Here is a 56,334-nt window from a genome sequence, read left to right as displayed (position 1 = left end):
ACAGAGCGAGCGCCGAGGCGCCGGTTTTGAGAAGGTTTTTCATGGTTTTCTCTCCTGTTGGTTATTGGCGGTTTTGGCCCATGCGGCCGGCGAAATAGCTGAGGGTGACGAAGAGGATCGACACCAGCAGCAGCAGGGTGGAAATGGCCATGATGTTGGGCTTGATGCCCTGTTTGACGGCCCCGAAGATCGCGGTGGGCAGGGTTTCGACGCCCGCACCCTTGACGAAATTGGTGATGATGAAGTCATCGAGCGAGATGATGAAGGCCAGAAGGAAGCCCGAGATGATGCCGGGCATCATCAGCGGCAGAAGCACGAGCCGGAAGGCCTCCCACCGGGTGGCATAGAGGTCTTGCGCGGCCTGTTCGTAGACATCCTCGATCCCTTCCATCCTGGCGGCGATGGGCAGGTAGGCAAAGGGGATGCAGAAGACGATATGGGCAACCAGGATCGTCATGATCCCGGTGGTGAAGCCAATCGCCGAGAAAAAGATCAGCGTGGCCACGGCGGTGACGATCTCGGGCACCATGAGCGGCAGGTTTATGAGCGCGAAGCTGGCGCCTTTGCCGCGGAAAGACCCTGCGCGCAGCATGGCGGTGGCGGCCATGGTGGCGATGATGGTGGCGGCGATGGCCGCGGTGACGGCGATGGTGAGCGAGTTGACCGCGGCCTGTTTGAACTTGTCGGCCTCGAGTCCCCAGAACACGTCTTCGTACCACCGGAGCGATGCGCCGCCCCAGATGGTGATCGACTGGGAATCGTTGAAAGAATAGATCGCCACGATGATGAGCGGCGCATAGAGCAGGAAGAGGCACAGCAGCGTGATGCCGTAGAAGCCGGGGAAGCGGCGGAGGTCGGGTTTCTTCGCCATCAGCGCGCCCCCCGTGCCTGGCTGCGGGCATAGAAGATCAGCACGATCAGCACCATCGTCAGCAGGATCATTGCGGCCGCCGCACCGAAGGGCCAGTTGCCTGCCGCCCCTTTGAACTGTTCCTCGATCAGCGAGCCGATCATGAAATTCTTGGCCCCGCCCAGAAGATCGGGGGCGAGGAAGGCGCCGAGCGAGGGCACGAAAACGAGGATGCAGCCAGCGATGATGCCGGGTTTGACCGAGGGGATGATGACCTGCGTGAGCGTCACCCAGCGCGAGGCGTAGAGATCGGCCGCGGCCTCGGACAGCGCAAAATTGTAGCGTTCGACCGCGGCATAGATCGGCAGCACCATGAAGGGCAGGTAGGAATAGAACAGGCCCAGCTGCACGGCGGTCGCGGTGTTGATGACGTGGATCGGCTCGGAAATCAGGCCGGCGTCGAGCAGCCATTGATTCAGCGGGCCATTATCGCGGATGAGGAATTTCATCGAGATCGTGCGGATCAGCAGGTTGACCCAGTAGGGCACGGTGATGAGGAAAAGCCAGATCGTGCGGCTGTTTGGCGGGCGCGTGGCGATGAACCAGGCGGTGGGAAAGCCGATCAGGAGGCACAGAACCGTGGCCAGCCCCGCCTGCCAGATCGAGCGCCAGAAGATCAGGATATAGGTCCATTCGATTTTCGGCGGTTCATCCCCGAAAAGGCCGCGATCAAAGAAGAACTGGTCATAGGCGGCGAGCGTCGGTTCCCAGATCACGCCGCCGCGGAATTCCTTGGTCAGGAAGGAATAGACCAGCATGATCAGAATCGGCACGACGAGGAAGATGCCGATGATGAGCCAGGCGGGCAGGATGAGCGGCACGCCGAGGCCCGCATAGGTGCGGGCGGATTTTCCGGTGCCCTGTCCCAGCCCGCCTGCCATCAGTCCACCAACAGGCGTGCGGCGCCTGCCTCGAAATTCAGCCCGACGGTCTGGCCTTTTTCCGGGATCGTGGTGTCGGCCGAGTTCTGCACCCGGGCGGTGACGGTTTCGCCGTCGGCGAGCGTGACATCGACATGCATGTCGGTGCCCAGATAGATGAGCCGCGAGACCGTGCCAGAGAGCGGCGCCTGCGCGGGATCGGTGAGCGAGACGCGTTCAGGGCGGACAGACAGATGGCCCTGGCCGGAATGCGCGCCCGAGGCGGCGGGGCAGGTGAACTGCGCGCCGCCGGGCAGGGTGCAGGTAGCGGTGGCCCCGTCGATGGCGGCGACGGCAACATCGATCAGGTTGGTTTCGCCGATGAAGTCGGCGACGAATTTGTTGTTGGGTTCCTCGTAGATCGCGCGCGCTGTGCCGACCTGCTGCACCCGGCCATCGGAGATGACGGCGATGCGGTCGGACATGGTGAGCGCCTCTTCCTGGTCGTGGGTGACGAAGATGAAGGTGATGCCGGTTTCGTGCTGAAGCTGCTGCAGTTCCAGCCGCACCGCCTGCCGCAGTTTCAGATCAAGCGCCGAGAGCGGCTCATCAAGCAAAAGCACCTTGGGATTGGGCGCAAGCGCGCGGGCGAGTGCGACGCGCTGTTGCTGGCCGCCCGAGAGCTGCGCGGGCAGGCGGGTGGCAAATTGCGTGAGTTGCACGAGCTCCAGCACCTCGCCCGCGCGTTTGCGGGCCTCGGACTCGGATTTACCCAGCCGCAGGAGGCCGAACATCACGTTGCGGGTGATGTCCATATGCGGAAACAGCGCATATTGCTGGAAGACGGTATTCACCGGCCGGCGGTTGGGGGGCAGCTCGGCGATGGGATCCCCATAGAGCCGGATGGCGCCGGCGCTGATGTCCTCGAACCCGGCGATGCAGCGCAAGAGCGTGGTCTTGCCGCAGCCCGAGGGGCCCAGAAGGGTGAAGAATTCATTATCCGCGATCGCCAGCGACACGTCGCGGAGCGCGGTGAAATCGCCGTAGCGTTTGGTGACGTTGTCGATATCGACCGCGATGGTGCCGTTGCCGTCTGGCACGTTGACCCCCTGCTTATACCCCCTAGAATGATGGGATCAGGTTAAATCCGGCTAATCGAGGGGTATATACCCCCGGGGGGGTATGCCATGACGATCCAGGGCGAGGCGGAACGGCGGCTGGGCGAGGCGATCGCGGCACAGGGTGGAGAGGGTTTTCCGCGTGCGCTGGCGCGGTGGCTGGAGGTGCAGCTGCGCCATGACAACATCACCATCCTGGCCTATTTCCAGGGCCGCCCGCCGCAGGCTTTCCTGACCCGGGCACGCGTGCAGGAGGTGCACGAGAATTTCGACCGCACCTATGTCGGCGGGGCTTACCTGCTTGATCCTTTTCACGATCTTCACCGCTCGCGCGTGGCGCGGGGTGTGTACCGGCTGACCGATATCGCGCCGGACCAGTTCCACCGGAATCCGTATTTCCTGGACTATTACGCGGCGACGACGCTGCTCGATGAACTGGCCTTTGTCGCCTACCCCGCGCCGGGGGTGAGCGTGCATGTCTGCCTTGGCCGCGACGCGAGCTCGAATGCGCGGTTCACCCAGAGGGAGATCGTGACCGCGAGACTCGTTTCGCCCATTGTTGTGGCATTGTGCGAGCGGCACTGGGCGGACCTGGCCGATCAGGGCGCCTATTCGGAGGCCGAGGTGACCCGGCGTCTGATTGATTCGCTGGACGAGGCGCATGGCATCCGGCTGTCGCCGCGCCAGGCGGAGGTGGCGTTGCTGATCCTGCGGGGGCACAGTTCGGTGTCGATCGGGCTGCAGCTGGGGATCAGCCCGCAGACGGTGAAGGTGTTCCGCCGGCAGCTTTACCGAAAATGCGCGATCAGCAGCCAGGCAGAGCTGTTCAACCTGCTGCTGCCGCTTTTGGGCGACGGGGGAAATCAGCCGCCGCAGATGCCCTGAAGACGCAGCCAGTCGGCGTCGGAAATCAGCGGATCGGGGGTGCTGGCGGCAAAGGGATCGGCCTCGATCAGGCCGAGGGTGGTTTCGCCGGTGACATCGAGCGCATAGGCATAGGGCCGGGCGCGCACCGACCAGGCCTGAAACCCCGCCAGCAGAGTTTCATCTGAGAGTGCTGCGGGCGGTTCGGTGAGCAGTTTCTCGGAATAGTCCTGCAGGATCGCGTCGGTCAGTTCGCCCGTGGTGAGCAGGCGCAGGCTGGCCATGAAGCCCTCGGCTTCGAGCAGGCGGCGCAGCGGATCCTTGATCTGGGCGCGCAGGTGTTCGGCGATGACGAATCCCGCGGCGACGTCGGGTTCCTCGTAATCCTCGAAAAGCGCACGGTTCAAAAGGATGATTTGGCCGGGCAGGTGCGTGGCCTCGGCCACGCCGCTGCGCAGCGCGACGAGGCGGGCGGCGCCCTGCGGTCCGGGCAGACGCGAGGAGAGGTGTGCGAGCGCGGGCATCGCCTGGGCATCATTGCAGGGCGCGCCGGCGACGCGGCGGATCTTGGCAAGAAGCGCCTCGCCTATTTCCTGGCGTTTGACGTCGGGGACGACGGAGACGGTGTGATCGCGCAGTGCGCCGGGCAGCCAGAAGATGCCGAGCGCGAGCACGGCGAGGATCGTCAGCACGAAACTGACCAGGCGCAGCCGGCCCGGGTGGGGGCGGGCACGCTCGACGGCGCTGCGCAGTTTCTCGATCGCGGCGACCATGTCGGCTTCGGTTTCGGGCAGCTCCAACGTTTCGCCGGGATCGCCATCGGGATGGAAGACGGCCGGATGCTGGCCCGGGTTCGCGCGGGCCACGGCGGGAATGGACCAGTGCGCCAGTGCCTGGTCATTCTGGTCGGAGATTGTCAGCGTCGCCTCGCCGATCGACACGATGACCTCGCGCCGCTGGGCATCGGGGGACGCACGCCAGAGGCCGGTGGCCTCGAGCCGGTCATATGCGCTGAGTGCTGTCATGTGCGGGCCTGCTCTGCCTCGTTTCGGGAAACGATAGCACGGGCAGGCCCGGACGGGCAATTCCTGAGCGTCGCCGGGCGCTTAGGCCGCTTTGAAGCCCATCTTGCGGAAGGCCCAGGCAGCCGGGCAAAGGCCGGTGAACGCGGTCTGGAACAGATTGGCGCCGACGAAGACGGTGAGCCAGACAAAGAGCGGGTGCACGAAATAGGTGAGCAGCACCGAGAGAATTACCATGAAGCCTGCGAAGGCCATGACGGCTTGGTTGACGGTCATTGTTGCGGTCCTTTCAGAACGGAATCTACTATTACATTCCATTTATGGAATATTATGTCGTTTTGCAAGGGTCAGGTGGTCGCAGGGGTTTTCGCCAGGTCAGTCGCAGGACGCCTGTGCCCGCTCCGATCCCAAGACGGTCTCTTCTACGTTTGGCAAATACAAAAGGGCGGCACTGCCGCCCCCGTTTTTCTTCGGTGGAAAAGCTTGTCGAGAAAGCGCCTTGATGTTTGAACCGGATGCGGTTGCGCACCTGTATCAAGATTTCCCGTGCATTCCTTTTGAAGTTGCTTTCGGCTCTTTGCCCGAGAAACCGGATTCTTTTTCGAGACGCGCCTTGCGAAGACGTTCTGTCTTGAGTTCGCGCTGTTCGGCCTCGTCCTGGAGTATCTGTTTAGAGACACGTGTGGACCGATCGATAACAGTTTCCGCACGGAGATTTTCGGCCTTGGACGACTTGTTTTTCGTAAGTTTTTTCATCTCTAAAGATCCTCTCGGGAGTGGATGATCGGGACTTCGGCAGGGAGCTGAAAGTTTTTTCAGAGACCACAAAACCTTTCTGGTCCGGACGCACTCGCATCGACTGTTCTCAAGACCGATATCGATCGTTGTGGTTCAGCGAGCGGTAGACATTTCGGTGGTGTTGTCACCAAGCATGAATCCAGCAGTCTTAGCCGCGGCGAGAAAAGCTTTGCGGGCTGCGCCTACGGTGACCATGCAATGCATCGCGGCATCAACGTAGTCGATTGCGAGATCGCGGTTATGGTCTGCGACCGGCCATTTCTTGCGGAGCCAGTAAAACGCCTGCTCGATCGTGCCGATTTTTTGCGTTTCACCCTGCTGTGACACGACGAGAGTGATGGGATTTCCCCAGTTTGTTTCTATCAAGTTATTTTCCGATAATATTTGTGTGTGAATCCCTGAAGAACAGAGAGTCGTATTCGAGTTTTTGAAAAGGCGGGGCCAAACCATAGGCCGCCCCGCCTCGTTTTTCGGTTCGTCGCAGGCTTACGCCAGTGCGAGATTGGTCGCGGATTCGCGGCCGTCCCGGCCACTTTCGATATCGAAAGTGACGGCCTGGCCATCGTCCAGCTGCCGGATACCCGAGCGTTCGAGCGCCGAAACATGAACGAAGACGTCCTTCGAGCCTTGCTCAGGTGCGATAAAGCCGAAGCCTTTTTGGGAATTGAACCATTTCACGGTGCCATTGGCCATCGTGTTGTCTCCTAGATTATTCGCCGTCCACACAATGCGACGGCCCGGCTCAGTGTCGTCGTAAGATCAACTGAGGCCGTTAGGAAACAGAAGGTCGAAAGAAGATGCTTTGCTTAACTTAGGTAGTGAGCCACCGGCGCCACTTCAAGTGCAAACGACAAAGCACCTCGTGGAAAAGTATCGTGGATGTCCAAAAAGGTTCGGTATGTGCGACGAGCGCGATCTTCCGCAGAGCCGGAATTGGCGCACAATTCGGTTGGCAGCGCGTCATTCGGGACCGTAAGGGCGGGTGTCGCTCTCGCGCGTCAACCCGCCCCGCCAGTCAATTCCTTGCGCAATTCGAATTTCTGGATCTTGCCGGTCGAGGTCTTGGGCAGTTCCTGGAAGAGAACCTGCTTGGGCGTCTTGAAGCCGGCGAGCTTGGTACGGGCGAATTTGATGAGGTCTTCCTCGGTCGCCTGGGCACCGTCCTTCAACTCGACGAAGGCGCAGGGCACTTCGCCCCATTTCTCGTCGGGCTTGGCCACCACGGCGCAGAGCGACACGGCGGGGTGCATCATCAGCACGCCTTCGACCTCGACGGAGCTGACGTTCTCGCCGCCGGAAATGATGATGTCCTTCGAGCGATCGAGGATTTTCATGTAGGTGTCGGGATGCTGGATGGCGAGATCGCCGGTGTGGAAATAGCCACCTTTGAACGCTTCGGCCGTCGCCTCGGGGTTCTTCAGGTAGCCCTTCATTACGCCGTTGCCGCGATACATGATCTCACCCTGGGTGGCGCTGTCCATCGGCACCTGGGTCATGGTGTCGGGGTCCATGACGGTGTTTTCCTCGATCATCGGCATCATCACACCGGTGCGGGCCTTGATCTCGTAGCGTTTTTCGTCGGGCAGGTCGTCCCAGTCGGAGTTCCAGGTGCATTCGGTGGCCGGCCCGTAAGTCTCAGTAAGGCCATAGACCTGGGTGACGTTGAAGCCCAATGGCTCGATCGCGCGCAGGGTGGCGGCGGGCGGGGGCGCGCCGGCGGTGAAGACCTCGACGATGTGGTCGAATTCGCGGCGTTCGTCATCGCGGGCGTTGACGATGGAGTTCAGAACGATGGGCGCGCCACCGAAATGGGTGACGCCTTCGTCGGCGATGGCGTCATAGATGTTCTTCGCCGTGATGTCGCGGCAGCAGACGACCGTGCCGCCCAGGAGCGGCATCATCCAGGTGTGGCACCAGCCGTTGCAGTGAAAGAGCGGCACGATGGTGAGGTATTTCGGGTGCAGCACCATGCGCCAGGCGACCACCTGGCCATAGGTGTTCAGGCAGGCGCCGCGATGGTGATAGACCACGCCCTTGGGTCGGCCGGTGGTGCCCGAGGTGTAGTTGAGCGCGATGGATTCCCATTCATCCTCGGGCATGATCCAGTCGAATGCAGGATCGCCCGAGGCCAGCAGTTCCTCGTATTCCATGTGGGCGCCGGTGGCGGGGAAGCCGGCCTGGGGGTCGGCGACCTCGATCACCTTGGGCGCCGGGCCCTCCATTTCGCCGATGGCATCCATCACCAGCGGCAGGTGCGCGGTATCCACGAGCACCACCTTGGCGCCGCCATGGCCCAGAATATAGGACACGGTGCCGATATCGAGTCGGGTGTTGATGGCATTGAGGATCGCGCCGCAGGCGGGCACGCCGAAATGCGCTTCGGCATGGGCGGGCAGGTTGGGGATGACGGTGGCGACGACATCGCCGGGAGCGACGCCCAGCCCAGCCAGCGCCGAGGCGAGCCGCGTGCAGCGCTCGTAATACTCGGCATAGGTTTTGCGATGGGTGCCGTAGACCACGGCGGGGTGGTCGGGGAAAATATCGCGCGCGCGGCGCAGGTGCGACAGCGGCGTCAGTGGCACGTAATTCGCGGCATTCTTTTCCAGACCGGTTTCATCGCTTAGCCAACCCATGGGTTCCCCTCCTGATTCCCGTGACATGTCGGTTTCGGGACAGATTATTGTGCGCGGACGGGGTTTGGAAGAAGCCAAAGACGGCGAAGGGACAAAATGCACCAGGCAGAGACACGTCCGGTGGCGGCAGCGGTTTCGATGCTGGCGGCGATGCTGGTGATCGGGGTGATCGACAATTTCGTCGCCGTGATCGGCGGCACGATCGGTCTGTGGCAGTTCTACGTTGTCCGGTTCGCGCTGGCGCTGCCGCTGTTGTGGCTGATGGCGCTGGGCGGGATGGGCACGATGCGGCCCGCGCGCCTGTGGGCGGTGGCGGCGCGCAGTTTCATGGTGGCGCTGGCGATGCTGATCTATTTCTCGGCCCTGACGGTGATGCCGATAGCGCAGGCGCTGGCGGGGCTTTTTACCTCGCCCATCTTCGTGCTGGTGATCAGTGCGGTGGTCCTGCGCCAGAAGATCGGGCCGTGGCGCATACTGGCCGTGGTGATGGGGTTTGCCGGCGCGTTGATCGTGCTGGAGTTCGACCCGGCCAACGTGACCTGGGGCAGCCTGGTGCCGATGCTGGGCGGGTTTTTCTATGCCCTGGGGGCGATTGCCACGCGGGCGTGGTGCGCGCGCGAAAGCACGGTGGCGATGCTGACCGGCGTGATGGGTATGCAGGGCGCGATGGGTGTGATCGGGCTGGCGATAATTGCCGGGCTTGGCCTGGGCGAGGCCGAGGGCGCGCTGGGTTTCGTTACCCGCGGCTGGGTTTGGCCGTTCGATGACATCTACGGCTGGCTGCTCTTGCAATGCGTGGGCTCGGTCGTGGGGGTATTCGGGATCATCCGGGCCTACCAGTGGTCAGAGGCGTCCTATGTTTCGGTGTTCGAATACGCAGTGATGATCTTTGGCCCCCTGTTCGGCTGGTTGTGGTTCGGCCAGCAGATGGGCCCGTGGCAGATGGCCGGCGCGGCGATGATCGCGGGGGCGGGCGCCATCATAACGGTGCGGTCGAAGTAGGGACGGGCAGGTTTGGCAGGTTCGCGCCCATCTTTCGGGCCTTCTGCAAGACGCGAAGGTTTTGGCCGCCCGTGTAACCTGTGCTAGCCGTCACGTCCTGGTTCGTTCGGATCGCTGGAAAAGAGGGCGATCTTGTTGCCTTGCGGATCGCGAAGGTAGCCAACGTAGAAATGAGGTCCATAAGAGGCTCGAAAGCCGGGCTGGCCCTCGTCGGCGCCGCCGGCGGCAAGGGCTGCGGCGTGAAGATCGCGGACCTGCTTTTGATTGCGCGCCTCGAAGGCGACCATGGAGCCGTTGCCAGCCGAGGCCGGACGTCCATCGAAGGTGGGTTTGACGTAGAAGTCAGGCAGAACAGAAGACTGTCCGGGCTCAACGGGCAGCGCGTAGCTCAGTCCCGCAGGGCCTTCCTCCAGTTCGTAGCCGAGGGCTGGCAGGAACGCGGAATAAAACCGTTTCGCGCGCGTGATGTCATCCGCGCCGACTGTGACATAGGCAATCATGCGTCGTGTTTCTTTCCGGACGTTTGGCCATGCAGGCGAGAGTATCGCGTTTCTATAAGGCAGCAGGGAAATCGGCTCAATAAGCGCGCCTTTGTCGACGCCAGAAGCCGGCACGGGGCCAAGTGCGGCGCCGAGGCCCAGGGGGCTTACGCAGGCGCCTGCGAGAGGGTAGCGTGCGCGCATGATCATTTCGCGCGGGCGCAATTATATCTTCGTGCATATCCCCAAGACCGGCGGCACCGCGATGGCGCTGGCGCTGGAGGAGCGCGCGATGCGTGATGACATCCTGATCGGGGACACGCCCAAGGCGATACGGCGGCGCGGCCGGGTGAAGGGAGCGGCGACCCGGGGACGGCTGTGGAAGCATTCGACACTGGCCGATATCGACGGGCTGGTCACGCCCGAAGAGATTGCGGACATGTTCTGCTTTACGCTGGTGCGAAACCCGTGGGACAGGATGGTGAGCTATTATCACTGGCTGCGTGGGCAGAGTTTCGGTCACCCGTCTGTGCAACTGGCCCGCACGCTGGAATTCAGCGCCTTTCTGAATCATCCGCTGATTGCACAGTCTTTCCGGGATTTTCCCTATCCGTCCTACATGCGCGATGCCTGCGGGCAGGAGCGTGCGGCCCTCTATATCCGTCTGGAGCATTTCGAAGAGGATGCTTCAGGGTTGTGGGATCACCTGGGATTCGAGTTGAGCCTGCCGGTTGCTAATACCTCGGAGCGGGCCCGTGATTACCGGTCCTATTACAACGAAAACGATTCGCAGAAGTTGGCCGAAATTTGTTCTTCGGACATCGCGCGCTTTGGCTATCGCTTCGATTGATGCCCCTGATTGTTTCCGGTCTGACTTGAAATTGCAGCGCGTTACCAGGATTGGCCCGACTTAAGCAACAATGCCACATTTGCGCCCGGGTCATGCCCAAGGGTGGGCACGTGAATCACCCCTAATGAGGCCATTGCTGCAATCAAGCCGCCTGCCAACGGCACAAGGACAACCTGGGGAAGAAACCATGTTTGGATGGAAAGCCGCCAACCACCGCAAGACGGACCGGATGATGGAGACGACGGGCGCATATGACGGCGGTGCAACAGGCGTGATGAGCGGCATCGTTGCAAGCACGCGCGTGGCCAGCGCGATGGGCTGGCGCGAGGTGGGCGCGCTGCAGGCGGGCGACATGGTTCTGACCTTCGATGGCGGTCTGCAGAAAGTGGCAGGCATCACCCGCCGTCGCCTGTGGGATGGCATGAGCTCCTGCCCGCAGGCGTTCTGGCCGCTGATGGTGCCGGCCGGCGTTCTGGAAAACGCCAAGCCGGTGATGCTTCTGCCGCGCCAGGGCGTGATGCTGGAAAGCGATCTGGCAGAAGAGCTCTATGGTGATCCCTTTGCGCTGATCCCCGCGGCTGCACTGGAGGGCACCGCGGGGATCGAGCGCATCTACCCCAATGATCCGATTGACGTGATCAGCGTGCATTTCGACATTGACCAGGTGATCTTTGCCGAGCAGGGCGCTCTGCTTTTCTGCCCGGCCGGTCAGGACCTGGTACAGCTTGCCGCGCAAGAGGCAAGCGGACTTTGTCCCTACAAGATGCTTCCCGAGGCATGTGCCGTTGCCCTGGTCCAAGGCGCGGATAACCGCGAACTCTGCAGTGCGTGCCTTCGGGAAGACCGTTATGCTGCTCAGGAGGAGGGCGCGACCTTCGTGGACGCGGCCTGATCCGGGACGGGAGCAGCATGACGGAAAAGGGCGCGCCGCCGGGGCGCGCCCTTTTTGTTTTTGGGTGGCGGCATATGATGCCGGGAACAGGGGCGGGCTATTGCGCGTAGCGAAGCAGCTGAGCCGCCCGGGCCCGGCCCAGTTCGACGCGGCACGAGCTGATCGCGATACCGGTTCCTGAACCGCCACCGAATGTCGTTCCGACGAATTCGCAATGCGCATCCCGATAGGCAGACCATGCGGCCTGGCCCTGTTCCAAGGCCGGCTTGGAAAGGGTGCGGCCGGTTGTCTGATCCAGATCTTGCGCTGCAGTCATCGCGAAGCCGAGCATGATTTCGACGGTCTTGTCGACGGTTTCTTCCATTTCGGCGACGCAGCGCCCGATTTCGACCTGGCTGCCAAAGCGCACGCCACATTCGGACGAGGCATCGGCGGTTGCGGTGAGGGGAAATGCGCCGATCAGGCAAGAGAGTGCGAGGTTTCGATGTATCATTCTGGTATTCTCCAAAGGAACGTCCCCCATGGTAACGTTGCGCCATTTGGCGGGACGACTCAAACGGAAACGCAGCCGCAGCCCGCGGGGGGGGGGGCGAAATCGCCGGGGGCGGCCGCTATCCCGAAACGAAAAAAGGCGCGCCGGGATGGCGCGCCTTTGCGTGTGTGTCGCGGGCGGCGATCAGGCGGCCTGGGCCTGATCCGGGGCAAAGCGGCCATAGAAGGTCTCGACCTTCTCGGCCATTTCGACCAGCAGCGCCGGGGGGGCGAAGCGGTCTCCGAATTTTGCCGCCAGCTCGTTGCAGCGCTCGACGGCGTAGGGCGCGCCGATGATGTCGAGCCAGGAGAACGGGCCACCCGACCAGGGCGCAAAGCCCCAGGCCAGGACGGCGCCGACATCGCCTTCGCGGATGTCTTCCAGAACGCCTTCTTCCAGCGCTTTGACAGCTTCCAGCACCTGGGCGAACATCAGCCGGTCCTGTACTTCCTGCAGGGGGGGCTGTTCCTCGGCCAGCGGGTACTTGTCGTGGATGCCCTGCCAGTAGCCCTGGCGCTTGCCGTTTTCGTCGTAGTCGAAATACCCGGCCTTGGCCTTGCGGCCCAGGCGGCCCTGTTCCTCCATCCAGAAGACCAGGTCGTCGGCCTCGGAGGCGGGGTATTCGTTGCCCATCGCTTCCTTGGTGGCGCGGGTGATCTTGGCCGCGAGATCGATCGAGGTTTCATCGCCCAGCTGGATCGGCCCGACGGGGAAGCCCAGCTGCCGCGCGGCGTGGTCAATGAGCGGCAGCGCAACGCCTTCGGTGACCATGCGGGTGGCTTCGTTGCCGTAGGGGATGATGCAGCGGTTGCAGTAGAAGAACCGCGCATCGTTCACGACGATCGGTGTCTTGCGGATCTGGCGCACGTAATCCAGCGCCTTGGCCACGGCCCGCGGGCCGGTCTCTTTCCCCTTGATGATCTCGACCAGGAACATGCGTTCGACGGGCGAGAAGAAGTGGATGCCGATGAACTGCTCGGGCCGTTTCGAGGCCTTGGCCAGCCCGGTGATCGGCAGGGTCGAGGTGTTGGAGGCGAAGATGCAATCCTCGGGGATCACGGCTTCGACCTTCTGGGTCATCTCGGCCTTTACCTTCGGATCTTCGAACACGGCCTCGATGATGAGGTCGCAGCCCTCGAGCGCAGAGAGATCGGAGGTGGCGGTGATCTGCGCCAGCGTTTTTTCTTTTTTCTCTTCGGTCGCCTTCCCGCGCTTGATGCCCTTGTCCATGTAGTTGGCGGTATAGGATTTGCCGCGTTCGGCGGTTTCATCGTCGCGGTCGATCAACACCACGTCCATCCCTGCCATGGCCGAGACGAGCGCGATGCCCGAGCCCATCATGCCGGCGCCCAGAACGCCCACCTTCTTGACCCGCTGATCGGGAATGCCCTGGGGTCGCACGGCGCCTTTTTCCAGCGCTTCCTTGTTGACGAAGAGCGACCGCATCATCGCTGCGGAGGACGGGTTCATCAGGATGTTGGTGAACCAGCGCGCCTCGACCCGCAGGGCGGTATCGAAGGGCACCTGCGCGCCTTCGTAGACGGCCGAAAGGAGCGCCTTGGCCGCCGGGAAGGCACCTTGCGTCTTGCCGTTGACCATGGCCGAGGCGCCGACGAAGGTCATGAAACCAGCCGGGTGATAGGGGGTGCCGCCGGGCATCTTGTAGCCCTTGGCGTCCCAGGGTTTGACGATATCGGCGTCGGTGGCGTTCAGCACCCACTCTTTCGCTGCAGTCAGCGGATCCTCGACCACCTCGTCGATGAGGCCGGCCTTGGCGGCCTTGTCGGGCGAGATCATCTTGCCTTCGAGCAGGTAGGGCGAGGCGCCCATCGCGCCCAGCTTGCGCACGAGCCGCGTGGTGCCGCCGGCGCCGGGGAAAATGCCGACCATGATTTCCGGCAGACCGATCTTGGCCTTCGGGTTGTTGGCGGCAAAGATGCGGTGCGTGGCAAGCGGCAGTTCAAGGCCGATGCCCGCGGCAGTGCCGGGCAGGGCCGCGGCGACGGGCTTGCCGCCTTTCTTGGTTTTGAAGTCCATGCCGGCCAGTTCGATTTTCCGCAACAGGCCATGCATCTGCATGATGCCGTCAAAGAGGCCCTTGGCGGGTTCGTCGCCGGCGTTGTTCTTCATGTCGGCCAGCACCGTCAGGTCCATGCCGCCGGCAAAGCTGTCATCTTTGCCCGAGGTGATGACGATGCCCTTGACCGCCTCATCGGCCAGCGCATCGTCGATGCAATCGCTGAGCTCTTGCAGCGCGTCGGCGCGCATGACGTTCATGCTTTTGTCCGCCACGTCCCAGGTGATGACGGCGACGCCATCGGCGCCTTTTTCCATTGTGAAGTCAGCCATTTATGTCTCCATTCGCGCCGGTGTCAGGTAAAGGATCCGTCGTCGATCCCGGCCTGGCCCAGCGTCCAGTTGATATGTCCAAGCGAGCTTTGAATGCGGTGGAACCGCCAGCCATCCGCGCCGAGGCGCATCCACATCACCGAATGGAACGGATCGACCGCGCGGCCAGAGCGGCGCAGCAGATTGACGAGACAAGTCACGATCTTCTGGGTCTCGTCGGGTTCCTCGACCTCGGTCACCTCGCGGTAGATGTCGTTGATGCCGTGCAGGCGGATGTTGTTGCAGTAAAGCTCGAAATCTTCCCTGAGTGCGGCCTCGGTCTCCAGCGTGTAGGGATTGCCGTCGCGCGGTTCGATCCGGAGCGGCAGCTCCATCACCTGCGCGTAAAGGGCGAAATCCCCCTCCACGAGCGCCTTGGTCAGGCGCTCGGCCAGTTCGCGGAATTCCCGGGCCGACACGGGCTTACACCCGTTCGATGATGGTGGCCGCGCCCATGCCGGACCCGATGCAGAGCGTGGCAAGCCCCACTTCCTTGTCCGAGCGTTCGAGCTCGTCCACCAGCGTGCCGAGGATCATCGCGCCGGTCGCACCCAGCGGGTGGCCCATGGCGATGGAGCCGCCGTTCACGTTCACCTTGGCATGATCGACGCCGAAGGCCTGTTCAAAGAGAAGCACCACCGAAGCGAAGGCCTCGTTCACCTCGAACAGGTCGATGTCGCCGATCTCCATGCCGTTCTCGGCCAGGATCTTTTTCGTTACCGGTACCGGGCCGGTGAGCATGATCGTGGGATCTGTGCCGATTTTCGCGGTGGCGCGGATGCGGGCGCGCGGCTTGAGCCCGTATTGTTCGCCGAACTCCTTGTTGCCGATCAGCACGGCGGCGGCGCCATCGACGATACCGGACGAGTTGCCGGCGTGGTGAATGTGGTTGATCCGCTCCAGCTCGGGGTATTTCAGGAGCGCTACGTTGTCGAAGCCCGGCATCACCTCGCCGATCTGCTGGAAGCTGGGTTTCAAGGCGCCCAGCGCCTGCATATCGGTGCCCGGGCGCATGTATTCATCGTGATCGAGGATGTTGAGCCCGTTGACGTCCTTCACCGCCACGATCGAGCGGTCAAAGCGGCGGTCGTCCCAGGCGGCCTTGGCGCGGTTCTGGGATTCGACGGCCAGCGCATCGGCGTCGTCGCGGGTGATGCCGTATTTCGTGGCGATGATATCGGCGCCGATGCCCTGGGGCACGAAATACTGTTCGATCGCGATCGAGGGATCGACGGCGATGGCACCACCGTCCGAGCCCATGGGCACGCGGCTCATGCATTCGACGCCGCCGGCGATATAGGCATTGCCGGCACCCCCGCGTACCTGGTTGGCGGCGACGTTGACGGCTTCGAGCCCCGACGCGCAGAAGCGGTTGATGGAAAGGCCCGGGATCGATTCATCGAGATCCGAGGCCAGAACGGCGGTGCGGGCAAGGCAGGCGCCCTGTTCACCCACCTGGGTGACGTTGCCCCAGACCACATCCTCGACGGCGTGGCCTTCGAGGTTGTTGCGGTCCTTCATCGCATTGAGCGCAACGGCGGACAGCCGCGCGGCGGTCACCTCGTGCAGGGCGCCGTCGGCGCGGCCCTTGCCGCGCGGGGTGCGCACGGCGTCATAGATATAGGCGTCGGTCATTTGCGTCTCCTTCAGGTCAGGCCCGATCCGAGGGGTTGCCCGGCATCAGGTCATAGGGGTGTTTCCAGCCCGGCGTGTTTTCGATGTTCGAAAGCCACCGGTCGATATTGGTCCATTCGGTGCGGTCGAAACCGAAGGGCTCAGGGTAGAAGAGGTAACCGCAGCAGGACATGTCGGCATTGGTGATGCCGTCACCGACAATCCAGTCGCGGCCCGCGAGATGCGCATCGAGCGTCTGGTAGGCGGCCTTGAGACGCCCCTGCATGAAGCCAATCACCTCGGCCGGGCGCTTGTCCTCGGGCAGGAAGTTCATCAGGAAGCGGGTCATGCCGGCCTGCGAGCTGAGCTTGTGGTTGTCCCACAGCACCCAGCGCAGCACCTGGTACTTGTCATCGCCTTCACCGCCGAACTTGCCGGTCTGGTCGGTGATCCATTGCTGGATCGCACCGGACTGGGTGAGGCGGAAATCGCCGGCTTCGAGCACCGGGGCTTCGCCCATGACGTTCATTTCGCGAAACTCGGGGCTGCGCGAGGCGCCCGAGAAGAAATCGACGAAGACGGGCTCCCAGTCGAGGCCCGAGAGTTCGAGGGCGAGCGCAGCCTTGTAGGCGTTGCCGGATTCGCCGAAGCAGTGGAGTTTGATGGTCATGTGTTGCTCCCTGTTCTTGGGGCGGAGCTGGGGGTTTTGCACCCCCAGACCCCCGCAGGATATTTCATGCAAGATGAAGGTGGGGACTTTAACCCGAGGTTAACGTTAATGCCGTCTGAATGGATAGGCGTTACAGGCTGGGAAGCCGATGGACGCGCAAGGTGAAGCCACGCCCGCCACCGCCAAGGCGCCCCAGGCAGCAATGCGGTGGCGGCGGGGTGGACCATGCCTTCATCTTGCGAAAAATATCCCCGCCGGAGGCTTCCGCCCGTTTCAGTATGCGCTGTGGTCAGGAGGATCAAAGCGACCTCGCGATCAGTTCTTTCATGATCTCGTTGGTGCCGCCGTAGATGCGTTGCACGCGGGCGTCGGCCCACATTTCGGCCACCGCGTATTCCTGCATGAAACCATAGCCGCCATGCAGCTGCACACATTCATCCAGCACCTCGCCCTGCGTGTCGGTGGTCCAGTATTTCGCCATCGCGGCCTTTTCGACGGTTAGTTCGCCCTTCAGGTGCTCGGCAATGCATTCATCCACGAAGGCGCGGGCGACGGTCAGCTTGGTCTGGCATTCGGCCAGCTTGAAGCGGGTGTTCTGGAATTGCATGAGGTTGCCGCCGAAGGCCTCGCGCTCCTTGCAATAGGCGATGGTGCGCTCGATGGCGCCCTGCATCGCGCCAACGGCGCCGCAGGCGATGATCAGCCGTTCCTGCGGAAGCTGCTGCATCATATGGTAGAAACCGCGGCCTTCTTCGAGGCCGAGGATGTTTTCCGGCGGCACCTCGACATTGTCGAAGAACAGTTCGGACGTATCGGCGGCGTGCATGCCGACCTTTTCGAGGTTGCGGCCACGCGAGAAGCCCGCTGCGCCCTCGGTTTCGACGACGACGAGGCTGACGCCCTTGGCGCCCTGCGAGGGGTCGGTTTTCGCGGCGACGATGATCAGGTCGGCGTGCTGGCCGTTCGAGATGAAGGTTTTCTGGCCCGACAGGCGGTAGGAATTGCCGTCTTTCACGGCCCGGGTCTTGATCGCCTGCACGTCCGAGCCGGTCGAGGGTTCTGTCATCGCGAGGGCACCGACCATTTCGCCGGACACCATTTTCGGCAGCCAGCGCTTTTTCTGTTCTTCGGTTCCGTAGGCCAGGATGTAATGCGCCACGATGCCGGAGTGGATCGGATTGCCCCAGCTGGCCAGGTTGGCGCGGGGGTGTTCCATCATGATCACCGCCTCGTGCCCGAAATCGCCGCCATGGCCGCCGTATTCCTCGGGGATCGAGGGGCAGAGCAGGCCCAGCTCGCCCGCCTGGTTCCAGGCGGAGCGGTCCATCTGGCCCTGTTTGCGCCAGCGTTCGAAATGGGGCGCCCATTCATCGTTGATGAACTTGGCGGTCATCTCGGCGAGCATCCGGTGCTCTTCGGTCATCCAGGATGACATGTGGTTCCTCCCCAGGTTTATCGTTTGCGCGCGTCGATTTCCGCGTTGAAGAGCCGCAGCCGGGCGGTTAGGTTCTCGTGATTCATCACGCTGTCGAAATGCTCGAACAGGAAGCTGAGTGCTTCCCCTTCGTCCAGCCCCGCCTCGGCCGCGAACCGCTTGAGACGTCGGTAGCCGTCTTCCGTCATGGCGACGGGAAAGCGGCGGGTCAGGCGGAAGCGTTTTGGCATCGGTCTCCTCCGGGACGTGGGTAAGCCGGGCTTGAGCCCGGCCTACGTCAAAAGGCGTCGGCTGCGAGCGCCATCACAGGGTCGGCGCCGCTTTCGATTCGTGCAAGATGCATTGACGTGGCGGGCAGCCGGCGCGTCATGTAATAACGCCCGGTGGCGAGCTTTGTCTCGTGGAACGCCGCGTCGGAGGTGCCGTTCGCCAGCGCCGAGAGCGAGGCCCTGGCCATCATGCCCCACACCAGGCCGAGGCAGACATGGCCCATCATGTGCATGAAATCGGTCGAGCCAGCCAGCGCCGCGTTGGGGTTCTTCATGCCGTTCTGCATGAAGAACATGCCGGCGGCCTGAAGATCCTTCGAAGCTTTCTTCAGGGGCTCGACGAAGTCGGCCATGCCGTCCACATCCTTGTTCTCGCTGCAGAAGTTCTTGACCAGCTCGAAGAAGGCCATCACATGCTTGCCGCCGTCTTGGGCCAGTTTGCGGCCTACGAGGTCGAGCGCCTGAACGCCGTTGGCGCCTTCGTAGATCATGGCGATCCGGGCGTCGCGGGCGAACTGGGACATGCCCCATTCCTCGATATAGCCGTGACCGCCATAGACCTGCTGGGCCTGGATGGTCATGTCGAAGCCTTCGTCGGTGAGGAAGCCCTTGATCACCGGCGTGAGCAGCGAGATCAGGCCATCGGCGTCCTTGTCATTGGACCGGTGCGCCTTGTCGATCAGATGTGCGCCCCAGAGGATGAAGGCGCGGGCCCCTTCGACAAAGCTCTTCTGATCCATCAGCATGCGGCGCACATCGGGGTGCACGATCAGCGGATCGGCGGGGCCATCGGGGTTCTTGGTGCCGGTCACGTCGCGGCCCTGCAGGCGGTCGCGGGCGTAGTCCACGGCATTCTGATAGGCGACTTCGGCCTGGGCCAGGCCCTGCATGCCGACGCCGAGGCGGGCCTCGTTCATCATGGTGAACATGGCGCGCATGCCCTTGTGCTCTTCGCCGAGCAGGTAGCCCGTGGCCTCGTCATAGTTCATGACGCAGGTCGAGTTGCCGTGGATGCCCATCTTTTCCTCGAGCTTGCCGCAGGAAACACCGTTGCGTTCCCCCAGAGAGCCGTCTTCCTTGACCATGAATTTCGGCACGATGAAGAGCGACACGCCCTTGATGCCCTCGGGGCCGCCGGGGATCTTGGCCAGCACGAGGTGGATGATGTTCTCGGCCATTTCGTGTTCGCCCGAGGAAATGAAGATTTTCTGGCCGGAAATCTTGTAGCTGCCATCGCCCTGCGGTTCGGCCTTGGTGCGCATCAGGCCCAGATCGGTGCCGCAATGCGGCTCGGTCAGGTTCATCGTGCCGGTCCACTGGCACGAGACCATGTTGGGCAGGTAGGTGTTTTTCTGCTCCTCGGAGCCATGGGCCAGGATCGCCGAGGCGGCACCGTGGGTCAGGCCCTGGTACATGGTGAAGGCCTGGTTGGCGGCGGAAAACATTTCGCCGACGGCGGTGCCCAGCACGTAGGGCATGTTCTGGCCGCCATACTCCTCGGGCATGTCGAGCCCGGTCCAGCCGCCTTCGCGGATCTGGTCGAAGGCCTCCTGAAAGCCGGTGGGCACGCGGACGACGCCGTTTTCCAGTTTGCAGCCCTCGGCATCGCCGACGGCGTTGAGGGGGGCGATCACCTCGGAGGTGAGCTTGCCGGCCTCTTCGAGGACGGCGGCGGTGAAATCGGATTCCAGCTCGGCATAGCCGGGGATGTCCGACGCGGAGACGTTGAGCACGTCGTGCAGCACATATTGCAGGTCTTTGGTGGGTGCAGTGTAGCTTGGCATGTCTCTTGTCCTGTTGGCGTTATCGTTACGGAAAATGGCTGGCCGCGCGGTTACTCGGCGGCCTTTTTCGTCTGGTTCATCGACTCGATGATCTTGGCGCCCCAGGCGAGTTGCTCTTTCAGGTCGGCAATCGCCTCGTCCAGCTCGGCGCGCTGGCGTTCCATATCGGCCAGGCGGTCCTGACCGATCTCAAAGGTCCGTTGCAGCTGGGTCTGCTGCTGGTCGCCGATGTCGTAGAGTTCCAGCAGCTGGCGGATTTCTTCCAGAGAGAAGCCGAAGCGCTTGCCGCGCAGGATGAGTTTCAGCCGCGCGCGGTCACGCTTGGTGAAGAGCCTTTTCTGGCCTTCGCGGATGGGAAAGAGAAGCTCTTTGGCCTCGTAGAACCGCAGGGTGCGGGGCGTCACGTCGAACGCGTCGCACATCTGGCGGATGGTCATCAGGTCATCAGAATCGGGCATGATCCGGCTCCGGTTGCTAAGCAGATGCCCGCTATGTGGAGGCGCGGATGAGTCGATGCAAGGAAAGTTGACGTTGACGTAAACGTAACGTCACGTCATTTGAGTTCGACCTCGAGTTTGGGGCGCCATTCGTCGCCGATATCGCCGCCTTGTTCCTCAGTTTCGATCAGTTTCACCGTGTTATCACGTGAAAGTTCGAGGGTTTCGATGGCGTCCTTGAGCTCATCGAGCTGGGCGCGCAGCACCTCGAGCTGGTTGTTGGCGGATTTCACCCAGGCCTTGCGGGCGTGGTAGCCGTCTTTCTCGTAGATCAGCAGCCATTGGCGGATGCCTTCGAGCTGAAACCCCCATTTGCGGCCGCGCAGGATGAGGATCATGCGCTCGATCTCGCGTGGGCCGTAGAAACGGGCACGGCCTTCGCGTTCGGGCTGCAGAAGCTCGATATATTCGTAATAGCGCAATGTGCGGGGCGTGACGTCGAACCGCTCGCACATTTCCTTGAAGGATAGTCGGATTTCGGACATCAAGCTTCTCCCTTGATTGGGATGGTATTGCGTTGCGCCGACAAGGGCAACTAGATCGCCAGCCATGTGACCGGTGCATTCTGCGCCGCAGTATTGAAATTTCTGCACCGGCATCAAGGGCCCGCCGGCAAACGACGCAAGGTTATTTCGTGGCTTGCACCGGTTTGGCATTACTGTTCAAACAAGGGCATCAAGAAGACGCGGGGCCGTGGGACCGGTGGACAAGTCGAAAATCGCCAAACAATTCATCGAGGCCATTCCCCATTCGCGCGCGTTGGGGATGGAACTGACCGATATCGGGGACGGCACGGCGGAGATCCGCATGCCCTATGACGAGCGGTTCGTGGGCGACCCGGAAACAGGCGTGATCCATGGCGGCGCGGTGTCGGCTCTGATGGATACCTGCTGCGGCGCGGCGGCGATGAGCCACCCGTCTTCGCCGGCGGGAACGGCGACGATCGACCTACGGATCGACTACATGCGCCCGGCAACGCCGGGGCAGGCGATCACGACACGGGCCGAATGTTATCACATCACTCGCAGCGTGGCCTTTGTGCGTGCCGTCGCCATGGACGAAGACGAAACCCGCCCTGTGGCCACGGCGACAGGCGCCTTTACGGTGGAGGGCAAGTGATGGCCCGCAAGCGCCCCGAGCCCGTGCAGGTGGTCAAGCAGCGCCGCGATGCGGCGCTGAGCGCGCTGGTGCATGGCGTGCCCTATATCAACTATCTGGGCATCGAATTCGACCGCCGCGGCGACGAGCTGACTGCGATCATGCCCTATGACGACAAGCTGATCGGCAATCCGATGCTGCCGGCGATTCATGGCGGGGCGATTTCGGGTTTCTTAGAGGTCACGGCGGTGATCGGGCTGAGCTGGGCGGTGCTGTGGGACCAGATCGAGGCGGGCGAGCGCGATGTCGACGAGATATTGAAGGGCCACCTGCCGCGCCTGCCGAAGACGATTGATTTCACCGTCGATTACCTGCGCTCGGGTCTGCCGCGCGATGCCTATGCGCGCGCCAAGGTGAACCGGTCGGGCCGGCGCTATGCCAGCGTGCATGTCGAGGCCTGGCAGGATAACCGCAACCGCGCCTTTGCCCAGGCGACCGGGCATTTCCTGATGCCGCCGCGCAATGGCTGAAGCGGCGCCGATCACCCATAAACGGGTGTTGAAAATCGCCATTCCGATCATGCTGGCCAATGTCACCGTACCCGTTCTGGGCGCGGTGGATACCGGCGTGGTGGGCCAGATCCCGTCACCCGAGCCGATTGCGGCGGTGGGGGTGGGGGCGATCATCCTGTCGGCGGTCTACTGGATTTTCGGTTTCCTGCGGATGGGCACGACGGGCCTGACCAGCCAGGCCGCCGGCGCCAAGAACCGGGCCGAGGTGGCCGCGCTGCTGACCCGATCGCTGATGATCGGGCTGGCGGGGGGCGTGGTACTGATCGTGCTGCAACCGCTGGTCTTTGCCGGGGCGTTTCGCATCTCTCCCGCCAGTGCCGAGGTCGAGGCGCTGGCGCGGGATTACATGCAGATCCGCATCTGGTCGGCGCCGGCGGCGATCGCGATCTACGGGATCACCGGGTGGCTGATCGGGCAGGAACGTTCGCGCGGGATGTTGTGGCTCTTGTTGTGGATGAACGGCATCAACGTGATCCTGGATTTCTGGTTCGTGCTGGGCCTGGGCTGGGGCGTGAGCGGCGTGGCCTGGGCGACATTCTGTGCCGAGTGGTCGGCGCTGGGCTTTGGCCTGTGGCTGTGCCGGGGCGCCTTTGCCGTGCCGGACTGGCGCAACTGGGAGCGGGTTTTCGACCGGGTGAAGCTGAAACGGATGGCGGTGGTGAACACCGATATCCTGATCCGGTCGCTTCTGTTGCAGGCGATCTTCGTGTCATTCCTGCTGTTGGGTGGGCAGTTCGGCGATGTGGCGCTGGCCGCGAACCAGGTGCTGTTGCAGTTCCTGCATATCACCGGCTACGCGATGGACGGGTTTGCCTTTGCCGCCGAGGCGCTGGTGGGGCAGGCGTTTGGCGCGGGCGCGGTGATGCAGCTGCGCCGCAGCGCCCTGATGGCGAGCTTCTGGGGCGCGGTGGTGGCGGTGATCCTGGCGGGGGTGTTCTGGATCGCGGGGCCGCAGATCATCGATATCATGGCCAAGGACCCCGAGGTGCGGGCCGCGGCGCGGACCTATCTGCCCTGGATGATCGCGGCGCCGCCGATGATCCTGGGGCTGGTGATGTTCGACGGGATCTTCATCGGCGCGACACGCTCAGCGGACATGCGCAACATGATGCTGGTGGCGGCGCTGGTTTACGCCGCGGCGGTGTGGCTCTTGATCGGACCATTGGGCAATCATGGCCTGTGGCTGGCGCTGCATATCTCGTTCATTGCGCGTGGCGCGACACTGGCGCTGCGCTATCCGGCGCTGGAGAGGGCGGCGGCGGCGGCGTGAACGGAACCTTGCCGATCACGCAGGCGTGCCCTTGTTTCGCAGGCGGGGACGCGTCACACTTGTTTTCAGAGCAGGCGAGAAGGTGGGTGTGATGCAGGTCACGAGACGGTTTTTCACGATGGCGGCGCCGGTGGCGCTTTTGGCGGGTTGCCAAGGCGGCGTGGTGCCCAAGGTGGCATCGGGCGGCGGTGCAATGGACCCGGCCATGCGTCCGCAGGCGAACCCGGGCTACGATGCCTGGGTGGCGGCGTTTCGCGGGCGCGCGGCGGGCGCGGGCATTTCCCAGGCCACGCTGAACGCGGCCTTCCGGGGGGCGGGATACCTGCCGGGCGTGGTCGAGCGCGACCGCAACCAGACCGAGTTCACCCGCACGACCGAGGACTACCTGGCGATCATGACCTCGGACGAGAAGATCGCCAACGGGCGGGCGGCCTTTGGCCGGCGCCGGGCGGTGCTGGGCGAGATCGAGGCGCGCTATGGCGTGCCCGCCCAGATCGTCGCGGCGATCTGGGGCGTGGAAAGCCGCTATGGCGCGCGGCGCGGAAATATTCCCGTGATTTCAGCCACTTCGACGCTGGCCTATGACGGGCGCCGCGGAGCGTTTTTCGAAAAGCAACTGATCGCCGCGCTGCGGATCCTGCAGCGCGGCGACGTGAGTGCGGAGCGGATGATGGGGAGCTGGGCGGGGGCGATGGGGCATACGCAGTTCATCCCCACGACCTTTGACGCCTATGCGGTGGATTTCCGCGGCGACGGGCGGCGCGATATCTGGAGCGACGATCCGACCGACGCGCTGGCCTCGGCGGCGGCGTACCTGGCGAAATCGGGGTGGCGCGAGGGCCAGCGCTGGGGGCTGGAGGTGCTGGTGCCCGAGGGGTTCAATGCCGGCCTTGCCGGGCGCGGCAAGGGCCGCGCGGTGGACGACTGGGCGGCGATGGGTGTGCGTAACGCAAGCGGCGGCAGCCTTCCGAACCATGGCGCGGCCTCGGTGCTTCTGCCCGCAGGGCCGGGCGGGCCGGCCTTTATGATCTTCAACAATTTCAATGTCTTGCTGCGCTACAACAACTCGGAAAACTATGCGCTGGGGGTGGGGCACCTGTCGGATCGGCTGGCCGGGGGCGGACCGCTGAAGGGCAGTTTCGGGCCCGACCGCTATGGCCTGACGATCAAGGACCGCAAGGATATCCAGCGCCGCCTGATGGCGAAGGGATACGACACCGGTGGCGCGGATGGCGTGTTCGGCAAGAAATCCGAGGCCGCGATCAGCGCCTACCAGCAGGCCAGTGGATTGGCGGTGACGGGCGAGCCATCGCGCGCGCTGCTGGCGCATCTCAAGGGTTAGGCAAGACAGGTTAACGCCACCGCACGGTCGAAATCCGGGGGGTGACATGCGTGCACCGCCCGGCTGACATCCGGCTGCCGGGGAAATCGGCCCGCAATTTAACGCTTCATGGTTAATGCTGCGTGCGGTGGTAGGTCGGCGATTCATGTTTGCCGACGAAAAGTGGCAGGGCATTTTCGGGCAACATGGACTTGGCTCAATCTATTGGCCCGGGCGTTATCTCGATCGCCGCGTCATTTGGATAAAGTTTTCACAGGCCGCGACAATCGCCATTTTTTCGTCACATTTCGATGTAAGCCCTCAACCAAAGCGATGGGCTTTAATTAGTGAGCAACTTTAGGGAGAAGGTATTATGCCCAAACCAGGCAAAGGCGGCGGCAACGACGGCGGCAGCATTTCCGGCAACAAGCGCGACAACATCCTGACAGGAACGACGACTGCCGACCTGATCGAGGGAAATGACGGCAACGATACGCTGATCGGGTTGGACGGCAACGACACGCTTCTGGGCGGCAATGACAATGACTGGCTGGACGGCGGCGCGGGCGATGACAGCATCGACGGTGGTGCCGGAACCGACATCGCGTTGTTCAACGGCAACCGCGACGACTACACGGTCACCGATCTGGGCGGCGGGCTGATCGAGATTTCGGGGCCGGAAGGCACCGATACGTTCACCAATATCGAGCTGTACGAGTTTGCCGACATGACGCAGAGCGCGGCCGAGGTTGTCGTGCCACGGCTGGCGAACCTGGTGGCGGGTACGCTGACTGTCTATGACACGTCGCTGGCGCCGGGCAAAGGCACGGGTGCGGCGTTTCACCTTGTCTCGAACGGGGTGGTCGACGCCGGAGAGTCGGTGTTTGAGCTTCTGATCGCGTCGGCCCCGGACGAGGGGGCGGTGATCGCGGTGCTGGATACCCAAACCGCGGCGCCGATCGTCACCGGCGATACGGATGTTTATCAAACCACGATCCCGGCTGATGTGCTGGACCCCGGCACTTACTGGGTGGCGGTGCGGGCGGACGCCGCCGGCACGATCGAGGAAGAGGACGAAACCGACAACCTGGCCGACTGGGTGCAGATCACCATCGAGGAACCGGTTACCGATCTGCGCATGGTTTCAGCCACGCTGGGAGCGGGCACCGATACCGACCTGAGCGACGGTGCCGGCCTGATCGAGATCGATTATGCCATCACCAATGCGGGCAATACCGGCTCGGGGCAGTATCGTGTGGTGGCGTTCCTGTCGCGTGACGGGACGGTTTCCGCGGATGATATCCAGATTGCCGAGTATTCGGGCCTTCTGTTCGATGGTGGTTCGGCCACGAACCAACTGCGCGCCTACCTGCCCGGGGATACCCCGGGCGGCGACTGGCAGGTTCTGACCACGATCGAATGGACCGGCGGCGAAACCGAAGCAACGCCGGGCGACAACACGATTGCCCAGGCAGTGAGCCTGACCCCGGTGGTGTCGGATTTGCGGCTGAACGCGGCCACGCTGGGCGGGGCCACCGATACCGACCTGTCGGGGGGTGGCCAGCTTGAGATCACCTATGACTGGGAGAATGCCGGCGCGATACCGCAGGGTGCGTTTTCGATTAAATCCTACCTGTCGACCGACGCGGAAATCTCGGCCGATGACATGGCCATCCTGGGCATTTCCGGCGGCACGGTTGCGGGGCAGGTTGGGTCGAGCACGACCTCGCACTACTTCCAGCCCGATTTCGAAGCGGGCACCTATTACCTGATCAGCGAAATCACCTGGGCGGATGGCACCGTGGAGGCGTCGCCGCAGGACAACACAATTGTCCAGCAGGTGACGTTCTCGCCCGCGCTGCGCGATCTGGCGATCAACGATGTGACGCTGCGCGCGGAAACGGACCTGGTACTGGACGAGGATGGCGGCCTCTTGAGCTATGACGTGGCTATCAGCAATGTCGGTGAGGTGTTCTCGGAGGCGCCGGTGACGGCCTGGCTGTCGACAGATGGCAGCATCAGCGCCGATGATATCCGCATCGACGGCGGAACGGTTTCGCTGGCCGCGGGTGAAAGCACGACCGTGTGGGTCGATGCGGCGCTCGATCCGGCGGTTCATGCGGGCGACTACACCTTGATCGTGACGCTGGCCGCGCCGGATGACTATGCCGGAAACAGCGTGTTCCGCATGGACCTGACGCTGGAGGATCCCGCGGCGCCGCCGGTGATCAGTGGTACGGAAGCAGCCGATACCCTGACCGGCACCGCGGGCGATGACGTGATCGAGGCGTTGGGAGGCGATGACCTGATCCTGGCGACCGACGGTTTTGACGTGACCGACGGAGGTGAGGGTTTCGACACGGTCGATTTCTCGGGCCTGTCGGTCGGGGTGAGACTGGTTGGTGATTATTCCGAGCCCGGCGCGATCTTCCGCGAAGACCCGGTGACGGGCGGGCGCGAACAGACCTTCCGCAATGTCGAGGCCATCATTGGCACGGGCGAAGCCGATGTGGTGAGCCTGTGGAATACCGATCTGCGGTATCTGGATCTGGGCGCGGGCGATGACATGGCCGGGGGCAGCGAATACGACGACGTGATCCTGGGTGGTGCTGGAAATGACCTGGTCGCCGGCGATATGGGCGACGATACCGTGACGCTGGGCGAGGGCGCCGACATTTTCGGGGTCAGCCGGTATTCATCGGGGCCGTTCCCGTTTGGCAGCGGAAATGACGTGGTGACCGATTTCGACGCCAGCGAGGATGCGTTGTATTTCCAGATTACGAGCGGCACGACATACGATCCTCTGGCCGATACCGTGCAGACGGCCGAAGGTGCGCTGATTTCCTATGTCGAAGGGTCGAGTATTCTGCTCGAAGGCGTGGACATGGCCGATCTGACGGCGGCGAATTTCATGTTCGAGGATTCGATCAATACCTTCGGCTGAACCTGCTCGTGATGGCACAGGAAAAGGGCGCGTCCAACCGGCGCGCCCTTTGTCCTGAAACGTAAGCGCCTAGAGAATGTCGAGCACGGATTCGGGCGGGCGGCCGATGGCGGCCTTCCCGCCGTGGAACAGGATGGGCCGTTCGATCAGTTTCGGCACACGGGCCATGGCGGCGAAAAGCGTGTCGTCGTCGCTGTCTTTCGTCAGGCCCTCGGCTTTGAACTCGGGCTCCTTGGTGCGCATCATCGCGATCGGCGCCAGGCCCAGCGCGGCGGCGGCGGCGCGCAGCTCGGCCTCGGAGGGGGCATCGTCGAGATAGCGGCGCACGGTGGGGGCGTGGCCCTGCTCTTCGAGCAGCGCCAGCGTCTGGCGGGACTTGGTGCAGCGGGGGTTGTGCCAGATGGTCAGTGTCACAGCCAATCCTTTCGTTTTGATCCGACGGCATAGGCCACGTTGGCATGGCCGTCGCGTTCGAGCAGGGCATCGAGACCGCGGGCGATGTCGGGAATGACCGACAGGCCCTGATACACCATGGCCGAATAGACCTGCACCGCGGAGGCGCCGGCGCAGATCTTGGCATAGGCGTCTTCGGCCGAGGATATACCGCCGACCCCGACGAGGGGGATATGCTCGTCGAGCAGGCTGGAGAACTTTGCCAGCACGCGGGTGGACATCTCGAAGAGCGGCGCGCCGGAGAGGCCGCCGGCCTGATCCCTTGCCGGGCTTTGAAGCCCCTCGCGGGAAAGCGTGGTGTTGGTGGCGACGATCCCGTCGATGCCGACGGCGCGGGCCACCTCGGCGATGTCCTCGATCTCGGTATCGGTGAGATCCGGCGCGATCTTGAGGAAAATGGGGATCGGACGTTTCAGCCAGTTGCGGGTGGCCAGCACGCCGCCCAGAAGCTCGCGCAGCGCCGCTGGGCCCTGCAGGTCGCGCAGCGCCTCGGTGTTGGGCGAGGAGACGTTGACGGTGGCGAAATCTATGAACGGGCCGCAATGGCCCAGCACGCGGCTGTAATCCTCGGACCGGTCGGCGCTGTCCTTGTTGGCGCCGAGGTTGAGACCGATGATGATGCCGGTGGGTTTGACGCGCAGCCGGGCCGCCGCAATCTCCATGCCGTCATTGTTGAAGCCGAAGCGGTTGATGATCGCGCGGTCCTGGCGCAGGCGGAACAACCGCGGCCTGGGGTTGCCGGGCTGGGGCCGGGGGGTGATGGCGCCCACTTCGAGAAAGCCGAAGCCCGCGCGCGACAGAGGGTGCATCAGCGTGGCGTTCTTGTCGAAGCCTGCGGCAAGGCCGATGGGGTTGGGCAGCGACAGCGAGGCCAGTTCGCTGCGCAGGCGCGGCGAGGTGACTGGCCCGCCCTTCGGCCCGAAGCCCGCGCGCAGTGCGACATGGGCGAGATCATGCGCGCGCTCGGGGTCGAGGCGGTGCAGGACGGGCAGGGCGAGGCGTTCGAGTGTGGTGGTCATAGCAGCCTGCCGAAGTTGTGGACGCCGTTTTCCAGCGGCAGGGGTTCGTGCCAGAGCACATCCTCGATCCGCAGATCGCGGTAGAGATGCGGGAAGAGGTCGCCGCCGCGCGAGGCCTCCCATCTGAGCGCGTCGCCGAGTTTGTCGGCGTCGATCGCCAGAAGATAGAGCCCGTCTTCGCCCTTGAAATGCCGGGCGGCGGTTTCGCGGACCTGATCGCCCTTCGACAGGTGGACGAACCCGTCGGCAAGATCGACCGGGGCCCCGGCGGTGTGGCCCTTTTCGAGAAATGTGCGGAACTCGTCGGTGCGGAAAATCTTGTAAATCAGCATGAGGGTTGATTGCCCGTCCGGGCGGGCGCGGTCAAGGCGCATTCCCCTACGTGGGCTTTGACAGGTGCGAAGTGGCGCGGCACCATTCGACTCAGGGATTTTCCATGAGCGAGGTATTGAAGATGTTTGCACGTATGCTGGGCGCCGCTGCGGCGCTGGCGGTGAGCGCGGGCATGGCGGCGGCGGATTACAGCCTGACCATCCTGCACACCAATGATTTCCATGCCCGGTTCGAGCCGATCAGCAAGTATGACAGCGGCTGCGGCGAAGAGGACAATGCCGAGGGCAAGTGTTTCGGCGGCTCGGCGCGGTTGATGACGGCGATCGGCGAGGCGCGCAAACGCTCGAACAACTCGGTGCTGTTCGACGGCGGGGACCAGTTCCAGGGCACGCTCTTCTACACCTATTACAAGGGCAAGCTGGCCGCCGAGATGATGAACCGGATGGGCTATGATGCGATGACGGTGGGCAATCACGAGTTCGATGACGGCCCCGAGGTGCTGCGCGGGTTCATGGACGCGGTGGACTTCCCGGTGCTGATGTCGAACGCGGATGTGAGCGGCGAGGAGCTGCTGGCGGGCACGCTGCAGAAATCGACGGTGATCGAGCGGGGCGGCGAGAAGCTTGGCCTGATCGGCCTGACGCCGCAGGATACCGACGAGCTGGCCAGCCCCGGGCCCAACATCATCTTCACCGATCCGGTGGACGCGGTGCAGGCCGAGGTGGACAAGCTGACCGCGGCCGGCGTGAACAAGATCATCGTGCTGAGCCATTCCGGCTATGCCGTGGATCAGCGCGTGGCGGCCGGAACCACCGGGGTGGACGTGATCGTGGGCGGGCATTCCAACACGCTTCTGGGCGAGATGGAGGGGGCGGCGGGGCCGTATCCCACGATGGTGGGGCAGACGGCGATCGTGCAGGCCTATGCCTATGGCAAGTTCCTGGGCGAGTTGAACGTCACCTTCAACGACGCGGGCGAGGTGACCGAGGCCAGGGGCGCGCCGCTGATCATGGATGCCGGCGTGGCCGAGGACGGCGCGGTGAAGGCGCGGGTGGCCGAGGCGGCGGTGCCGCTGGAGGAGATCCGCAACCGCGTGGTGGCCGAAACCGCCGCCCCGATCGGCGGCGAACGCGATGTCTGCCGGGTGCAGGAATGCGAGATGGGCAGCCTGATCGCCGACGCGATGCTGGCGCGGGTGCGCGACCAGGGCATTCAGATCGCCATCCAGAACGGCGGCGGTATCCGTGCCTCGATCGACGCGGGCCCGGTGACGATGGGCGAGGTTCTGACCGTGCTGCCGTTCCAGAACACGCTGTCGACCTTCCAGGTGACCGGCGAAACCATCGTGGCGGCGCTGGAAAACGGGGTGAGCCAGGTGGAAGAGGGCGCGGGCCGCTTTCCGCAGGTGGCGGGGATCCGCTTTGTCTGGGATCCCGCGCGGGCGCCGGGCAACCGTATCATGACCGTCGAGGTCAATGGCGCGGAGGGCTGGCAGCGGATCGAGCTGGACAAGGTCTATGGCGTGGTGTCGAACAACTATGTGCGCAATGGCGGCGATGGCTACAAGATGTTCCGCGATGCTGAGAACGCCTATGATTTCGGGCCGGACCTGGCGGATGTGACGGCCGAGTTCATTGCCGCGCAGGGCGCGTTCACGCCCTATACGGACGGACGGATCGCCAGGAACTGAGCGGGGCGGGGGTGGCGGCGCGCCCACCCGCCCACCCCGCGCCGCCACCCCCGCCCCGGCGCCGTATCAGATGTGCCGGAACGTCGTGCTCGTGGAGAGCGGGAAGAGGGGCGCTGCCCCTCGGCCGCGAAATCGGGGATTTCGCGGCCTTCACCCCGAGGTATTTCCGGTCAGATGAAGGGGCCGGATGGGTGCGGGTTTTCACGTCGCGCCGGTGCGCCTATCGTGGGACCATGTGCGGACGCTTCGCGATAACCTTGCCCAACGATGCCATGGCGCGGCTTTTCCAGGCGGTGCCGGCCAACGACCTACCCGATGTGCCGAATTACAATGTGTGCCCGACGACGCAGATCCATGCGGTGAGCCGCGATGCGGACGGGCAGAGGCGGCTGGGCGCGATGCGCTGGGGTTTTGTTCCGCACTGGTACAAGAGCCCCACCGACGGGCCGCTTCTGATCAATGCGCGGGCCGAGAGCATTGCCGGCAAGCCTGCCTTTCGCGCCGCGGCACGCGAACGGCGTTGCCTGATCCCGGCGAGCGGGTTCTATGAATGGTCGAAGGATGAGCAGGGCAACCGCTATCCGTGGTATTTCAGCCGGACGGATGGTGCGCCGATGGTCTTTGCCGGGGTCTGGCAGGTCTGGGACAGGGGCGAGGCGCCGCTGACCACTTGTGCCATCGTGACCTGTGATGCGAACAAGGTGGCGGGCAAGGTGCATCACCGGATGCCGGTGATCCTGGAAGAGGCGGACTGGGGCAAGTGGCTGGGCGAGGAGGGGCGTGGCGCGGCGCTGTTGATGAAGCCCGCGGGCGAGGACGTGCTGCGTGGCCACCGGGTGAGCCGCGCGGTGAATTCCAACCGCGCGCATGGGCCGGAGCTGATCGAGGAGATCGAGGACTAGCCGCCGGGGGCGTCGATGCCGGGTTTGGCGGTGAGGCCCGCGCCCTTCCAGACCGCGACGGCGAGCAGGGGGGCTGCGTGCATCTCCATGGAGTGCGGCAGGTTCGGCGGGTGATGGACGAGGGTGCCCGGTCCGGCCTCGACCGGGTCACGACCATCGGCGAGGAAGCGCGCGCCGCCGGCAAGCACGCAGTAGATTTCTTCCGGCGCGTGCCAGTGGCGCGGATAGGTGAGGCCCTGGCCCCAGACACCGAAGGAAATGCGCAGGTCCTCCGCGATGAAGGGGCCATCCGGGCCGACGAGGTTGAACCAGCCGTAATTGTCGAGGTAATGCGCGCCGACCTCGGCCCGGGAATAGCTTTGCTGCCATTCGAGATGCGGGGCGGCGGCCAGAACGGCGAAGGTGAGCGGGGCGGTCTCGGGCGCGGTTTGCGGCATCAGCAGATCGAGCCCGGCGGTGACCGGCAGGTCGTGCGGCTGGGGTAGGGTGAGCGACAGGCCGTCGAGCGGGCCTGCGAATTCCATCAGCGCGCGTTTGGTGGCGATCAGCGCGCGTGTTTCCGTCATCAGCGTGTTGAGGGCGTTTTCGGGGGTCATGGCGGGCCTCGTGCCTGTTGGGGGCGATGTGCCATCTAGGCCACAGAAGCGCGCGTGGGTCCATACCCGGCGGGTGGACCGGTCTTGTGCGGCCGCAGGCCACGGGGCAGGCTGGCCGGGTAACGGTGACGAGGGGGCAAGCGGTATGGCCGACGGACGCGTGGATGACCGCGAATACGCATTGGAACTTTACCGGGCGTATCGCGAGAAGGTGGTGCATGAGGATGCGCTGGTGAACCAGCGGATTTTCTGGTTCGTGACCTTCCAGGCGCTTCTCTTCACCTCGTTTTCATTGCTGACCGAAGGCAATATCGGGCCGCTGGCCTTCCGGCTTTGCGTTTTGGTGTTTTCGCTGGTCGGCGTCGGCTCGGCCGCGTCGACGTATTTCAGCGTGTCGGCGGCCTTCAGGGCCAGTGCGGTGACGGCGGAAAGCTGGCGGGACCTGACACATGCCGACGGCACGCACAAATACGACCCCGAGGGCGAGTTCCCGGCGGTGGCAGGGGCGCGGATGCGGCCGGGGGCCGAGGGAAATATCGAGCTTTTGGGGAAATACACCGGTTACAGCCTGCCGATCCTGGTGATCGTGGCCTGGATTCTGTTGTCGCTGATCGTTTTCGAGGTGCCCGACGTTCTGACCCGGGTGAGCGGGGCCTGACGTTGGGGGCCCGGGGTTGGGGGCCTGAGGCCGTCAGCCCGGATCGGGATCGCAGACCGTGACGGGGCTGCCGCGGGATTCGATCTCGTGGCCGGCGGCAAGCAGGATGTCCTCGCGGTAGCGCGGGCCGACGAGCTGCACGCCGACCGGACGGCCCTGCGCCGTGCCGGTAGCGACCGAGAGCGCGGGCATGCCCATGACGGGCAGGCCGCGTTGGGTGAGCTGGGCCTCGTAGACGCTGGCGAAATCGGTCTCGGAGCGGACATCGAGCTGTTGTTCGAACGGCAACTGGCCCGAGACGGGGCAGAGCAGGACCGGGGTTTCGGCGAGAAACACCTCCCAGCTGCGCATGAGGGTGGCGCGCGCTTGCAGGGCGCGCATCAGCTCGTCAAGTCCGACCTCGCCCGCGTCGCGCGACATCTGGGCAAAGACGAATTGCGCGTCCGGGTCGCCTTCGCGTTCGATCAATTCGCGCGCGCCGAACTGGGTTTCGCCCATCCAGAGCGTGGCGTTGATGCGGGCGGCCTCGCGCATCGGCGGGCTATCGGCTTCGTCTACCTGCCAGCCGGCATCGCGCAGGCGCTGGGCGGCGTCGCGCAGTGCGGTCTCGACCGGCGGATCGACCGGCATGCCGTCGGGGGCGATGCAGAGCGCGGCGCGTTTCGGGAAATCGCCGCCCGCGAGCGGCGCGGGCACCGACCAGGGATCGCGCGGATCGGGGCCGGCCATGGCGGCAAGGGATAGCGCGATATCGTCGATGCTGCGGGCGATGGGGCCGGAGACCGCCATCAGCTGGGCGCCGATGAAGCGATCCGGCGCGCTGGCGTTCCAGGCCGGCACGCGGCCCAGGCTGGGCCGCAGACCGTGCAGACCGCAGGCATAGGCCGGGTAGCGGATCGAGCCCGCGATATCGGTGCCGTGGCCCATGGCGCAGAGCCCGGCGGCCACCGCCGAGGCCGCCCCGCCCGACGACCCGCCCGGTGTGATCGCGCGGTTGCGCGGATTGAGCGTCTGGCCGTGCAGCTGGTTTTTGGTGAACCAGCGCAGCGAAAAGGCGGGCGTGTTGGTGCGCCCGGTGATCACCGCGCCGGCGCGGCGCAGGTTGGCGACAACGGGGGTATCGTGCTGGGCGACCAGGGTTTCCTGGAGTTTGAGGCCGTTGGTGGTCGCGTGTCCTGCTTGATCGACATTGACCTTGATCGTCACCGGCACGCCGGCCATCGGGCCCGGATCCTCGCCCTGGGCGATGGTGGCATCGATGGCGCGCGCGGCGGCGAGCGCCTCTTCGGGGAACGCCTGCACCACGGCGTTGATGGCCGGGTTGACCTGGTCCTGCCGATCGAGATGGGCCTGCGTGACTTCTTCGGCTGAAAGTTTCCGGTCGCGGATGGCGGCGGCGATGGCGGTTGCGGTCATCTGCCAGATCTGGGTCATGCGATGTCTCCCTGTGGGCCGTTCTGGCCGGTCTTTGGCGGTTTGCTAGCACAGAAGCGGGCCGCGGTCATTTCCTTGTGGCGGGGGCCGTGGCTTGCTTGACGGGTTCGTGGGGATGCCATATGGAATCAACCTGCCGGGCGAGCATGGTGAAATGGTATCACACGAGCCTTCCAAGCAGATGTTGTGAGTTTCATCTAATCGCATCTACTTGCCAAAAGTTTCATTTAATTGAATAATATCTTGCATCTGGTTGCAGCCAGTTTCATCCATTTGCATGTATTTACCTACAAAAAACCGACAAAATGCCAAAGCTCACAGAAACCTACGCCCGCAAGGTTCCACAGACAAAGTCCGTTACCGAGAAGTACTGGGATAGCGAGATCAAAGGCCTTGCGCTCTTCGTCGGCAAGAAAGCGAAGACCTGGTATTTTCAGAAGGATGTCGGTGGTCAGACTAGGCGGGTCATGATCGGACGCTTTCCGGTCATCTCGGCGGCAGCCGCCCGGCAAACCGCATTGGGGTTTGCGCTTGAATGGGGCAGGGGGGCAGGCAAGCACATCCAGATCGGCGCGCCGACCCTGGGTGACGCGTTGGACGCCTATCTGGCCCGGCCGAAACTCAGGTCTGATGCGCATCGTCTGAGCTTGCGGCAGCAGTTCGACCTTCACTTGAAAGACTGGCTACGGTTGCCGCTGGACGAGATTACCAAAACCATGGTGGTGGAACGGCACCGGTCCATGGCAAAACACCCGTCAGCGGCAAATCATACGCTGAAATATTTCCGCACTGTCTGGAACCACGCGCGGCGCACCTATGACCTGCCGGAAAGCCCGACCATGGCGATCGAATGGTTTGAGGAAAAGCCGAACGGTCAGATCATCGAGGACCTGAAGGCTTGGCGGCATACAGTCGATGGGCTCTACAACCCGATCCACAAGGTGTTCTACGAACTGATCCTGTTTACGGGGTTCCGGAAGACCGAGGCGCTGACGCTGGAGTGGAAGAACGTCCATGAGGATCACATCTCTCTGCCGATGACGAAGAACGGGCGAAGCTTCGATCTGCCAATCCTCCAGTTGCATCACGAGATCCTGGCGCCGGTTCGCGGTCTCCATCGGAAATGGGTGTTTCCATCGCCCAAGGGTCTGGATGGTCGCCTGAGTTCACCGCAACGCATCACCTGGAGCCCGCACGCCCACCGGCGCACCTTCGCAACCGTGGCGATGGAAGCCGGTGTCCTGGAAGAGGTCGTTGGCCGCCTTCTCAATCACACGCCCTTGTCGATCACCGGGCAGCGATATGTACGACCTTCACTCGACGGGCTGAGGCCGGCAATGCAAACGGTCTGCGAGGAACTCTCTGGACGGATCAAACCGGACCATCCGCCGGAAGGACGTCAGGCAAGCTCCCGCCAGGACATTCAGGGCGACTGACGGTTTTCGATCGGCCCCGAAACCGGCGAAAAAGAGCAGCATTTTTCAGTTGGCATGGATTAGACGATTCGGGTCTGAACAGCGCAGAACGTCGGGGTCCTGGCACTTTGTGGACGTTGACACAGACATAAGAAAAAAAAGTCCGACAGCTTGCTTTCATGTCCGCGAAAAATTCTAAGCCATTGATCTATTGAAAATATTGATCGCGCAGCGGTGCTCACGGCATCAGCTTCGGCCGAAATACGTTCCTCCTCAAGCCGGTGGCTGAATTCTCCCGTAATCCCCTTGGACTATCTTCGGTCAGATCAGTGAGGACCAAGCTACAAGATAGCTGCCGCCCGGGTGGGACAAGCACCCTCCTCGGAAGATTGGGTGTACGCCTGAAAGAAGGTGTCCATTTTGGACCCTATCTGCGCCGTTACAAAGAAACCCGGCACCAAGTTCCCTCAACGCGTACAATCTCCTCGCCGCCGCAATGAAAAAGAAAATAAGAGATCGAGACCTGAGCGGCGCAACGTACGCCATGCCGTCCCACGATTTCATGCGCGTGAACTGTGTCAAGCTCTATAAAGCTCGACTGTCGCGGCAGCATGACTTCTTGAGCTGGCGATAACATGAAACCGGCTTCGGGTGAATTGGCACCCAGAGCGTTTTGAGAAATTTCTACGGGTTGCGCTTTTGGAAAAGACTTCAGGAAATCTTCATCCAGTCGCAGCTCGTCTGTCCATTCCACCTTCTTGAATGCCCCAGACTTTGTCTTGACGCGATCACCTTTGCGCAAGCCCATGATTGGAAGGTTTCCAAAGTTCGTCATAACGCGGGCGCGGCCATGAAACCCTGGCAAAGTCCAGTTTTTTTCTCTTGGGACAAGCTGATCGGGCTCCGGGCGAATATGTTTAGGTTTTACGCCCGACAATTCGTTTTTTGCTATGAACTCTTGAACGTCGAAATCGAAATCGTCTTCGGCCATGCATCTTCTCGCTACATGTACTTTTCTGTAAACGAACCAATCAAGATTTCGTTTTTCGTGGCTCCAGTAACTGTAGTCTGCAACTTATTTTGGGCGTTAATTTGAAAAAATGTCGGCGGTTCGATGCCTCACTTTGGCCTATGGAAACATCGTTCCTCTGGTTTCAAGTTGAACAGATCGAAGTTTTGGAGGGCCGTTTACTGTTGCGCATTCTATGCAAGTGACTGAATGAAATTCGCAAAACTGACGAATACGCCTGATACAGATCCCGAAAAGATCACAATTGCGCCGATTATAGCGCCTACCAATAAGCCGAGCACGACAAGATACTCGGACATTGCCACTCCATGTTCTTCGTGTGTTAAGTTCTTGATAGCTATCTTCAGGCGCTGTATCACATTTCCTCACTTTCGGTGCATTATCATGTTTTTTGACGACATCGCACGCCAGCTATTTATAGTAGAGAAATACGTCACGAGTAAGACGGGGACTCCATGAGTCACCTTTTTTCCTTCCGGGCCGAGTTTTGTGGAGAACTAGTAACAGGTATTGTTTTCCCTGATACTCCAGTCAGAGCGGGTATTGAGCACAGCTCAAGACCATTTCTCCGAACTAAAGAACACCTCTCAGCATCCACCCCAAGCACCGCAAAGTGCCTTCCCGAAGCCTCCGAGTGTCGAACCACCACCGATGCCTATGATCTCAGGAAACTGCCAATTTCTTCCCGTATACATGCCCCAAAGCCAGTAGGTTCCAAGCACGGCTGCAACGACTAGGAACAAGGTGATGGTCGTTCGTATCAACTCCAAGCCCCCTTGGATCTTCGTGTACTGAACTTCTTGTCACTTAGCTCCACTATAGCGGCAGCAGAGCCCTTTTTCTATGGAGGCCTTAAGCAAACTAATGCCGGCCCAGGGATTTCCTCATTAAAAAGGGCTCAGAATTCCACTTTTTCAATGTATTCTCCAAGAAGGATGATCAGATTCAAAAATCTTGGGGAAAGAAAAGAGTTTTCTCAAACATTGTCGGCAGCTTCTCGACTGACTCTCCCCTGTGAAGTGGTCCGCCTTTATGTTTGTGAAAACGGAGGAGCGAAGTGGCTACGAAACGGCACAGGCCTGAAAATTTTCCACGAAGCTGAGGCATTTTTTGGTGCTTGTCGCGTAGGGTTCTTCCTACCACCCCAGCCACCTATCCTTGGTCGTTATTGACAGTACGCCCCACCTATCGAAAGGGCCGGAAACGTCACTGATTGTGCTCGGCTTGTCTTCTGGTGGTTCGGTACCGCGATCGGATGAGCGGGATCAACTATCTGGTCGGGATAGATCGATACGAGGCCTACACATAAGGAAGGAAAATTTCCGATCCCCTTTTGGAAACCCCGAGGAACAGCGCTATTGTCCCAGTGAGTAGCGGACCACCAGAAGAACAAGAAGTTTTGAAACTGGCCAAGTGAGGGTCAGCAGCACCACCGGCAGGAAAATGGTCACGAACAAGAAGTCAGAGAGCCCCATCCTCTTTTTCTCCCCGATACCAATGAAGTGGTCTGCAAGTATCATCCCCGCAGCCACTCCTATCATGACTTTGAAGACCAGCCAGTCGCTTTCCTGGAATAATTCCAGAATTCCTATTTGTTCTTCTGCCAACCCAATCATCTTTCCAATCCCATCCCATAGTTAATCGTTCGATTGTCTCTGCCATCTTTTTGGCTTTTTCGTCAGCGTAGATTGCAACATTGCTTGGAGGCAATGAAATACGGAGACAAGAAGATCCATTGAGGTGTTTGCGCGGTGTATCAGAGGCCGAGATGATCCGGGGTGCCGGACGGTCTCCCAGACGACTCTCTGCATGTTGGCTGCGGCGGGAGGAATTGCGCTGGCCAGCACGTAGGAGCTGAATTCCGGTGACACGCTCTTGACCAATTGAGCCGGTTGCGGATTCTCAATCACACGCCTTTGTCGATCACGGGGCAGCGATATGTACGACCTTCACTCGACGGGCTGAGGCCGGCAATGCAAACGGTCTGCGAGGAACTCTCCGGAAGGATCAATCCGAACCATCCGCCGGAAGGACGTCAGGCAAGCTCCCGCCAGGACATTCAGGGCGACTGACGGTTTTCGATCGGCCCCGAAACCGGCGAAAAAGAGCAGCATTTTTCAGTCGGCATGGATTAGACGATTCGGGTCTGAACAGCGCAGAACGTCGGGATCTTGGCACTTTGTGGACGTTGACACAGACATAAGAAAAAAAGTCCGACAGCTTGCTTTCATGTCCGCGAAAAATTCTAAGCCATTGATTTATTGCAAATATTGATCGCGCAGCGGTGCTTACGGCATCAGCTTCGGCGGAAATCCGTTCCTCCTAAACCCGGTGGCTGTGCTTTCCTGTAACGCCCTTGGACTATCTTCGTTCAGATCTGAAAAGACCAAGCCACAAGATAGCTGACCTCTGTTGAGGGGAGCTACCAGATCTTGAGGCGAATTTGGAGAAACGCGATGGCGAAATGTGAGGACAACCGCCTGCTCAATCGATCCGAAGTCGAAGAGTTGTTCGGTATTCCGACAAGGTTTCTGGAGCTGGCGGTCGCGCGGGATGATGGTCCGCCGGTTGTACGCCTGGGACGGTTGGTTCGATACCGGATCTGCGATGTCCGCCGTTGGATCGAGGAGCGCGTAGAAGGAGATTTCCATGTCTGACGAAAACAAGCATTCGGGTTCGGGTCACGGAGCGGCCTCTAACGGCGCATCAATCGAAGATGCTGTCCGAAATGTCGAATGCCGCCGGCGAGACCTTGAAGCTTCGATGAAATCTGAGGTCTGTGGCCAATTTTTGCAGAATGGAAGGCTTGCGTGATGGAAGGCAGAAAAAAGACCGGCTCCTTCGCTGGGCAAGCGAACGGAGGAGAGGATTCGAAAATTGTCGGCCAAAGGGATCCAATAGTTGAGGCTTTCGCGAATCCCACGCGTGTCGCACCGAGCGAAGCAGACGGCAACTTGACATCAAGCATTCAGCAAGACACGGGTGGCGACGTGGGAACCTTTCATGCAAGGGACATCAAATACGCAGACCCCGTAGAATTCTGCCCCATTATCCCGCTTGGACATAGTGGAGGTCACTATTTCATAATTCCGCCAAGCGGCCAGTTCCGAAAGCTTACCGCTGAAGCTTTAGAGGCAGGCAGGGGGGTTCGGTCGTTGTTCTTGGGCAGCGGGACGAAAACCGAGGAATGGTGTCGCTCGATGTTTTCTGCGCAAAACAATGATTGGTGCCACAAACGCGCTGGCCTCTGGATCATCGAGCAATGCAATGCGAAGGGCGTTTTTGAACCAGGTCGGGCCGATTTGAGGTCTATTGGCGTCTGGTGTGACGACGCGGGTGGTGCAATCGCGCATTGTGGAGATAGCCTTGTCTTTCCAGACGGACAGACCCAGGCGCTTTTGGAGCACCACGCGAAGTACATACCGATTGGTGCTGGGCCGATCACCCCGCCGGACCTGACGCCAATGCTTCCGGGCGAGGCCGCGAACTTGTTGCACAGCATTCGGCCGCTGTGGGGATGGAAGACGCCCGAAGATGCCGACATCTGGTTCGGGTGGGTTGCTGCGGCCTGCCTCGGAGGCTTTCCTGATTGGCGGACACATCTCTACGTTCATGGCAGCAGGGGGAGTGGGAAGTCCAAGCTGATCGAGTTGGCAGCTTGCTTGCTTGGGGATTTTGCTGGCGAGGTGATCAATGATGCCACTGAGGCCGGGATCCGGCAGTCTCGCGATAATCAGGCACGTCCGCTTCTCATGGACGAGTTTGAGCCGGACGATAATCCTAGAAACGCTTCCCGACAGGACAGCATGCTTGCTTTGCTCCGGCGGATGTCAGGAGGAGCGGGTGGGCGCATATCCCGCGGCCGCTCGGACCATTCACCCGTGTCATTCCGGACGCTGGGCCCAGCTTACGTTACCTCTATCAATCACATCCACCTGGAACCGCAGGACCGGTCGAGATTTGTTCTGCTGGAATTGAGGGCACTGCCTAGCTGCCAAGACCCGACCCAAGCAGCAGTGGACCTTTCTGGTGTCTTTGAGATGAGCCGGGAAATCTCAGCGCGGTTCCGTGGCCGAATGCTTGCTCAGAGTTCAAGGTGGAATCAAACACATGGAGCAATTTCAGCGAAAGCCCGAACCCTGGGCGCCGATGCGCGACAGGCCGATACGGCGGCGACAATTCTGGCAGGCCTGGACCTCGCCCTGTTCGATGGCGAAATCGATGATCTCCGCTTGGAAGACTTGGAAGCCCCAATGCGAGCTTTGATCGCTGATGGCAAAGAGTCCGAAGAGATGTCGGAAGGCCGCGATGCACTGGATCATCTCCTCAGCGCGTCACTGTCTCTAGATCATGGTATAAATAGAACTGTGGGCGAAATTGTCTTCGCGCACTTCGATCAGGAACCCATCACAGGTGTAGAGGATCCAGTCGCAGTGTTGCGGCGCCATGGCATTTACGTCCTCGAGAACAGGGAATGTCTGGCGCTACGAACGGGTAAGACAACGACATCCGCAAAACTCTATGACAAGACCAAGTGGAGCAACGGCTCCTATGTTTCAGCGCTCAAGAAAATCGATGGTGTGATCCAGCCTTCTAGCGGTGTTCGAGTTGCGCCCCACGAACAACATCGGGTTGTGCTGGTGCCCTTCGAATGCCTGTTCTCCTGACATCTTAGCCGGCTGAAGTCCCGCGTAGCGGCGTGGCGTCCCACTTAAGTTGCTGAATGGATGTTGAAAACTTGCCTTCGGGACGCTTGGGACATCTCCGGCAGGAGCAAACATACATAACCCATACGGTAGCTGTAATTACGATATATTGTCTTGTTTATGAAACTGCTGTTGCAACAAAAAAAGAGCGTGTTTTCAAAGGCTTTTGCGGGACAGAGCTATGTCCCAGTGGTGTCCCGGTTGTAACTATCCATTGTTTCGAGCCATGGCAAATCCTGCTCAATCAAACTAAAAATCGAAAAAGAGAGAGTATGTACGAGGCGTCAGAGGAGCCAGCCCGCACTAAAGACTTAACGCAACACCCGGGCTACCTGCGGGTCCTTCCGGCAGGGTTTTCTGTAAACGGTCGCGCAAGCGCGCAGGTTTCATCGCGCTTAACAAATAGGAAAGCCTAAACAATCGGGCTTAACAAATGGGCGGCACCACCAACCGCAATGAACGCAGGCTCCCCATACTTACTCAACAGCTTTATGCTGCATTGCAGAATCAGCTCGTTTGAGGACGTGTCCATGTCAGGCCACATCATTACCGTCGCGCAGCAAAAGGGTGGGTCTGGAAAAACAACCGTTGTTGTTAACCTTGCCATAGCCCTTCTTTCAAAAGGAAAAAAGGTAGCCCTTCTGGATACAGATCCACAGGGTAGTCTCGGGAAATGGTTCATGATGCGCGAAAACAAACTCGGCGAGAACCCAAATCTCCATTTTTCTACAGCGACGCCGTGGGGGATATCGTACGAATTGCGCTCTCGCACCAAAGCTGCTGACTACGTCTTTGTTGACACTCCGCCAAAGGCAGACAGCGATCTGCGGCCTGCGCTTCGAGAAGCTGATCTGGTTCTGGTGCCTATGTCTGCCAGCCATGTCGACTTGTGGGCAACACAAGATGTTTTGGATCTGGCCGACAGAGTTGGAAAGACCGGGCACATAGTTATGAACCGTACACGTGCGGGAACGCGTCTGGGGTCAGAAGTCACGGAGGCGATAGCTAAACAGGGCGCAACGACACTGAAATCCAACCTCGGGAACCGGGTCATCTATGCCGAAACACTCGGCCGCGGGTTGGGTGTTGTCGAAGCAGGAAATAATATGCTGGCCGTATCAGAAGTGATGAGCCTAGCGGACGAGATAACTGCAATTTTGTAAGGCTTAAAAGCGGACGTTCGTCCCGATCGGGCCGAATGACAGCTCTGCGGACATAGTAGACTTTTGATGCGGTTGCACAAATGTCTGCTTAGCGAATTACACCATTCTGCTAAGTTGTCTTGCCAATAAAGCAAATCCGGCGGAGTTTTTTCCTCATTTTCAGAGTGCTGTGCTTCCGATGTTGAGGTGTTTTTTTGCATCTTGGTAGATTTCATTAACGATGTCTTTCGCAGACGATACTTTCCGGGCTTGCGCCACGCCTTGGCCCGCCCAAAGCGACATAGCCTCCACATCTCCGGATGTTTCGGGCAAAGGAGTATAACTTTGATATCGGACAACTGGCTCTCCGGTAGGCCGATGGCCGATTACTTGGTTTTCGTTCGGGCGCTTTCCGGGCGCTAAACTTCCAGCCTTTTTCCAAGCCTGTAACGTGGAATTTCTGAGTGCGCGATGCGGTGCGTCAGGCCAATCAATGTCGTATAAGTCATGCGCCCATTCGGTGTCAGATTCTGATGCCTCCAACAGGCGGGTCCGATAGGTTTGATGGATGGTTGCTTCTCTGCTCGCAAGCAAACGGGTACCTATCCAGACACCCGAAGTGCCCAGCATCATTGCAGCAGCCATCGCGCGTCCATCCGCAATGCCTCCGGCAGCAACAACAGGCTTGTCTACAGCGTCCACGACCGCCGGGACAAGAGCCAAGGTCGAAACCTGGCCCCAAACATGCCCGCCCGCTTCCCAGCCCTGCGCTACAATTACGTCCGCACCTGCATCAGCCGCAATTTTCGCTTCCTCTGCGCTCCCTACGCTCATCAAGACAACCAAGCCTTCCGTTTTCGCCCGCTCAATGGCCTTGGGTTCCATTCCCCAGAAAATGAAACACCGTGCACGCCTTGATCGATGCACGCCTCAAGCTGCTCCTAATATGAGAAGTAAAGGTTGAGATTTACTGAGAAGTTTTGGTCTGTGAGTGCTCTCAGCTCTCCAATTCCAGCCACCACGTGATCGGCCGCTTGTGTCCAAAGCGGAGTGACGCCGTACCCGCCTGAATTGCAAACCGCAGCAACCAATTCCGGTCCCGCAGCACCAGCCATAGGTGCAGACAGGATTGGTTTTTGCGCACCCAATATCTTAAATAAACTCTGTGCCAATGAACTCTCCCTCCATCACAATGTATTTAACGTAAACCTACCATTGAAGGTCTGTAGTCGCGTTGCATACGATATCAGGAATTCGCGCAAAGCACAGAATCCGGTCACTTTGGGCTCGTAATCAGCCCCGCTTGACTGGTCCGGTTTGCTTGTTAGTGCATTACTGGCCTTTGGTTCATAGGGACGATGGTTTCCGGGACCGGTGGGAGGTATCAAGCAGGCATTTCTGGGGCCTGAAGCCGAGCCTGCAATGGGTAGGGCGTGAATATTTGGATCACTAAAATATCGAGCGCCCTCTTTCACCCGAACGGCATCCCGCGCGGGTCAACGGTTCAAGGCTCGGAGGAAGGTGGTTGGGATGGTGATGCAGCACTTGTGGCGATAATGGTCAAAAACTCAAAATGTGGTATTCGCATACGCACCCGCCACTGATGATGTGTCTGTTCCGGCACAGTTCTTATTGCGAACTTCCGGGACGACTATGCCTATGAACGCTTTTGACTAGTCTGTACTTCGTGAAAATGAAGGTGCTGCTATGTCTTTTCATTCGCGAAACGGCTCTGAATTTGTTGGACTTAGATCTATCGTGGGCGGGCGTCGTCAGGTTGTTTATGACGCGAGGACGGGAAAGCGCGTGTTGCTTAACATTCGTGATGCGGGGGCCGCAGACTTCGACATCAACGCAGCGTTGAAAGAGGGGATCAACGCAAGAAATGTCTTGGGCGGTGTGTTGGCTGCGCTCAAAGCTAGGAACATCGACGTGGACTTTGCGTCCTGACAGACAAAATCACGAGTCTACTGAGCCGCTGCTCTCAGGTATACTCATCCCAACCTCAGACCAATTGAGGACAGTGAGGCGGCATGCAGCCAATCATTCAAAAAGCGGAAATTGCTTTGGAAATCGACCCTGTGTCCGCAGGCGTTTCTCCAGGCGACGGTGCGATGCTTTCACTGAACGCTGATGCGACGGTGTCAGTATTCATCGAGCAACCTTCCCGGTTGCCATTTGGCATAGGTAAGCCAAGGCTTGTACCGGCGGGAAAGCTAGATGCCCATGCAACTGATATTCTACTCCCTGCCTTGGAACAAAACGCCGAGCTGCGAGTTCGGATCGTTGAGGTCGAGCCAGCTCACCTAAGCCGGTCTGGTCGTGTTGCTGTATTCGTTTCTGTTTGGGGAAATCCTGCTATCATAGTGCGGCCAAAATCAACGCCTGCCATATTTACGCGCAGCAAGATCAATGATCCTGTACCGTCGAAAGGCGAAGATTGAGAGGCGCTTCGAGAGGTTGTCCGTCGTCAGAGATTTCCGGAGAGCTGAGGCTGTTTCATAACGGAGGCTCTGGTTCGGTTTCTGTTTGAGTTTAGGCGGCCGCGGATTGGTGCTGCAAGCGGCGTTTTCGGATTGTCTGCTTTTTGATCTCCTCTCTCATCTTCAGGATCTTTGCGCCGCGGCCATTGTAGACATCGGCCGGGGTCAGATTGGCCAGGCTCTCGTGGTAGCGGTGGTTGTTGTAATGATCGACGAAAGCGCCGATCTGCCGTTCCAGGTCGCCGGGCAGGAAGTAGTTTTCCAGCAGAACCCGGTTCTTCATCGTCTGATGCCAGCGCTCGATCTTGCCCTGGGTCTGCGGGTGATGCGGCGCACCACGAACATGATCCATTCCCTTGCCATCGAGGTAATACGCCAGATCGGCCGCCACGTAAGACGAACCATTATCGCTGAGCAGCCTCGGCTTGTGCACAACAGTCGCGCAGTTGCAGCCCGAAGCGTCCAACGCCAGTTCCAGCGTGTCGGTCACATCTGCGGCCTTCATCGTCGTGCAGAGCTTCCAGGCGATGATATAGCGGCTGTAATCATCGAGGATCGTGGACAAATAGAACCAGCCCCAGCCGATGACCTTGAGATAGGTGAAATCGGTCTGCCAGAGCTCGTTCGGGCGCGAGGTCTTGTCGCGGAACTCGTCCGCCGCCCGGATAACCACATGGGCCGGGGCCGTGATCAGGTCCTCGGCCTTGAGGATACGATAAGCTGATGACTCGGAGACAAAATACCGCTTCTCATCGGTGTATTTGACCGCCAGCTCTCGCGGTGTCAGGTCCTCGTGGTCCAGCGCAAAGTCAACAAAGGCCTGGCGGATGTTGTCCGGGATGCGGTTCCACACTGATCTCGGTCGCGGAGAGCGATCGGCAAGCGCATCAAGGCCGCCATCAGCCCAGCGTGCATACCAGTCGTAATAGGTGCTGCTGGGGATACCGAGCATCGCCAACGTCCGCTTCACCGGCAGGTGCGAGGCTGCCACCGTGCGGATGATTTCAAGCTTCTCTGAGGCAGGGTATCTCATTCGTCTTCGCCCCCATCTCCGAGCATGCTTTTTTTGAGCAGCCGGTTCTCAAGCGTCAGTTCGCCAACGACCTCCTTCAGGGTCAAGGCTTCAGATCGCAGCTCTTTGACCTCTGGCGTCGTCGCCTGCCGTGCTGTATCCCCGGCCAACCGGTTCTTCCCGGCCTCCAGGAACTCCTTTGACCAGGAGTAATACAGGCTCTCTGCGATTCCCTCGCGACGGCACAGTGCGGCAATGCTCTCCTCGCCCCGAAGACCTGCCAGGACGATCCTGATCTTCTCCTCGACCGAATACTGTTTGCGGGTCTTCCTTTTGATGCCCCTGACCAACTTGTCAGCGGCGTCTTTCGATGTTCCGGATTTCTCGTTCATCTTCGCTCCTTAATGGCTTCGATGAACCAGAAATCCTCCGTTGCTCAAACCCCTAAATCTATCCGGTAGGTACTGACGTCAGACAAGGTCCAACAACCCCAATGTGACTACCGCACTTGCCCCGGCTTACAAGAGATCCGTTCCACAATTGTTGCGCGCTGGCTTCCGTCGAAAACATCAATCCAAAAAGCGCGACGGACACAAACTCTAACCATCTGTTTTTCAAACGCATCGGTCAGTTCCTCAAAGCCTTACAACATGTCTCAAATAGTGCCGCCACTCCAACCGTCAGGCAAGCTACCGACAAGACAATGGCAAGATGGTAAGTCGCTGCAAAGACTAAACACGGCTTTTCCCCACTCCGCGGTCATTCGAACTGGCCGGGCGCTCTATCTCCGGACGGTAACGGACACCATTATCTGGATAGAATAGAGACCAGAACCATTGGCCAACAATAAAGCTGGGCTACCTAGATGGTCCTGGCTAGCGCAAATTGGCACCTGGCGACAGCAAAGCATAGATTCTACATCCATTTTGCTCGTGAGCGCTCCGCGCCTCGATTTTTTTTGCAAAATTTGCTAGCATTCTCACTTATTCGAACAATTGGTCAGTCCTATTAGGAGGAGCAAGTGTTAAAGAAATCCATAGCTTTTTTTCTCTTGTTGGCGGCGCACACGGCTCACGCACAACAGAATAATTTCACACTAGAACGCCAGCAACTAGCTGGGCCTCCATCCATTGAAGTCGCTACCAACACATTGCAGGATTTGCCATTGGTTGCTCCCGAGGTTGGCCTCGAAGCTGATTTCCAATCAGAGTGCGACGAAATATCGGGCGTCATGGACGTTTCGGTCGATTGGGAGATGGTGCCGCGTTACCAAGCACCCGCCTCGCAAGGACCAAGAGACTTATTGATTCACAACACGCGGGATTGGTTGCTTGGTAGAACACAATGCCCTTGCACGAATTGCGGAACGAACGAAGCAAGATTTCCGGTCTTGATTAGAACAAAAATCGAAGAACCGCCGTCGCCGACTGCTCAAGCTCCATCTGGTGCGACTACCAATGGCCTGCAAGCCGTTGACTCCTTGCAAAGTTCGCAATCAGGTAATGGCCCTGTCGTGGGACAGTCCACATCGCCGCCGCAGCAATTGGCAGCCCTTGCTGCCGCGAGGCTGCAGGCCAATAACGCTTACCCGAGGCTCATGTTGAAGATCAGTGCAAATGGCACTGATGAATTGGCCTACGCGCGGCTTCAAGCAAGCAATTTCGCCTACGGCGAGATCTCTACAGTAGTGTGCCTCCCCGAGGAGCCCTACTCTATTTCGTACCGCGTTGATAAAGCGTCTGCTTGCAGCAAGGGCGAACCATTGGAGGTGGTTGCCGATGACATCCTGGTTGCTGTCATGGGAGACAGCTATTCGTCTGGAGAAGGTGCTCCCGTTGCGCGGATCGACCCGCAAATTCTGAACTATGAGGACCGTGTGGGGACTGCCGTTCAACTAGGAGCGCAGGTCGCTAGGAAATGGCGGCTTCTGAACGAGGAAGTTATTGATTCCATAGAAGAAGCTACCGAGGAAAACCAAAGGAAGTTGTACGAAGACCATGCACTTCGCGAGCTCGGGCTTGGCTGGCCGCTTTGGGCATCTGGAACGTCGACAGCTAGATTAATGCTTGAACGGCAGGATACGGCCCATCCCTTTGGAACCCGCTACTACACTGTCAGGTTCGGCGAAACGGACCTAGGCAGCTTGGACCCGTCATCCCGTGAGCACGCGCGTGCGCACCGCTCCCCGTTCGCACCTGGAAGCCAGGCAGCCATTGAACTTGAAGAAGGCGAGCCGAAGAGCAGCGTGACGTTTGTGAACCTGGCCGTGTCGGGCGCATCAATCGATCGTGGTATTCGCAATCCATCGCTCGAACCCGCAATCGGCTGGCCTCAAAGTGAAGACCAACTCGCGAAACTAGTAGACCTCACCCGCGGACGGAAAATTGACAAGTTGATCATGGGTTTTGGCGGTAACGACATCGGCTTCTCCAACATCTTGACGGCCTTGATCTTGAGAGAAGGAGAAAGAGGCGACGTCAAATTTGGCCCGCCATTTCGAAGCATCTTGCACGGAATAAACTACGGCAACTGGTCAGACGTGCACTTTGCCTTTTCGGGCGAAGCGCCTGTCGCAGGTCTTTGGCGGCTTCGCGATGAATACAATTACCTCGCAAAACAGTTGGCAAAACTCCAAGACACGGGTGAACTTTCCGTCGGCGACACCTACTTAATGGGTTATCCTGATTTCACCCGCCGCAGCGAAAATGTTACCTGCGAGTTCTTTGAAAATATATCAGGTCGACTTGTCGGTTTGCCAATGTCGATCTTCGATGCAGTGAACCGCGACGAACTTGACATCGCGAGTTTCGAGGCCGACTGGGCGAGAAACAATGCCCTGGCAAAACTCTCCGAAATACAAAGCCAAGCTGCTGCGGAGCATGGTTGGGTGTTCGTCGATATGCCTTGGCGAATGTTTATGAACAACGGTATCTGCGCCGGACCGCCCGAGTACAGCTTTCAACATAGTGGCGGGTTTCAGCCGCAGATCCCAGTTGACGGATGCCAGGAAGGACGGTGGTTCCGCGCGGGCATCGAGAGCTTCGCGATTCAAAGCGCACCAGCAAGAAAAATGTCGAACCTCACCGGCACGGCACATCCGAATGAAATCGGATACTACTGGATGGCACAGCAACTGCTGAAAAAGATGGGTGCGATTGACCAGGTGCACCAATGCGCCGAGTGAAAAACCCAGGCAAAGGTTTTACAGAAGTTTTCTTGGGTGCTGCCGGGTTACAAGCATCGCTAGGCCGATTTCCAAAATAGCGGTTGCCAGGCTGATTAAACCAAAGCCTCAACCGCGGCTAGAGCGTGCAGCCAGACAAGACGAAGTTGACCGAATTTGGTCAAAACTCGTTATTCGTGTACGCTTCTCTGCATATCACCGGTCAAATTTGGAAGGCATGCGTTATGAGAATTGCCGCAAGAAGACTAATTTCATTCCTTGGGCTCCTGGTCCTCAACGCGCAGGCTGCGCTCGCCTACCCGGAAACCGAACGCCTAGATGTCTTTTTCGATGCGCCCTGGCGAACCGTTCGCGACTACGTGCCCGTGTTGGTGTTTACACCTCAAATAAGCTCCCCGACTGCCTTGAATCCCGCCAGGCTGACCGAGATACAGATAACCGCCTTTGACGTGCGGTCGCGTGAGTCCGTACGGATCTTGTTTCATGATCGCATCGATGAAGCGGACCAGACCACGTGTACTGGCTCGGATGGCTCGACCCATGAAGTTTCAATTATCGATCCCGACGGCCATGAACGCCAAACGCTCTCGCCAAGCGAAAAGACCACTGACTTCTGGCACTACGTTGTTCGAATACCAACTGAATGTTTAGGCATTCCGGGCCTGGATGAACTGCCCGGTGTTCAACACATCAGGGGTGTCGCCATCGCGAGCAACGGCGATGAATTTGAACGGGTAATGCGTGTCGTGGTCGAGCCGAATGCAGGCTTGCCGAAGTTCTCACCGTTAGATCGTCACTATGATATCCACGTGCACACAATCGCGGAGCAAACGGCGAGTAAACTCAACGACGTCAACAGTGCGCGAAAGGCATTTGGTGGCCCGATAGCCATGCTCGTTGAAGCTGCTTATGCCCTGGGGATGCTTGACGTCCAGTTAAACGCGGGGAATTGGAGCGATTTTCGCAACAAGATCGCTACAACGGATCACAACGCTTTTTTCTCGGGTGGAGACTTTGACGCAGGAAATGCTCCTGGCTTTGGACCTACCAGTACCACGGACGGAAAGCGCGGCGAGTTCGAATGGTATCGAAACCACCTGGGCGCCATGGGCGGCGAAGAAATCACGTTATCAGGGCGCGGCCAAGTTGTTGCCTCGGGAGTTCCGCGCTACGGGTCGCATCTCCTCAGCTACGACGCGCCCCATTTTGAAGGCCCGTGGCATGGCGGCGATATCGACATGGTCGATATTCTTTCGACGGAACTCAACTTCGACCTGGGTTCCGTGGGTATTGATGCGGACGACTTCGAACCGCACTTCCATGCGACCGGTTCGCATAACCCGAATGACTTGCGAAGTGTCTTGGCGGAAATGCAACGTGGTGGTGGGTTTGGGTATGCCGCGCATCCATTCAGCAGTATCGGGGGTTGGCACAGCGACGACTTTCGTTTCGGGCTGGGTTACCCGCCATTCCGACCCGCAGACAAATCGGCCATTCAAGTTGACGCGTCGGGACGCGAATTCATTTTCAAGGGTTCGCAAGTCTGGAACGGGAAAGCGGATTTCGTAACCAGCGCCAGTCTCAAGGATGACGGGCTCACGTCACAGGCCGCTCGCCAAAGAGACCCTTTTTCCGGCGCTCAGCCCGAGCAACTCTTCGTGGGCCGTCCAAACTGGGACAGTGACATGAAGAAAACAATGGCCCGCTACTACGACCACGTGCGGGATGGCTTGGCGTTTTCCTTTCAAGATTCACCCAACCGCAGGTTTATCCGCAAAGTCTACGCTAGTGCCGGCACGGATGCGCATGGAGACTTCAACTACGAGATTTCCGTGCCGTCGACCGTTTTGTTTTTCATTTCCGAGGATTTCGAACGAGCGATCAATGGGATCCCGTTCCTAGAGTTCTCATTTGATCCAGAACAGCTGAGCAAGAATTCCAACGCGTTTGGCAGAGTTCGCACCTATGCCTTGGCATCCGACAAAAGCTTGGCGCCGGGCGAGTTCGTAGGCGCGAGCAACCAGCCAGGACCGTTTCAACCGACAGCACCACCGCCGCAACCCCTCGCTGGTGAACACTCCAATGGAGGCTCGCAAAACGACCCGAACGTCCTCGCATACGAGGAAGGCAACACGGTTCTGACGGATGGACCCATTTGCATGTTCCACCTCGATGCAAACTGCAGGCTCAATTCGTCTGGAGACGATTTGTCCTGGCACGACCAGAGATGCGAGTTTGAGAACGCGGACGGGGCCATTGGAGGAGCTGGTCACTTTGACGGCGGCAGGACGGCACTCGTTCCGAGGGATCTCGAAAACGGGGTTTCGGGGATCACGGCTCAAACCGTGTGGAAAGGCGGGAACCAGTATTTCTACAAGGCAAATGACAGTAGCTCCATGGCGTTTACACTTAACAGGATTGGTGGGGGACGCGTCTTTGGGTTCATTTCGCCACCGTCCGGCGAAGAAGGCGTAAAAAACCAGTTCGACTTGGGAAGCCTTGCCGTTTCAAACAGGAACTACCGCGCATCGGCCCTGCAACTCGTCGGCAAACGCGGCCGCGGCATCGAAAAGTCATACTGCATCACCAATCCAATTTGGACGGCGCCGTACACCATTTCGGTGATCAACCAGCCAGAAAAGTGTCCGTTTGAACCCGGTGAGCTCAAGGTTTCCATCAAGTTCGGTATTTCCATGGAAACATCGATATCCGATCCATGTCCCGAAGAAGGTTGTCACGCGAACCCGGAGTTCCCCAATTCTTACGGCGGAGCACAAGTCTCGGTCCAGCAACTCGATGCATCGGGAAACAGCGCTGGGCAAACCATTTCGCTCTCAGATCGCAAGTGGTTTGCGAACAACTTGGTCCAAGGCGGAATAATCGACGACGCCAACCTAGTCGCCACCAACACCGAGATGATCGCGTGCGGTCCAAGAGGCTGGGACAGCGAGAAACGCAAGCGAGACAGTGGCAAGGTATCGTATGCAATTTACGTGACCGATCTCTACGATACCAATCTCAACCGGCTCAATAACATCGGGGATACGATTTCGGTGAGATCAAATATGCCATCATCGCAAGGTCAGCGACCTGATGCCCAGGATACACCCACGGAAGCTCAACAACCTACTCCCAGCGGCGATTGAAGCGATAGGTAGGTTCTAGAGAGCATCTGGGTCGCTAGATGCTGAGTTGTTGAGGATTGCACTGGATTGCTCGACGCTTCGGGCTCTCGCGCTTCTTTTCATCCCTCGGCGCCGACAAGAAAACCCCGAACCTCTCTTGAGCTAACGACGTGGCAATAGATCATGTTAATGACCGCCAGCTCGTGCCTATGCAACTCGTCAGTGGCGGCGGCGCAGCAATCCTCCACCACGATCACATTGAAGCTTTCGTCGGCAAGGCTACGCACGCTCGACGAGATGCATTGATCAGTGAAGATGCCTGCAACGATGATGTTGCGAATGCCCATGTTGTGAAGGATGAGGCGCAGGTTAGTGCCCGTGAGCACAGAGTCGGTAGTCTTCGTCACCACGATCTCGTCGCCGACCGGCCCGACCTCCGGGACGATTTGGCTATCTTCGCGGTCTTTCGGCAATAGCAGGTAATTGAAACCCGGCTTTTTCTGGCTTAGGGACCGATCCCGACCATCCTCGGTTTGGCATGCAATCCTGGCATGAATAACTTCGATGCCGTTGTTCCGCGCCCAAGATTGTAGAGCGGACGTGTTGGGGATCACGATCTCGCGCATCCGGTTAAAGAACGGCGCCCACCGCGCGTTCTCGAGCGGGTTGTCCTTGGGTTCCAGGTAAGTGTTCTGGATGTCGATAACGAGAACTGCCGTCTCCGAGGGTAGAAACTCTATATCCTCCGGTTCCTCGGCGGTTTCATAGTAAAAGGATCGAAACGCAGTCTTCCAGTTCATGGTCGTTCTCTCTTTCAACACGGCCGTCCGTGCCATGGGGCTGCTTGTCGCTAGAACAGCGGGCCTTTCGAGGTTCCACTATCCCACCTCCAGGAAGTAGCAACTTGCCTAGCTGCAGTTTCTCTCCATGCACACGCTATAGCGAGAAGGGCCATCCGGCAAAGGTCGAGTTGCCTTGTTGTTCGACCCTTCCGGGGGATCAAGGACATGTCGGCGTTGCGAGTTCGAGAACTTGGTCCACCTATCTACCGGGTGTCGGTAGGACTAAGACCCTTACCTGGAAACCGGTACCGTGACCCGATCGAGCCAGATCGCCTCGTCTCCCGGAACGAACCGGTAGGACACGAGGGGGCCGTCCCTGCCTGCCGAGTAGTCGAGGCAAAGCGCGTTACTGGCTTGCATTTCGAGGGACCCATTCAGCCAGTAATGTCCGAAGAACACCGGCTTGGCGGTCGACGCATAGCCTCGTCGCACGACACCTTCCGGTGGTGCACCCGCGAGCAGTTTTTCCGGGTTTGGAACCGATATCGCGACGTCCTGCCAGGTATCGGGCTGATATGCCCACCATTTCACGCGGATGGAGTTGCGAACCACGCCATCCTTGTCGTGAAATCCCGCTCCCTCGGGAAGCGGATGTTCGGGGCCCTTCGTGATCGTTTCGACGGCCTCGTGCAGGAGGTGCTTCGGATCGGCGGCATGGTAGACCAAGTCACCGGCAAGGATGCCATCTTCCGCGTGCTGCCGGAGCGTCGCGATATGTTCGTCGTCCCAGCAGGCGTGCACCGCGCGAAACCCGTCCAGTTCCAGGAACAGGGGCAAGGTCTTCATCCACTCGATGACTTCCCGCGTTTCAGCATCGCCCAACGGGAACTCTCGAAGGAAACTTTCGTGCTGTTTCGCATTCTTCAGAGAATGCTCGCGTAGCGGCACGTTCGTCTCCGGGTGGATCGAATGGTACTGGATCGCGTTGAGCTCGTGGTTGCCCATGACCGCTTGCGCCGAACCCGCGTCGATCATCCGGCGGACGATGTCGATGACCTCGGCATTTTTGGGGCCGCGATCGATGAAATCACCGAGAAAGATGCACTGGCGGTTCAGGTCGGGATGCCGCCAAGCGCCGTTACGTTCCTGGTAACCCAGCAGCGAAAGCGTGCCGCGAAGCTTGGCGGCCTGCCCGTGAATGTCGGGAATTATGTCGTACATGGTGTATCCTTTCTTTTTCGAGGTTGGGGAAACTGCGGGCCTTCAAGCCTCGACCGGCTCTCGCGGTCGAACCAGCAAGTCTTCGAGCTGAAGGAGGCCTCTCGGCCTTTTCTCCCGGTAGAGATCGATCGGGAGCAAGGATTGCGTGGCGCGGGTTTCCGCGGTCCAGTGCCAGTAATACACAAGGTCCACGCCCGCGATGCCGACGCGCTTAACGACGCCGTTTCGTGCGGTCTTGGGGTCTTCTTCCGAGAACACCTCCACGACGGTGCCAGGCCGCACGGGCATGCCATTGCCATCGTGCCGCGTCCAAGGACCCCAGGCGCCCTGCCGTTGCTGGCCCATGCGCTGTACCTCGGTAAAGATTTTCTTGGGAAAGAGGCTTTGCGCCTCGACTTCAACATAGCGTTACGTAATACGTATTACAAGTACTTTGTAACACGTATTCGAATTTCATCTACCAAGCCGCATCGACGAGGAGAGGCACGTGGACGACAAGCCCATATCCGTGAGGTTGGGAGCACGCCGCATGGATGCCCTGGAGCGCTACCTGGCGGCGCATCCCGGGGAAACGAGGAACGGTGTTATCGCCGGCGCGGTCGAGCAGTACCTGAAGGAAACCGGGTTCTGGGAAGACGCGCTGCCGGCCGGCTCGCGGATTGGACATCCAGACGATCGAAAGCGTCCGACGCTGTCGGAAAGGGTGAAGCGGCTGGAAGAAACCGTGCAAGCCCTGTTGGAACGCGGAGATGCGAGATCATAGTGGGTCATGGTTCTAACACGAACCCCGAGGATGCCCGTGTCTATCCGTAGCTAAGAATCGATCAAGGTGCCCGTTCCTGCGTCTCTCCGGAGGAGGTACCAGGAACAATTTCCGCCGGGCTCTGCGTCGAAAGCACTTGGTGGATTGCCCGAGTTTCCGTGGCTTTCGCTCCAACGGCAATTGCTAGGGAAAATCGAAATTCGGCCGGGTATGACGGTGGGTAATCTCGTTTTGCCTAGAGGTTGAAGATTTTGTGCTAGCTGGTAGCGTGGGTAGTAGAGGCTAGTTTCGGTATCTTGGATTCTCGCGGAATAGAACGTTCGCGAACTCCAAAGTTTCGCCACGATAAGCAGTTAAGCAGTCGAATAGAGCAGTGAGGTGAATTCCTTGATTTCCATTTATCCGGCTTGGATCCTGGAGCGTTCGTTCGGTGGTCTTGGCTGTCTGACGTCAGCGCCAATGGGACAGTTTAGGCTGAATTGATAAGAGAGGGTTTCTGGCACATCGTAACCACCAAGGAGTGGAGATGAGACAGAAACCCGGAACCAAGCAGAGCCACGGCGA

General features: G+C 60.2%; 56 protein-coding genes (1 of these 56 only partly in view). 22 read left to right on the top strand and 34 right to left on the bottom strand.

All coding sequences use genetic code 11. The features are described from left to right. The 4 genes in view from E0501_RS16070 to E0501_RS16055 are tightly spaced (at most 18 nt apart) and all read right to left on the bottom strand, a layout consistent with a single transcriptional unit that may run on beyond the window. Positions 1-43: the 5' portion of an extracellular solute-binding protein gene (locus E0501_RS16070; protein ID WP_137702422.1), read on the bottom strand. The gene continues 992 nt to the left of window position 1, outside the view; only the first 43 of its 1,035 coding nucleotides appear in the window; the start codon lies at positions 41-43; its stop codon lies beyond the left edge, outside the window. Between the two features lie 18 nt (positions 44-61). Beyond that, positions 62-871 (bottom strand): ABC transporter permease, encoded by an 810-nt coding sequence (locus tag E0501_RS16065; RefSeq protein ID WP_193555910.1) that lies wholly within the window; start codon positions 869-871, stop codon positions 62-64. Then, the gene (locus E0501_RS16060) at positions 871-1,791 is read right to left on the bottom strand and encodes an ABC transporter permease (RefSeq protein WP_137702421.1); all 921 of its coding nucleotides are present in this window, start codon (positions 1,789-1,791) and stop codon (positions 871-873) included. The genes E0501_RS16065 and E0501_RS16060 overlap by 1 nt, the downstream gene beginning before the upstream one ends. Then, a complete protein-coding gene (locus tag E0501_RS16055) occupies positions 1,791-2,870 on the bottom strand; it encodes an ABC transporter ATP-binding protein (RefSeq protein ID WP_137702420.1) in 1,080 nt (359 codons plus the stop codon). The genes E0501_RS16060 and E0501_RS16055 overlap by 1 nt, the downstream gene beginning before the upstream one ends. Before the next feature lie 87 nt (positions 2,871-2,957). On the opposite strand from E0501_RS16055, the gene E0501_RS16050 reads away from it, so the two are divergent. Then, a complete protein-coding gene (locus E0501_RS16050; protein WP_137702419.1) occupies positions 2,958-3,773 on the top strand; it encodes a helix-turn-helix transcriptional regulator in 816 nt (271 codons plus the stop codon). On the opposite strand, the gene E0501_RS16045 is transcribed toward E0501_RS16050, so the two are convergent. The 6 genes from E0501_RS16045 to E0501_RS16020 all read right to left on the bottom strand — a co-directional run bounded on the left by E0501_RS16045 (position 3,752) and on the right by E0501_RS16020 (position 8,205). After that, on the bottom strand, positions 3,752-4,777 hold the full coding sequence (locus tag E0501_RS16045; RefSeq protein WP_137702418.1) for a hypothetical protein: 1,026 nt from the start codon (positions 4,775-4,777) through the stop codon (positions 3,752-3,754). The genes E0501_RS16050 and E0501_RS16045 overlap by 22 nt on opposite strands. An 81-nt stretch (positions 4,778-4,858) precedes the next feature. Further along, positions 4,859-5,050: a YgaP family membrane protein gene (locus E0501_RS16040; protein ID WP_137702417.1), complete on the bottom strand. Its 192-nt coding sequence runs from the start codon at positions 5,048-5,050 to the stop codon at positions 4,859-4,861. 258 nt (positions 5,051-5,308) lie between these two features. Beyond that, complete coding sequence (locus E0501_RS16035) at positions 5,309-5,530, bottom strand: hypothetical protein (RefSeq protein WP_137702416.1); 222 nt, start codon at positions 5,528-5,530, stop codon at positions 5,309-5,311. 135 nt (positions 5,531-5,665) lie between these two features. Further along, entirely contained in the window at positions 5,666-5,938 is a 273-nt protein-coding gene (locus E0501_RS16030) for a DUF982 domain-containing protein (RefSeq protein WP_268888896.1), read from the bottom strand. 120 nt (positions 5,939-6,058) lie between these two features. Beyond that, the gene (locus E0501_RS16025; RefSeq protein WP_137702415.1) at positions 6,059-6,265 is read right to left on the bottom strand and encodes a cold-shock protein; all 207 of its coding nucleotides are present in this window, start codon (positions 6,263-6,265) and stop codon (positions 6,059-6,061) included. Between the two features lie 305 nt (positions 6,266-6,570). Then, a complete protein-coding gene (locus E0501_RS16020; RefSeq protein WP_137702414.1) occupies positions 6,571-8,205 on the bottom strand; it encodes an AMP-binding protein in 1,635 nt (544 codons plus the stop codon). Between the two features lie 96 nt (positions 8,206-8,301). Between E0501_RS16020 and E0501_RS16015 the strand changes: the two genes are divergently transcribed. Continuing rightward, entirely contained in the window at positions 8,302-9,207 is a 906-nt protein-coding gene (locus E0501_RS16015) for a DMT family transporter (protein WP_137702413.1), read from the top strand. Between the two features lie 83 nt (positions 9,208-9,290). Here E0501_RS16015 and E0501_RS16010 read toward each other — a convergent pair whose 3' ends face one another. After that, on the bottom strand, positions 9,291-9,707 hold the full coding sequence (locus E0501_RS16010) for a VOC family protein (RefSeq protein WP_137702412.1): 417 nt from the start codon (positions 9,705-9,707) through the stop codon (positions 9,291-9,293). A 181-nt stretch (positions 9,708-9,888) separates the two neighbouring features. On the opposite strand from E0501_RS16010, the gene E0501_RS16005 reads away from it, so the two are divergent. Together E0501_RS16005 and E0501_RS16000 are read left to right on the top strand one after the other, a co-directional pair. Further along, complete coding sequence (locus E0501_RS16005; RefSeq protein ID WP_137702411.1) at positions 9,889-10,536, top strand: sulfotransferase family 2 domain-containing protein; 648 nt, start codon at positions 9,889-9,891, stop codon at positions 10,534-10,536. Between the two features lie 187 nt (positions 10,537-10,723). Then, on the top strand, positions 10,724-11,428 hold the full coding sequence (locus E0501_RS16000) for a Hint domain-containing protein (RefSeq protein WP_161594639.1): 705 nt from the start codon (positions 10,724-10,726) through the stop codon (positions 11,426-11,428). A 97-nt stretch (positions 11,429-11,525) separates the two neighbouring features. Here E0501_RS16000 and E0501_RS15995 read toward each other — a convergent pair whose 3' ends face one another. From E0501_RS15995 to E0501_RS15950, 10 genes are all read right to left on the bottom strand, one after another. Beyond that, on the bottom strand, positions 11,526-11,951 hold the full coding sequence (locus E0501_RS15995; RefSeq protein ID WP_235857881.1) for a lysozyme inhibitor LprI family protein: 426 nt from the start codon (positions 11,949-11,951) through the stop codon (positions 11,526-11,528). 153 nt (positions 11,952-12,104) lie between these two features. Then, a complete protein-coding gene (locus E0501_RS15990; protein ID WP_137702409.1) occupies positions 12,105-14,309 on the bottom strand; it encodes a 3-hydroxyacyl-CoA dehydrogenase NAD-binding domain-containing protein in 2,205 nt (734 codons plus the stop codon). Between the two features lie 23 nt (positions 14,310-14,332). Further along, entirely contained in the window at positions 14,333-14,767 is a 435-nt protein-coding gene (locus tag E0501_RS15985; protein WP_137702408.1) for a hypothetical protein, read from the bottom strand. Positions 14,768-14,771: 4 nt separating this feature from the next. Beyond that, positions 14,772-15,983, bottom strand: coding sequence for an acetyl-CoA C-acetyltransferase (locus E0501_RS15980; RefSeq protein WP_137702407.1), 1,212 nt, complete (start codon positions 15,981-15,983; stop codon positions 14,772-14,774). Positions 15,984-15,999: 16 nt separating this feature from the next. Continuing rightward, on the bottom strand, positions 16,000-16,632 hold the full coding sequence (locus E0501_RS15975; protein WP_137702406.1) for a glutathione S-transferase family protein: 633 nt from the start codon (positions 16,630-16,632) through the stop codon (positions 16,000-16,002). Between the two features lie 298 nt (positions 16,633-16,930). Continuing rightward, a complete protein-coding gene (locus E0501_RS15970; protein WP_137702405.1) occupies positions 16,931-18,067 on the bottom strand; it encodes an acyl-CoA dehydrogenase family protein in 1,137 nt (378 codons plus the stop codon). Between the two features lie 17 nt (positions 18,068-18,084). Next, positions 18,085-18,297 (bottom strand): hypothetical protein, encoded by a 213-nt coding sequence (locus E0501_RS15965; RefSeq protein WP_137702404.1) that lies wholly within the window; start codon positions 18,295-18,297, stop codon positions 18,085-18,087. Positions 18,298-18,344: 47 nt separating this feature from the next. Next, a complete protein-coding gene (locus E0501_RS15960; RefSeq protein ID WP_137702403.1) occupies positions 18,345-20,120 on the bottom strand; it encodes an acyl-CoA dehydrogenase C-terminal domain-containing protein in 1,776 nt (591 codons plus the stop codon). Between the two features lie 50 nt (positions 20,121-20,170). Further along, entirely contained in the window at positions 20,171-20,578 is a 408-nt protein-coding gene (locus tag E0501_RS15955; protein WP_137702402.1) for a MerR family transcriptional regulator, read from the bottom strand. Positions 20,579-20,673: 95 nt separating this feature from the next. Beyond that, positions 20,674-21,102, bottom strand: coding sequence for a MerR family transcriptional regulator (locus E0501_RS15950; protein WP_137702401.1), 429 nt, complete (start codon positions 21,100-21,102; stop codon positions 20,674-20,676). Between the two features lie 208 nt (positions 21,103-21,310). Between E0501_RS15950 and E0501_RS15945 the strand changes: the two genes are divergently transcribed. From E0501_RS15945 to E0501_RS21770, 6 genes are all read left to right on the top strand, one after another. Further along, a complete protein-coding gene (locus tag E0501_RS15945; protein WP_235857880.1) occupies positions 21,311-21,736 on the top strand; it encodes a PaaI family thioesterase in 426 nt (141 codons plus the stop codon). Next, positions 21,736-22,245, top strand: a complete 510-nt coding sequence (locus E0501_RS15940; protein ID WP_137702400.1) for a PaaI family thioesterase — start codon at positions 21,736-21,738, stop codon at positions 22,243-22,245. Before E0501_RS15945 ends, E0501_RS15940 begins: the two co-directional genes overlap by 1 nt. Further along, on the top strand, positions 22,238-23,557 hold the full coding sequence (locus tag E0501_RS15935) for an MATE family efflux transporter (RefSeq protein WP_137702399.1): 1,320 nt from the start codon (positions 22,238-22,240) through the stop codon (positions 23,555-23,557). The genes E0501_RS15940 and E0501_RS15935 overlap by 8 nt, the downstream gene beginning before the upstream one ends. Positions 23,558-23,648: 91 nt before the next feature. Further along, positions 23,649-24,899: a lytic murein transglycosylase gene (locus tag E0501_RS15930; protein ID WP_137702398.1), complete on the top strand. Its 1,251-nt coding sequence runs from the start codon at positions 23,649-23,651 to the stop codon at positions 24,897-24,899. A gap of 145 nt (positions 24,900-25,044) precedes the next feature. After that, positions 25,045-25,239, top strand: coding sequence for a hypothetical protein (locus E0501_RS21385; RefSeq protein ID WP_205123513.1), 195 nt, complete (start codon positions 25,045-25,047; stop codon positions 25,237-25,239). 12 nt (positions 25,240-25,251) lie between these two features. Beyond that, on the top strand, positions 25,252-27,822 hold the full coding sequence (locus E0501_RS21770) for a hypothetical protein (protein ID WP_137702397.1): 2,571 nt from the start codon (positions 25,252-25,254) through the stop codon (positions 27,820-27,822). Positions 27,823-27,891: 69 nt separating this feature from the next. Here the strand turns inward: E0501_RS21770 and arsC are convergent, their stop codons facing one another. From arsC to E0501_RS15910, 3 genes are read right to left on the bottom strand one after another with little or no spacing between them, the layout of a single operon-like run. Then, positions 27,892-28,230, bottom strand: coding sequence for an arsenate reductase (glutaredoxin) (arsC, locus tag E0501_RS15920; RefSeq protein WP_137702854.1), 339 nt, complete (start codon positions 28,228-28,230; stop codon positions 27,892-27,894). Positions 28,231-28,232: 2 nt separating this feature from the next. Next, positions 28,233-29,294, bottom strand: coding sequence for a quinone-dependent dihydroorotate dehydrogenase (locus tag E0501_RS15915; protein WP_137702396.1), 1,062 nt, complete (start codon positions 29,292-29,294; stop codon positions 28,233-28,235). Then, on the bottom strand, positions 29,291-29,626 hold the full coding sequence (locus tag E0501_RS15910; RefSeq protein WP_137702395.1) for a DUF952 domain-containing protein: 336 nt from the start codon (positions 29,624-29,626) through the stop codon (positions 29,291-29,293). The genes E0501_RS15915 and E0501_RS15910 overlap by 4 nt, the downstream gene beginning before the upstream one ends. Before the next feature lie 104 nt (positions 29,627-29,730). Here E0501_RS15910 and E0501_RS15905 point away from each other — a divergent pair, with 104 nt between their 5' ends. Further along, positions 29,731-31,317, top strand: coding sequence for a bifunctional metallophosphatase/5'-nucleotidase (locus E0501_RS15905; RefSeq protein ID WP_407943449.1), 1,587 nt, complete (start codon positions 29,731-29,733; stop codon positions 31,315-31,317). Between the two features lie 233 nt (positions 31,318-31,550). Then, positions 31,551-32,219, top strand: a complete 669-nt coding sequence (locus tag E0501_RS15900; RefSeq protein WP_137702394.1) for an SOS response-associated peptidase — start codon at positions 31,551-31,553, stop codon at positions 32,217-32,219. On the opposite strand, the gene E0501_RS15895 is transcribed toward E0501_RS15900, so the two are convergent. Continuing rightward, entirely contained in the window at positions 32,216-32,815 is a 600-nt protein-coding gene (locus E0501_RS15895; RefSeq protein WP_137702393.1) for a dimethylsulfonioproprionate lyase family protein, read from the bottom strand. The two genes, E0501_RS15900 and E0501_RS15895, sit on opposite strands and share 4 nt — an antisense overlap. Before the next feature lie 145 nt (positions 32,816-32,960). On the opposite strand from E0501_RS15895, the gene E0501_RS15890 reads away from it, so the two are divergent. Then, positions 32,961-33,473, top strand: a complete 513-nt coding sequence (locus E0501_RS15890; RefSeq protein WP_137702392.1) for a hypothetical protein — start codon at positions 32,961-32,963, stop codon at positions 33,471-33,473. 33 nt (positions 33,474-33,506) lie between these two features. On the opposite strand, the gene E0501_RS15885 is transcribed toward E0501_RS15890, so the two are convergent. After that, entirely contained in the window at positions 33,507-34,907 is a 1,401-nt protein-coding gene (locus E0501_RS15885) for an amidase family protein (protein ID WP_137702391.1), read from the bottom strand. 305 nt (positions 34,908-35,212) lie between these two features. On the opposite strand from E0501_RS15885, the gene E0501_RS15880 reads away from it, so the two are divergent. Then, complete coding sequence (locus E0501_RS15880) at positions 35,213-36,343, top strand: tyrosine-type recombinase/integrase (RefSeq protein ID WP_137702390.1); 1,131 nt, start codon at positions 35,213-35,215, stop codon at positions 36,341-36,343. Positions 36,344-36,761: 418 nt separating this feature from the next. Here the strand turns inward: E0501_RS15880 and E0501_RS15875 are convergent, their stop codons facing one another. Together E0501_RS15875 and E0501_RS15870 are read right to left on the bottom strand one after the other, a co-directional pair. After that, positions 36,762-37,313: a Hint domain-containing protein gene (locus tag E0501_RS15875; protein WP_137702389.1), complete on the bottom strand. Its 552-nt coding sequence runs from the start codon at positions 37,311-37,313 to the stop codon at positions 36,762-36,764. Between the two features lie 1,394 nt (positions 37,314-38,707). Continuing rightward, a complete protein-coding gene (locus E0501_RS15870) occupies positions 38,708-38,968 on the bottom strand; it encodes a hypothetical protein (RefSeq protein ID WP_137702388.1) in 261 nt (86 codons plus the stop codon). 840 nt (positions 38,969-39,808) lie between these two features. Between E0501_RS15870 and E0501_RS15860 the strand changes: the two genes are divergently transcribed. From E0501_RS15860 to parA, 3 genes are all read left to right on the top strand, one after another. After that, positions 39,809-40,009 carry a helix-turn-helix transcriptional regulator gene (locus tag E0501_RS15860; RefSeq protein WP_137702386.1) on the top strand — a complete coding sequence of 67 codons (201 nt, stop codon included), beginning with the start codon at positions 39,809-39,811 and terminating at the stop codon, positions 40,007-40,009. A 543-nt stretch (positions 40,010-40,552) separates the two neighbouring features. Next, positions 40,553-42,019: a hypothetical protein gene (locus E0501_RS15855; protein ID WP_137702385.1), complete on the top strand. Its 1,467-nt coding sequence runs from the start codon at positions 40,553-40,555 to the stop codon at positions 42,017-42,019. A gap of 569 nt (positions 42,020-42,588) precedes the next feature. Further along, on the top strand, positions 42,589-43,221 hold the full coding sequence (gene parA, locus E0501_RS15850) for a ParA family partition ATPase (protein WP_137702384.1): 633 nt from the start codon (positions 42,589-42,591) through the stop codon (positions 43,219-43,221). Positions 43,222-43,380: 159 nt separating this feature from the next. Here the strand turns inward: parA and E0501_RS15845 are convergent, their stop codons facing one another. Together E0501_RS15845 and E0501_RS21835 are read right to left on the bottom strand one after the other, a co-directional pair. Continuing rightward, positions 43,381-44,085 carry an NAD(P)H-dependent flavin oxidoreductase gene (locus tag E0501_RS15845; RefSeq protein WP_137702383.1) on the bottom strand — a complete coding sequence of 235 codons (705 nt, stop codon included), beginning with the start codon at positions 44,083-44,085 and terminating at the stop codon, positions 43,381-43,383. Positions 44,086-44,141: 56 nt separating this feature from the next. Then, positions 44,142-44,348 carry a nitronate monooxygenase gene (locus E0501_RS21835; protein WP_407943459.1) on the bottom strand — a complete coding sequence of 69 codons (207 nt, stop codon included), beginning with the start codon at positions 44,346-44,348 and terminating at the stop codon, positions 44,142-44,144. A gap of 559 nt (positions 44,349-44,907) precedes the next feature. Here E0501_RS21835 and E0501_RS15835 point away from each other — a divergent pair. Beyond that, positions 44,908-45,150, top strand: coding sequence for a hypothetical protein (locus E0501_RS15835; RefSeq protein WP_137702381.1), 243 nt, complete (start codon positions 44,908-44,910; stop codon positions 45,148-45,150). 83 nt (positions 45,151-45,233) lie between these two features. After that, positions 45,234-45,644, top strand: coding sequence for a hypothetical protein (locus tag E0501_RS15830; protein WP_137702380.1), 411 nt, complete (start codon positions 45,234-45,236; stop codon positions 45,642-45,644). 91 nt (positions 45,645-45,735) lie between these two features. On the opposite strand, the gene E0501_RS15825 is transcribed toward E0501_RS15830, so the two are convergent. Then, a protein-coding gene (locus tag E0501_RS15825) for an IS3 family transposase (protein WP_137702379.1) occupies positions 45,736-47,087 on the bottom strand; the annotation gives its coding sequence in 2 pieces (ribosomal slippage) (positions 45,736-46,751 and positions 46,751-47,087; 1,353 coding nt in all). A gap of 629 nt (positions 47,088-47,716) precedes the next feature. On the opposite strand from E0501_RS15825, the gene E0501_RS15820 reads away from it, so the two are divergent. Continuing rightward, positions 47,717-49,879, top strand: coding sequence for an SGNH/GDSL hydrolase family protein (locus E0501_RS15820; RefSeq protein ID WP_137702378.1), 2,163 nt, complete (start codon positions 47,717-47,719; stop codon positions 49,877-49,879). Positions 49,880-50,103: 224 nt separating this feature from the next. Then, on the top strand, positions 50,104-53,025 hold the full coding sequence (locus tag E0501_RS15815) for a hypothetical protein (protein ID WP_137702377.1): 2,922 nt from the start codon (positions 50,104-50,106) through the stop codon (positions 53,023-53,025). 98 nt (positions 53,026-53,123) lie between these two features. Here E0501_RS15815 and E0501_RS15810 read toward each other — a convergent pair whose 3' ends face one another. From E0501_RS15810 to E0501_RS15800, 3 genes are all read right to left on the bottom strand, one after another. Beyond that, a complete protein-coding gene (locus E0501_RS15810; protein WP_137702376.1) occupies positions 53,124-53,804 on the bottom strand; it encodes a cysteine hydrolase family protein in 681 nt (226 codons plus the stop codon). A 273-nt stretch (positions 53,805-54,077) separates the two neighbouring features. Further along, positions 54,078-55,007 (bottom strand): metallophosphoesterase, encoded by a 930-nt coding sequence (locus tag E0501_RS15805; RefSeq protein WP_137702375.1) that lies wholly within the window; start codon positions 55,005-55,007, stop codon positions 54,078-54,080. A 42-nt stretch (positions 55,008-55,049) separates the two neighbouring features. Then, entirely contained in the window at positions 55,050-55,352 is a 303-nt protein-coding gene (locus E0501_RS15800) for a hypothetical protein (protein WP_137702374.1), read from the bottom strand. A 142-nt stretch (positions 55,353-55,494) separates the two neighbouring features. On the opposite strand from E0501_RS15800, the gene E0501_RS15795 reads away from it, so the two are divergent. Next, positions 55,495-55,770: a hypothetical protein gene (locus tag E0501_RS15795; protein WP_137702373.1), complete on the top strand. Its 276-nt coding sequence runs from the start codon at positions 55,495-55,497 to the stop codon at positions 55,768-55,770. The last annotated feature ends 564 nt before the right edge of the window (positions 55,771-56,334 follow it).

This window comes from Marimonas lutisalis (genome assembly GCF_005434965.1).
Lineage (GTDB): Bacteria > Pseudomonadota > Alphaproteobacteria > Rhodobacterales > Rhodobacteraceae > Marimonas_A > Marimonas_A lutisalis.
This window is presented reverse-complemented; position numbering and strand designations above follow the sequence as displayed.

Excerpts from the sequence above, each read along its gene's own strand:
- E0501_RS15905 (WP_407943449.1), top strand. The coding sequence starts at position 29,731 with ATGAGCGAGGTATTGAAGATGTTTGCACGTATGCTGGGCGCCGCTGCG.
- E0501_RS16025 (WP_137702415.1), bottom strand. The coding sequence starts at position 6,265 with ATGGCCAATGGCACCGTGAAATGGTTCAATTCCCAAAAAGGCTTCGGC.
- E0501_RS15810 (WP_137702376.1), bottom strand. The coding sequence starts at position 53,804 with ATGAACTGGAAGACTGCGTTTCGATCCTTTTACTATGAAACCGCCGAG.
- E0501_RS15955 (WP_137702402.1), bottom strand. The coding sequence starts at position 20,578 with ATGCCCGATTCTGATGACCTGATGACCATCCGCCAGATGTGCGACGCG.
- E0501_RS15895 (WP_137702393.1), bottom strand. The coding sequence starts at position 32,815 with ATGACCCCCGAAAACGCCCTCAACACGCTGATGACGGAAACACGCGCG.
- E0501_RS15800 (WP_137702374.1), bottom strand. The coding sequence starts at position 55,352 with ATGGGCCAGCAACGGCAGGGCGCCTGGGGTCCTTGGACGCGGCACGAT.
- E0501_RS15990 (WP_137702409.1), bottom strand. The coding sequence starts at position 14,309 with ATGGCTGACTTCACAATGGAAAAAGGCGCCGATGGCGTCGCCGTCATC.
- E0501_RS15910 (WP_137702395.1), bottom strand. The coding sequence starts at position 29,626 with ATGCTGATTTACAAGATTTTCCGCACCGACGAGTTCCGCACATTTCTC.
- E0501_RS15860 (WP_137702386.1), top strand. The coding sequence starts at position 39,809 with ATGGCGAAATGTGAGGACAACCGCCTGCTCAATCGATCCGAAGTCGAA.
- E0501_RS16040 (WP_137702417.1), bottom strand. The coding sequence starts at position 5,050 with ATGACCGTCAACCAAGCCGTCATGGCCTTCGCAGGCTTCATGGTAATT.
- E0501_RS15890 (WP_137702392.1), top strand. The coding sequence starts at position 32,961 with ATGGCCGACGGACGCGTGGATGACCGCGAATACGCATTGGAACTTTAC.
- E0501_RS15875 (WP_137702389.1), bottom strand. The coding sequence starts at position 37,313 with ATGGCCGAAGACGATTTCGATTTCGACGTTCAAGAGTTCATAGCAAAA.
- E0501_RS15970 (WP_137702405.1), bottom strand. The coding sequence starts at position 18,067 with ATGTCATCCTGGATGACCGAAGAGCACCGGATGCTCGCCGAGATGACC.
- E0501_RS15965 (WP_137702404.1), bottom strand. The coding sequence starts at position 18,297 with ATGCCAAAACGCTTCCGCCTGACCCGCCGCTTTCCCGTCGCCATGACG.
- E0501_RS15835 (WP_137702381.1), top strand. The coding sequence starts at position 44,908 with ATGTCTTTTCATTCGCGAAACGGCTCTGAATTTGTTGGACTTAGATCT.
- E0501_RS15885 (WP_137702391.1), bottom strand. The coding sequence starts at position 34,907 with ATGACCCAGATCTGGCAGATGACCGCAACCGCCATCGCCGCCGCCATC.
- E0501_RS16005 (WP_137702411.1), top strand. The coding sequence starts at position 9,889 with ATGATCATTTCGCGCGGGCGCAATTATATCTTCGTGCATATCCCCAAG.
- E0501_RS16015 (WP_137702413.1), top strand. The coding sequence starts at position 8,302 with ATGCACCAGGCAGAGACACGTCCGGTGGCGGCAGCGGTTTCGATGCTG.
- E0501_RS15880 (WP_137702390.1), top strand. The coding sequence starts at position 35,213 with ATGCCAAAGCTCACAGAAACCTACGCCCGCAAGGTTCCACAGACAAAG.
- E0501_RS15830 (WP_137702380.1), top strand. The coding sequence starts at position 45,234 with ATGCAGCCAATCATTCAAAAAGCGGAAATTGCTTTGGAAATCGACCCT.
- E0501_RS15855 (WP_137702385.1), top strand. The coding sequence starts at position 40,553 with ATGTTTTCTGCGCAAAACAATGATTGGTGCCACAAACGCGCTGGCCTC.
- parA (WP_137702384.1), top strand. The coding sequence starts at position 42,589 with ATGTCAGGCCACATCATTACCGTCGCGCAGCAAAAGGGTGGGTCTGGA.
- E0501_RS16060 (WP_137702421.1), bottom strand. The coding sequence starts at position 1,791 with ATGGCAGGCGGGCTGGGACAGGGCACCGGAAAATCCGCCCGCACCTAT.
- E0501_RS15845 (WP_137702383.1), bottom strand. The coding sequence starts at position 44,085 with ATGGAACCCAAGGCCATTGAGCGGGCGAAAACGGAAGGCTTGGTTGTC.
- E0501_RS16000 (WP_161594639.1), top strand. The coding sequence starts at position 10,724 with ATGTTTGGATGGAAAGCCGCCAACCACCGCAAGACGGACCGGATGATG.
- E0501_RS16065 (WP_193555910.1), bottom strand. The coding sequence starts at position 871 with ATGGCGAAGAAACCCGACCTCCGCCGCTTCCCCGGCTTCTACGGCATC.
- E0501_RS15900 (WP_137702394.1), top strand. The coding sequence starts at position 31,551 with ATGTGCGGACGCTTCGCGATAACCTTGCCCAACGATGCCATGGCGCGG.
- E0501_RS15930 (WP_137702398.1), top strand. The coding sequence starts at position 23,649 with ATGCAGGTCACGAGACGGTTTTTCACGATGGCGGCGCCGGTGGCGCTT.
- E0501_RS16050 (WP_137702419.1), top strand. The coding sequence starts at position 2,958 with ATGACGATCCAGGGCGAGGCGGAACGGCGGCTGGGCGAGGCGATCGCG.
- E0501_RS15975 (WP_137702406.1), bottom strand. The coding sequence starts at position 16,632 with ATGACCATCAAACTCCACTGCTTCGGCGAATCCGGCAACGCCTACAAG.
- E0501_RS21385 (WP_205123513.1), top strand. The coding sequence starts at position 25,045 with ATGTTTGCCGACGAAAAGTGGCAGGGCATTTTCGGGCAACATGGACTT.
- E0501_RS15940 (WP_137702400.1), top strand. The coding sequence starts at position 21,736 with ATGGCCCGCAAGCGCCCCGAGCCCGTGCAGGTGGTCAAGCAGCGCCGC.
- E0501_RS15935 (WP_137702399.1), top strand. The coding sequence starts at position 22,238 with ATGGCTGAAGCGGCGCCGATCACCCATAAACGGGTGTTGAAAATCGCC.
- E0501_RS16010 (WP_137702412.1), bottom strand. The coding sequence starts at position 9,707 with ATGATTGCCTATGTCACAGTCGGCGCGGATGACATCACGCGCGCGAAA.
- E0501_RS15995 (WP_235857881.1), bottom strand. The coding sequence starts at position 11,951 with ATGGGGGACGTTCCTTTGGAGAATACCAGAATGATACATCGAAACCTC.
- E0501_RS15870 (WP_137702388.1), bottom strand. The coding sequence starts at position 38,968 with ATGATTGGGTTGGCAGAAGAACAAATAGGAATTCTGGAATTATTCCAG.
- E0501_RS15915 (WP_137702396.1), bottom strand. The coding sequence starts at position 29,294 with ATGACCACCACACTCGAACGCCTCGCCCTGCCCGTCCTGCACCGCCTC.
- E0501_RS15950 (WP_137702401.1), bottom strand. The coding sequence starts at position 21,102 with ATGTCCGAAATCCGACTATCCTTCAAGGAAATGTGCGAGCGGTTCGAC.
- E0501_RS16045 (WP_137702418.1), bottom strand. The coding sequence starts at position 4,777 with ATGACAGCACTCAGCGCATATGACCGGCTCGAGGCCACCGGCCTCTGG.
- E0501_RS16020 (WP_137702414.1), bottom strand. The coding sequence starts at position 8,205 with ATGGGTTGGCTAAGCGATGAAACCGGTCTGGAAAAGAATGCCGCGAAT.
- E0501_RS15960 (WP_137702403.1), bottom strand. The coding sequence starts at position 20,120 with ATGCCAAGCTACACTGCACCCACCAAAGACCTGCAATATGTGCTGCAC.
- E0501_RS15980 (WP_137702407.1), bottom strand. The coding sequence starts at position 15,983 with ATGACCGACGCCTATATCTATGACGCCGTGCGCACCCCGCGCGGCAAG.
- E0501_RS16035 (WP_137702416.1), bottom strand. The coding sequence starts at position 5,530 with ATGAAAAAACTTACGAAAAACAAGTCGTCCAAGGCCGAAAATCTCCGT.
- E0501_RS15815 (WP_137702377.1), top strand. The coding sequence starts at position 50,104 with ATGAGAATTGCCGCAAGAAGACTAATTTCATTCCTTGGGCTCCTGGTC.
- E0501_RS21770 (WP_137702397.1), top strand. The coding sequence starts at position 25,252 with ATGCCCAAACCAGGCAAAGGCGGCGGCAACGACGGCGGCAGCATTTCC.
- E0501_RS15805 (WP_137702375.1), bottom strand. The coding sequence starts at position 55,007 with ATGTACGACATAATTCCCGACATTCACGGGCAGGCCGCCAAGCTTCGC.